Origin of the sequence: Microcoleus sp. T3_B1 (genome assembly GCF_036700445.1) — a bacterium.
GTDB lineage: Bacteria > Cyanobacteriota > Cyanobacteriia > Cyanobacteriales > Microcoleaceae > Microcoleus.
The window spans coordinates 1-57,671 of the sequence record NZ_JAUBOX010000022.1 but is presented as its reverse complement, the minus strand read 5'-3'; the positions used below and the strand labels follow the sequence as shown (position 1 = coordinate 57,671).

General features: G+C 45.5%; 52 protein-coding genes and 1 pseudogene (1 of these 53 running past the window's edge). 30 read left to right on the top strand and 23 right to left on the bottom strand.

All coding sequences use genetic code 11. The annotated features are described in order from the left end of the window. Both QT990_RS14485 and QT990_RS14480 read left to right on the top strand, forming a co-directional pair. Nucleotides 1-1,535, top strand: partial view of a pentapeptide repeat-containing protein gene (locus QT990_RS14485; protein ID WP_333144295.1) — the 3' portion only. Its footprint begins 433 nt before the window's first position; only the last 1,535 of its 1,968 coding nucleotides appear in the window; its start codon lies beyond the left edge, outside the window; it ends in the stop codon at nucleotides 1,533-1,535. A gap of 283 nt (nucleotides 1,536-1,818) precedes the next feature. Next, nucleotides 1,819-2,340, top strand: a complete 522-nt coding sequence (locus QT990_RS14480) for a hypothetical protein (RefSeq protein WP_333144296.1) — start codon at nucleotides 1,819-1,821, stop codon at nucleotides 2,338-2,340. Between the two features lie 60 nt (nucleotides 2,341-2,400). Here the strand turns inward: QT990_RS14480 and QT990_RS14475 are convergent, their stop codons facing one another. Both QT990_RS14475 and QT990_RS14470 read right to left on the bottom strand, forming a co-directional pair. Further along, nucleotides 2,401-3,021, bottom strand: coding sequence for a DUF4276 family protein (locus tag QT990_RS14475; RefSeq protein ID WP_333144297.1), 621 nt, complete (start codon nucleotides 3,019-3,021; stop codon nucleotides 2,401-2,403). Beyond that, on the bottom strand, nucleotides 3,015-4,214 hold the full coding sequence (locus QT990_RS14470; protein WP_333144298.1) for an AAA family ATPase: 1,200 nt from the start codon (nucleotides 4,212-4,214) through the stop codon (nucleotides 3,015-3,017). The genes QT990_RS14475 and QT990_RS14470 overlap by 7 nt, the downstream gene beginning before the upstream one ends. A gap of 223 nt (nucleotides 4,215-4,437) precedes the next feature. Between QT990_RS14470 and QT990_RS14465 the strand changes: the two genes are divergently transcribed. Next, a complete protein-coding gene (locus QT990_RS14465) occupies nucleotides 4,438-4,782 on the top strand; it encodes an NAD(P)H-quinone oxidoreductase subunit M (RefSeq protein WP_332954908.1) in 345 nt (114 codons plus the stop codon). 379 nt (nucleotides 4,783-5,161) lie between these two features. Here the strand turns inward: QT990_RS14465 and QT990_RS14460 are convergent, their stop codons facing one another. Then, entirely contained in the window at nucleotides 5,162-5,518 is a 357-nt protein-coding gene (locus QT990_RS14460; protein WP_333144299.1) for a hypothetical protein, read from the bottom strand. A 1,296-nt stretch (nucleotides 5,519-6,814) separates the two neighbouring features. On the opposite strand from QT990_RS14460, the gene QT990_RS14455 reads away from it, so the two are divergent. Together QT990_RS14455 and QT990_RS14450 are read left to right on the top strand one after the other, a co-directional pair. After that, entirely contained in the window at nucleotides 6,815-9,118 is a 2,304-nt protein-coding gene (locus QT990_RS14455; RefSeq protein WP_333465370.1) for a protein phosphatase 2C domain-containing protein, read from the top strand. A gap of 162 nt (nucleotides 9,119-9,280) precedes the next feature. Further along, nucleotides 9,281-10,003 carry a glycosyltransferase family 25 protein gene (locus QT990_RS14450; RefSeq protein WP_333144301.1) on the top strand — a complete coding sequence of 241 codons (723 nt, stop codon included), beginning with the start codon at nucleotides 9,281-9,283 and terminating at the stop codon, nucleotides 10,001-10,003. Nucleotides 10,004-10,396: 393 nt separating this feature from the next. Here the strand turns inward: QT990_RS14450 and QT990_RS14445 are convergent, their stop codons facing one another. The 10 genes from QT990_RS14445 to QT990_RS14400 all read right to left on the bottom strand — a co-directional run bounded on the left by QT990_RS14445 (nucleotide 10,397) and on the right by QT990_RS14400 (nucleotide 26,062). Beyond that, nucleotides 10,397-10,762, bottom strand: coding sequence for a DUF1823 family protein (locus QT990_RS14445; protein WP_333144302.1), 366 nt, complete (start codon nucleotides 10,760-10,762; stop codon nucleotides 10,397-10,399). Nucleotides 10,763-10,920: 158 nt separating this feature from the next. After that, nucleotides 10,921-11,952, bottom strand: coding sequence for a type I glyceraldehyde-3-phosphate dehydrogenase (gene gap, locus QT990_RS14440; RefSeq protein WP_333465378.1), 1,032 nt, complete (start codon nucleotides 11,950-11,952; stop codon nucleotides 10,921-10,923). 645 nt (nucleotides 11,953-12,597) lie between these two features. Beyond that, a complete protein-coding gene (locus tag QT990_RS14435; RefSeq protein WP_223300725.1) occupies nucleotides 12,598-12,909 on the bottom strand; it encodes a P-II family nitrogen regulator in 312 nt (103 codons plus the stop codon). 1 nt (nucleotide 12,910) lies between these two features. Next, nucleotides 12,911-13,882 carry a sodium-dependent bicarbonate transport family permease gene (locus QT990_RS14430; protein ID WP_333144304.1) on the bottom strand — a complete coding sequence of 324 codons (972 nt, stop codon included), beginning with the start codon at nucleotides 13,880-13,882 and terminating at the stop codon, nucleotides 12,911-12,913. A 200-nt stretch (nucleotides 13,883-14,082) separates the two neighbouring features. Further along, nucleotides 14,083-14,817: a glutathione peroxidase gene (locus tag QT990_RS14425; RefSeq protein WP_333144305.1), complete on the bottom strand. Its 735-nt coding sequence runs from the start codon at nucleotides 14,815-14,817 to the stop codon at nucleotides 14,083-14,085. 341 nt (nucleotides 14,818-15,158) lie between these two features. Then, on the bottom strand, nucleotides 15,159-15,800 hold the full coding sequence (locus QT990_RS14420; protein WP_333306257.1) for a Uma2 family endonuclease: 642 nt from the start codon (nucleotides 15,798-15,800) through the stop codon (nucleotides 15,159-15,161). Nucleotides 15,801-15,842: 42 nt separating this feature from the next. Then, nucleotides 15,843-17,744, bottom strand: a complete 1,902-nt coding sequence (locus QT990_RS14415) for a tetratricopeptide repeat protein (protein WP_333411784.1) — start codon at nucleotides 17,742-17,744, stop codon at nucleotides 15,843-15,845. Then, a complete protein-coding gene (locus tag QT990_RS14410) occupies nucleotides 17,737-21,828 on the bottom strand; it encodes a tetratricopeptide repeat protein (RefSeq protein ID WP_333411783.1) in 4,092 nt (1,363 codons plus the stop codon). The genes QT990_RS14415 and QT990_RS14410 overlap by 8 nt, the downstream gene beginning before the upstream one ends. Nucleotides 21,829-21,852: 24 nt before the next feature. After that, complete coding sequence (locus QT990_RS14405; protein WP_333465369.1) at nucleotides 21,853-24,684, bottom strand: tetratricopeptide repeat protein; 2,832 nt, start codon at nucleotides 24,682-24,684, stop codon at nucleotides 21,853-21,855. Nucleotides 24,685-25,195: 511 nt separating this feature from the next. Beyond that, nucleotides 25,196-26,062 (bottom strand): calcium-binding protein, encoded by an 867-nt coding sequence (locus tag QT990_RS14400; RefSeq protein WP_333465368.1) that lies wholly within the window; start codon nucleotides 26,060-26,062, stop codon nucleotides 25,196-25,198. A gap of 571 nt (nucleotides 26,063-26,633) precedes the next feature. Here QT990_RS14400 and QT990_RS14395 point away from each other — a divergent pair. Beyond that, complete coding sequence (locus tag QT990_RS14395; RefSeq protein ID WP_333465367.1) at nucleotides 26,634-26,852, top strand: hypothetical protein; 219 nt, start codon at nucleotides 26,634-26,636, stop codon at nucleotides 26,850-26,852. 97 nt (nucleotides 26,853-26,949) lie between these two features. Next, entirely contained in the window at nucleotides 26,950-27,255 is a 306-nt protein-coding gene (locus tag QT990_RS14390) for a transposase (RefSeq protein WP_333465366.1), read from the top strand. Between the two features lie 311 nt (nucleotides 27,256-27,566). On the opposite strand, the gene QT990_RS14385 is transcribed toward QT990_RS14390, so the two are convergent. After that, on the bottom strand, nucleotides 27,567-27,746 hold the full coding sequence (locus QT990_RS14385; RefSeq protein WP_333144313.1) for a hypothetical protein: 180 nt from the start codon (nucleotides 27,744-27,746) through the stop codon (nucleotides 27,567-27,569). Between the two features lie 309 nt (nucleotides 27,747-28,055). Here QT990_RS14385 and QT990_RS14380 point away from each other — a divergent pair, with 309 nt between their 5' ends. From QT990_RS14380 to QT990_RS14370, 3 genes are all read left to right on the top strand, one after another. Next, nucleotides 28,056-28,181, top strand: a complete 126-nt coding sequence (locus tag QT990_RS14380) for a hypothetical protein (protein WP_333146033.1) — start codon at nucleotides 28,056-28,058, stop codon at nucleotides 28,179-28,181. 1,586 nt (nucleotides 28,182-29,767) lie between these two features. Continuing rightward, the gene (locus QT990_RS14375; RefSeq protein WP_333437881.1) at nucleotides 29,768-29,965 is read left to right on the top strand and encodes a hypothetical protein; all 198 of its coding nucleotides are present in this window, start codon (nucleotides 29,768-29,770) and stop codon (nucleotides 29,963-29,965) included. Nucleotides 29,966-30,677: 712 nt separating this feature from the next. After that, entirely contained in the window at nucleotides 30,678-30,878 is a 201-nt protein-coding gene (locus QT990_RS14370; protein WP_333044643.1) for a hypothetical protein, read from the top strand. Nucleotides 30,879-31,026: 148 nt separating this feature from the next. Here QT990_RS14370 and QT990_RS14365 read toward each other — a convergent pair whose 3' ends face one another. Further along, complete coding sequence (locus QT990_RS14365; protein WP_333284353.1) at nucleotides 31,027-31,776, bottom strand: pentapeptide repeat-containing protein; 750 nt, start codon at nucleotides 31,774-31,776, stop codon at nucleotides 31,027-31,029. Nucleotides 31,777-31,830: 54 nt separating this feature from the next. Between QT990_RS14365 and QT990_RS14360 the strand changes: the two genes are divergently transcribed. Next, nucleotides 31,831-32,343, top strand: coding sequence for a phosphoribosyltransferase family protein (locus QT990_RS14360; protein WP_333146024.1), 513 nt, complete (start codon nucleotides 31,831-31,833; stop codon nucleotides 32,341-32,343). A gap of 501 nt (nucleotides 32,344-32,844) precedes the next feature. On the opposite strand, the gene dxr is transcribed toward QT990_RS14360, so the two are convergent. Then, nucleotides 32,845-34,035 (bottom strand): 1-deoxy-D-xylulose-5-phosphate reductoisomerase, encoded by a 1,191-nt coding sequence (dxr, locus tag QT990_RS14355; protein WP_333284355.1) that lies wholly within the window; start codon nucleotides 34,033-34,035, stop codon nucleotides 32,845-32,847. 218 nt (nucleotides 34,036-34,253) lie between these two features. On the opposite strand from dxr, the gene QT990_RS14350 reads away from it, so the two are divergent. Continuing rightward, complete coding sequence (locus QT990_RS14350) at nucleotides 34,254-35,837, top strand: DUF2079 domain-containing protein (protein WP_333465365.1); 1,584 nt, start codon at nucleotides 34,254-34,256, stop codon at nucleotides 35,835-35,837. Between the two features lie 9 nt (nucleotides 35,838-35,846). Beyond that, complete coding sequence (locus QT990_RS14345) at nucleotides 35,847-37,283, top strand: DUF2079 domain-containing protein (protein ID WP_333465364.1); 1,437 nt, start codon at nucleotides 35,847-35,849, stop codon at nucleotides 37,281-37,283. 161 nt (nucleotides 37,284-37,444) lie between these two features. Here QT990_RS14345 and cas6 read toward each other — a convergent pair whose 3' ends face one another. Continuing rightward, the gene (gene cas6 / locus QT990_RS14340; RefSeq protein WP_333465363.1) at nucleotides 37,445-38,569 is read right to left on the bottom strand and encodes a CRISPR-associated endoribonuclease Cas6; all 1,125 of its coding nucleotides are present in this window, start codon (nucleotides 38,567-38,569) and stop codon (nucleotides 37,445-37,447) included. A gap of 300 nt (nucleotides 38,570-38,869) precedes the next feature. Here cas6 and QT990_RS14335 point away from each other — a divergent pair, with 300 nt between their 5' ends. From QT990_RS14335 to QT990_RS14305, 7 genes are all read left to right on the top strand, one after another. Further along, nucleotides 38,870-39,232, top strand: a complete 363-nt coding sequence (locus QT990_RS14335) for a ferredoxin thioredoxin reductase catalytic beta subunit (protein ID WP_333146013.1) — start codon at nucleotides 38,870-38,872, stop codon at nucleotides 39,230-39,232. A 147-nt stretch (nucleotides 39,233-39,379) separates the two neighbouring features. Beyond that, entirely contained in the window at nucleotides 39,380-39,820 is a 441-nt protein-coding gene (locus QT990_RS14330) for a DUF309 domain-containing protein (protein WP_333146011.1), read from the top strand. 144 nt (nucleotides 39,821-39,964) lie between these two features. Continuing rightward, on the top strand, nucleotides 39,965-40,453 hold the full coding sequence (locus tag QT990_RS14325) for an SMI1/KNR4 family protein (protein WP_333146009.1): 489 nt from the start codon (nucleotides 39,965-39,967) through the stop codon (nucleotides 40,451-40,453). 69 nt (nucleotides 40,454-40,522) lie between these two features. Then, nucleotides 40,523-40,657: a hypothetical protein gene (locus QT990_RS14320; RefSeq protein WP_333146007.1), complete on the top strand. Its 135-nt coding sequence runs from the start codon at nucleotides 40,523-40,525 to the stop codon at nucleotides 40,655-40,657. 475 nt (nucleotides 40,658-41,132) lie between these two features. Next, entirely contained in the window at nucleotides 41,133-41,603 is a 471-nt protein-coding gene (locus QT990_RS14315) for an LptA/OstA family protein (protein ID WP_333146005.1), read from the top strand. Between the two features lie 173 nt (nucleotides 41,604-41,776). Further along, nucleotides 41,777-42,505 carry an LPS export ABC transporter ATP-binding protein gene (gene lptB, locus QT990_RS14310; protein WP_333146003.1) on the top strand — a complete coding sequence of 243 codons (729 nt, stop codon included), beginning with the start codon at nucleotides 41,777-41,779 and terminating at the stop codon, nucleotides 42,503-42,505. A 74-nt stretch (nucleotides 42,506-42,579) separates the two neighbouring features. Beyond that, nucleotides 42,580-43,746, top strand: a complete 1,167-nt coding sequence (locus QT990_RS14305) for an LptF/LptG family permease (protein WP_333146001.1) — start codon at nucleotides 42,580-42,582, stop codon at nucleotides 43,744-43,746. 72 nt (nucleotides 43,747-43,818) lie between these two features. Here QT990_RS14305 and QT990_RS14300 read toward each other — a convergent pair whose 3' ends face one another. After that, a complete protein-coding gene (locus QT990_RS14300) occupies nucleotides 43,819-45,186 on the bottom strand; it encodes a hypothetical protein (RefSeq protein WP_333145998.1) in 1,368 nt (455 codons plus the stop codon). 89 nt (nucleotides 45,187-45,275) lie between these two features. On the opposite strand from QT990_RS14300, the gene QT990_RS14295 reads away from it, so the two are divergent. The 7 genes from QT990_RS14295 to QT990_RS14265 all read left to right on the top strand — a co-directional run bounded on the left by QT990_RS14295 (nucleotide 45,276) and on the right by QT990_RS14265 (nucleotide 50,057). Then, the gene (locus QT990_RS14295; RefSeq protein WP_333145996.1) at nucleotides 45,276-45,524 is read left to right on the top strand and encodes a hypothetical protein; all 249 of its coding nucleotides are present in this window, start codon (nucleotides 45,276-45,278) and stop codon (nucleotides 45,522-45,524) included. A 139-nt stretch (nucleotides 45,525-45,663) separates the two neighbouring features. Continuing rightward, nucleotides 45,664-46,383, top strand: a complete 720-nt coding sequence (gene pgl, locus QT990_RS14290; protein WP_333146035.1) for a 6-phosphogluconolactonase — start codon at nucleotides 45,664-45,666, stop codon at nucleotides 46,381-46,383. A gap of 210 nt (nucleotides 46,384-46,593) precedes the next feature. Then, nucleotides 46,594-47,385, top strand: a complete 792-nt coding sequence (locus QT990_RS14285) for an FHA domain-containing protein (protein WP_333145994.1) — start codon at nucleotides 46,594-46,596, stop codon at nucleotides 47,383-47,385. A 97-nt stretch (nucleotides 47,386-47,482) separates the two neighbouring features. Then, nucleotides 47,483-47,959, top strand: coding sequence for an FHA domain-containing protein (locus tag QT990_RS14280; RefSeq protein WP_445252084.1), 477 nt, complete (start codon nucleotides 47,483-47,485; stop codon nucleotides 47,957-47,959). 55 nt (nucleotides 47,960-48,014) lie between these two features. Further along, nucleotides 48,015-48,752, top strand: coding sequence for a PRC-barrel domain-containing protein (locus QT990_RS14275; protein ID WP_333145989.1), 738 nt, complete (start codon nucleotides 48,015-48,017; stop codon nucleotides 48,750-48,752). A gap of 169 nt (nucleotides 48,753-48,921) precedes the next feature. Beyond that, on the top strand, nucleotides 48,922-49,608 hold the full coding sequence (locus tag QT990_RS14270; RefSeq protein ID WP_333306270.1) for a hypothetical protein: 687 nt from the start codon (nucleotides 48,922-48,924) through the stop codon (nucleotides 49,606-49,608). After that, nucleotides 49,605-50,057 (top strand): FHA domain-containing protein, encoded by a 453-nt coding sequence (locus tag QT990_RS14265; RefSeq protein ID WP_333145983.1) that lies wholly within the window; start codon nucleotides 49,605-49,607, stop codon nucleotides 50,055-50,057. Before QT990_RS14270 ends, QT990_RS14265 begins: the two co-directional genes overlap by 4 nt. Before the next feature lie 145 nt (nucleotides 50,058-50,202). Here the strand turns inward: QT990_RS14265 and QT990_RS14260 are convergent, their stop codons facing one another. Then, nucleotides 50,203-50,781, bottom strand: a complete 579-nt coding sequence (locus tag QT990_RS14260) for a DUF1997 domain-containing protein (RefSeq protein WP_333145980.1) — start codon at nucleotides 50,779-50,781, stop codon at nucleotides 50,203-50,205. Nucleotides 50,782-50,989: 208 nt separating this feature from the next. Here QT990_RS14260 and pheA point away from each other — a divergent pair, with 208 nt between their 5' ends. Together pheA and QT990_RS14250 are read left to right on the top strand one after the other, a co-directional pair. Beyond that, nucleotides 50,990-51,937 carry a prephenate dehydratase gene (pheA, locus tag QT990_RS14255; protein WP_333145977.1) on the top strand — a complete coding sequence of 316 codons (948 nt, stop codon included), beginning with the start codon at nucleotides 50,990-50,992 and terminating at the stop codon, nucleotides 51,935-51,937. A 34-nt stretch (nucleotides 51,938-51,971) separates the two neighbouring features. Next, the gene (locus tag QT990_RS14250; protein WP_333145974.1) at nucleotides 51,972-52,613 is read left to right on the top strand and encodes a pentapeptide repeat-containing protein; all 642 of its coding nucleotides are present in this window, start codon (nucleotides 51,972-51,974) and stop codon (nucleotides 52,611-52,613) included. A 33-nt stretch (nucleotides 52,614-52,646) separates the two neighbouring features. On the opposite strand, the gene QT990_RS14245 is transcribed toward QT990_RS14250, so the two are convergent. From QT990_RS14245 to QT990_RS14230, 4 genes are all read right to left on the bottom strand, one after another. Further along, nucleotides 52,647-53,585 carry a PspA/IM30 family protein gene (locus tag QT990_RS14245; protein ID WP_333145972.1) on the bottom strand — a complete coding sequence of 313 codons (939 nt, stop codon included), beginning with the start codon at nucleotides 53,583-53,585 and terminating at the stop codon, nucleotides 52,647-52,649. 215 nt (nucleotides 53,586-53,800) lie between these two features. Then, a complete protein-coding gene (locus QT990_RS14240) occupies nucleotides 53,801-54,442 on the bottom strand; it encodes an LON peptidase substrate-binding domain-containing protein (RefSeq protein WP_333104131.1) in 642 nt (213 codons plus the stop codon). A gap of 233 nt (nucleotides 54,443-54,675) precedes the next feature. Continuing rightward, nucleotides 54,676-55,932 (bottom strand): COR domain-containing protein, encoded by a 1,257-nt coding sequence (locus tag QT990_RS14235; RefSeq protein WP_333145969.1) that lies wholly within the window; start codon nucleotides 55,930-55,932, stop codon nucleotides 54,676-54,678. 61 nt (nucleotides 55,933-55,993) lie between these two features. Beyond that, nucleotides 55,994-57,220 carry an ISL3 family transposase gene (locus QT990_RS14230; protein ID WP_333145966.1) on the bottom strand — a complete coding sequence of 409 codons (1,227 nt, stop codon included), beginning with the start codon at nucleotides 57,218-57,220 and terminating at the stop codon, nucleotides 55,994-55,996. Between the two features lie 252 nt (nucleotides 57,221-57,472). Here QT990_RS14230 and QT990_RS14225 point away from each other — a divergent pair. Then, nucleotides 57,473-57,671: pseudogene (locus tag QT990_RS14225) on the top strand (IS607 family transposase); the annotation flags it as partial.

Genomic DNA, 57,671 nt, shown 5'->3' with positions numbered 1-57,671 from the left:
ATCAGATTTTTTCCCAAGAAACAGCTTTAGAATTTGGACGTTTGTATAAGAAGAATGGCGAATGGAGGTTTCAGGCGGTAGGACAGGGATATAATGCTGGGTTGCAAAGTTTTGTAGACAAGTATTATGTTGAGAATGCGGTTGAGAAAAGCTCGAATGCTGCTGAGAAGGTTGATGATGCTGAGGTTGTGAGGCGGTTTAGCGATCGCGTGGATCGGTTATTGCGCGAAGAGGCGATCGAGGAGACACCGATTCCAGTATCTAGCGAAGCGGTAGAACAGCCGATGGCTACTCCTGTAAATGCGGATACTGTGCAATCTCAGGAAGAGGAAAAAATAGATAATTCTGCACTAGAAAATCTGGAACCAGCGATCGGTGCTGAGGAATTTTTACAACGGTATAATCAGGGAGAACGAGATTTTACGGGAGTTAATCTAGCCGGAGTAAATCTGAGCGGCAAATCCCTGACCAAAGTTAACTGGAGTGGCGCTAATCTCAGCGGTGCAGAACTCGCTGGAGTAGACTTATCAGTCGCTAACCTGAGTGAGGCAAATTTATGTCATGCAAACCTTCACACAGCCAATCTCACCTCAGCCAACTTAGAGAAAGCAAAATTCATAAATGCAAATTTAAGTGAAGTAAATCTGCAATGCTCAAATCTAAGTGAAGCTAATTTGAGTGGGGTAAATCTCAGTAGTGTTCATTCCGTATCGGGGGCCAACTTCACCAGGGCAAACCTCAGTAAAGCAAACTTAACAGGGTTGAATTTGAGGGAATCAAAATTGATGAAGGCTGATTTGAGTAATGCAAACTTAAGTGATACTAACCTATTAATGGCAAACCTTGAAGGGGCAAACCTCGAAGGATCAAAACTTCAACAAGCTCTTTACAACGCACAGACTGTCTTCCCCAGAGGCTTTGACCCTGTTAAAGCAGGTGCTTGCTTAATTGCTCCTAATGTTTCACTGAAAGAAGCAAACCTAGCTCGTCGTAACTTGAGTTATGTCAACCTGAGTGAAGCTAACTTGAGTGGTGCAAATCTAACTAAGGCAAATTTGCAGGGTGCAAAACTCCTGCAAGCTAATTTGAATAAAACCAACTTAAGCGAAGCAAATTTGAGTAGTGCCAACTTAACGGCAGCAAACCTGATAGGAGCCAACCTGATGCAGGCAAATTTAGAGGGTGCTAACCTAACTGCGGCAGATTTGAGTGGAGCGAATCTGAAAAATGCAGAAACACGTTATGCAAATTTTAGTGGTGCTAATCTGAGCAAAGTTAATCTGGTTGGTGGAACTCTTCAACAATGTAATCTAAGCGGAGCAATATTAAGTGAAGGAAATCTGTGTGGGGCTAACCTTAGTTTTGGAAATTTTAGTGGAGCCGACTTAACTTCGGCAGACTTGCGCGGGGCAAAGTTGGATAATACAAACCTAGAAAAAGCCAACCTAAAGGGAGCGAATCTAAGTGGGGCGGTAAATCTGGAAAAGGCAAAACTCGCAGGTGCAATTATGCCAGATGGCACAATTCACGAATAAATTAATGTTTGTAGTAACCAATTGAGTCCTTAGAAATGGCAGGAGCAGGGCGTGTTTTCTTGACCCGGAGATCCCCCCTAGCCCCCCTTAACAAGGGGGGGACAAGAGCATTCTCAAAGTCAACCCCTACTCCCCTTCTTAAGGGGGATTTAGGGGGATCGAGACTTTGATAGAAGTGACATTTATTATGGCTTTCAGTCTTAAATTGATACCAAGAGTGGGGTGTGCATCGCTTTAGAAATAGATTATGATTAGTATTAAAGATCAAATACATAGATTTTCCATGAATGAATCTGACACGGAAATTATAGAATCTACCCTCAGATGGATGACCGAGTTTGTCGAGTTGCCGCATCCAGTTTTCAGCGATTTACCGATTTGTCCCTTCGCTAAAAAGGCACGCTTGGCAAATCAAATTTTATTCAAAATCGAGCGGTTTTCTGCACTGACTGAGTTCGATCGCGATTCTGCCATAATGAAATCCATTTATGAATTTTACAATTCGGAATTTGAAATAATGGTAGTAATTAATCCTGAAAAAACTGCAATTAGTGCGCCAGAAACTAAAGAATTGATAGACAAATTGAATAATCAGATTTCAGAGTTGGGCTTGCTGGCTTTTCACATCCATCCCGAAGAAGATTTTAATATTGACGGGCTTCATACTAGGAGGATGCCCTATCCGGGCTTCACTGTTCAAGTAAATTCTAAGCTGAAGCCAGCTTCCGATGCTTTAGAGAAAACTGAATATTACAAAAATTGGACTGCCGAACAACTGAAAAATTTCGGAATTCCGAGAAATTGACGATCGCCCACCCTCCCTTTCTCCCTGTCTTGCTTCGCGCCCTTGGCTACTTTCATCGCTTCAATCCTCCATGAGTTTGATGATAGTTGTAAAAATACGATCGCACTCTGAAGAAGCCTTGCGAACCTTGTCAACATCCAACATTTCTAACAGCTTGGAAGCGTGCTGTATCTTTTGATATTCGCCTTTCGATTTTGTGTCGCGGCTAGCTGCTTTCAGACTTGGTTCTAACAAATCCTTTTCAATCGTCTCTACATTAATATTTTTAGGAATCGCATTTTCTTTAAATCCCTGCCCGTAAAATCTTTTTAAAGTATCAATATCAGCTATCAACCAAGCTTCCATTGCTTGAACCATGAGATAGCAATGAGTCTCATCAACCCCAGGCGGCGAATCCCACTTATCCCTCGACTTCAAATGCTCCCAAGGCGGCTGCTTTACAGGGGCTTCTGAGTCAACTAAAAGGATGATAAAAGCATTTGGGTGATCTGCCAAAGCATTCTTGAAATCCCTGAAAGCATTATTCCGGGAACCGCAAACAGTGATATTCCACTTAATTTTATTGCTGCGGGCAACCTCCACAAGTTCTTTGAAAAAAAAGCTAAATCCTCCTCGAAGTAATTGCTTTGTATTCTTGCCATCGCCGCCGCCTTCGATGTAAATGCGAACCTCTTTTACCATCGGTTGCCCCCGATTTCTCCCATCCGCCAAAGGTCTCCCAAACTGTAATTCTCCAGCCATTTTTTCAGTCGTTCGGGATCGAGACGGCTCAGGTGACTTCCTCTATCATCCCGATCGCATATTAACACTGACTCAGGGCTCAGAGCCGACACTAAAGCATCGGAATGGGTTGTCACAATCAATTGTGTGCGCTGTGAGGCTTCGATCAACATTTCAGCAACAGCAGGCAGAATGTCGGGATGCAAGCCAATCTCCGGTTCTTCAATACAAATAAGTGGCGGGGGAGTTGGATCTAGAAGTAAAGCTATTAAGAATAAATAACGCAGCGTACCGTCTGATAAACGAGTTGCGGGAATTGGCTGAGTTAATCCTGTTTCGCGGATGAATATCTGGACAGTACCGCCATAAATCTTGATACTCAGTTCTTCGGCTGCATCGTAGAACAGCTTTAATTTTTCAATAATTTGCCTGCTTCCTAATTGATACTGTAAGTTGTTTAAAACAAGTCCTAAGTTGCCACCATCTTCTAAAAGCGGATGTTCTGGCAAGTCAGTTTGCTGAGCTTTTCTAGATATTGAATCTCTCCCTGTCTGCCAGTTACGATATAAACCAATGTCGGCAAATTTATTTCCCAGATATGAGAGTTCTGGATATTGTTCGGGATCTTTTCTTTGAGATAAGATAGATTGATCGGGAATGATATCTTCTCGTCGCAGATTCCGCAGCTTTCTTGTTTGTTGCTCGTTGTCCTCTATAACATTGATAACAGGGCGACCCCGATCGCTATAACGGTAATAGAAAAATGGCCCGCTTTCAGAACTATGGCGCGGTGCCATATCTTCTATAGCTTCGTCCACTACTTCAAGTCTCTGACCGACTGCGGTAAAACTAATTTGATAGCGCAGTGGCATCGTTCGTTCTGGGTAATCTAAAATAGCCTCAATTTTTGCTGTGGGAGTACCTTTTTCACCTTTCCACAGAAAATCGCTGATACCACCTCCTTGACGAATCGGAGCAAGTAAGTCGGTAGGTGTTGCCTTCAACACTCCCATCGCTTCAATTAAGTTAGATTTGCCGGATGCGTTAGTACCGATCAATACATTCAGGGGTTGCAGTTCAATTTTTTCCCCCTCACTTCCATAGGAAAGGAAGTTTTGCAGTTGCAGGGAGTGAATAAATCTCTTGCCTTCCACCTTGTCCTCCTATGCCAATTCTGGATTATTATACTTTACGAAAGCTTTCGTTTTTAGTCTTGAATTAACTAGGTCTCAAAACTACCGATTCCAAGTCTTTGCCTTGAAGTCGGAGGGGGAGTGAGATATGCCGATCGATCGCACAACAGGCGACCTACTCTCCTGCAAAGGTCTGTGACCCATTACAATTAATTCAGCAAAAAATCTTTACACATAAGAACTCATGCAGCTCAAGTCAACAACCCGCCATATTCGCATATACACCGCCATCCTCGAAGATAACGAACTCGTCCCCAGCAACGACCTTTTGACCCTCGACATTGACCCAGATAACGAACTTAACTGGAACGACGAGTCTGTCAAACAGGTATATGCCAAATTCGACCAACTCGTAGACGCCTACGAGGGCGAAGATTTGACCGAGTACAACCTCCGCCGTATCGGTTCGGAGTTGGAACACTTGGTACGATCGCTCCTCCAAAAAGGCCAAATCAGCTACAACCTCAACGGCCGCGCTGTTAACTACAGCATGGGCTTGCCTCAAGTTGATTCCAAAGTTCACCTGTAAGGGCGATCGGGCGATCGGCATTTATGTCAACTTAAGATTGAAACCCATAATAAATGTCGCTTGTAGCTGAGTTTCGATCCCTCCTACTTCTCTTAATCAGGGGAGTACCGCAGGGCGGTTTCATTTTCTTGTAGGGGCCGTGCTACCCCTACTCCCCGTGCCGGCCCTTTTGGTCTGACTGCCGATCGAATTGTCTAGGTCGGGGGTAGGCACGGGGGCACTACCCCTACAAAATTCATGTTTTTGGTGAGAATGAAACCGCCCTGGGAGTACGGGGGAAAAGATGGTTCTGTTTCCTCTCTCGCTTTGGGGATTGAGGGGAATTTAGACTTCGATACCAAGGAAAGGCCCAGATGGGGAGAATTGAGAAAATCTGCTTTTATTCTTCTTCCTGCTTATTTCTGACTCCTGACTCCTGACTCCCGGCTTCTTCCTTCTTCCGAGTGCCCTCGGACTTCTCCCCCGCCTCCCCAGCATCAACCCGAGAATTTGGAACGTGATCTCGTTCCAAAAACTGTTTAACTGCGACTTGGCGGTTGGCCATAAACTGACCCCAAGCGCCGGGAAACATCCCATCCAAGGTTTCCACCAGTGCCCAAACCTCAAGATTCATCACTTGGTAATAGAAACTGTGAGAATGTTGAATGCTAGTGAGTATTTCGTCTATTTCAACAGCAGGTGGCAGCTTCGGATCGGGCAAATTCTTGGGAAAGGCGCTGGGTTCATGTGGGTGCATGGTTCAATACTCAACAGCTTGCAGAGGCCGGTCAGTCGATTTGAGATTTGAGATTTTAGATTTTAGATTGATTCCACAGATGAATCTGCGGGCTTGAACTAATATCTAATTTTTTTTGCTCTCCACGACTCCTGTCGGGGGCTTGCGTCCATCAGTCGATTTTAGATTTTAGATTTTAGATTTGAGATTGACTCCAGAGATGAATCTGGGCGCTTGAACTAATATCTAATTTTTTTTGCTGTCCACGATTCCTGTCGGGGGCTGGCATCCGTCAGTTGATTTTAGATTTTAGATTTTAGATTTTAGATTGACTCCACAGATGAATCTGCGGGCCTGTATCCGTCTTTGGGTAGGGTTAAATTTAACTTCTGTTGCGAAACTAGGGTGCGAGGCACAGATGACCCTTCGCGAGAAAACCGAGAAGTGATATTTATTTATACCTGTCGGCTCAGGTGATTTCTACCTAGCTGCATCATACCATTAGAGTTAGTCTAAAATCTCCATTCCCTTGAGTGCTGCGATTTCTTCGGAAATTGCCGCTATCAGGAATATGCTGAAAACAGCGTCAGAAACCTCAGCTATCAGGCGTGAGGCTTGAAAGAGAAATCTAACAGGCCATTCTGACCAGACTAAGCTTTAAATAGCTACGTTATTTAGGTCACGACACCCGCTTGATGCGAAGCTAGTCCCTTGCTCTGTCGCTAGTGGTTAAACAGTCTTAAGGTCACGCTCGACAGTGCTGCTAGCCGGCGCAAGCCTTTATAACTTTGTCGAAGCTAACTTTACCCCAGAAATGGGAGTTTGGGGCAACCATTCCCCAAAAATCGGAGAGGTTGCATAAAATTCCCTCTCCGACCCCGAAAGGGGATTTAATTCAATGTAAAGCCGTCCTATAAGGACGGGGCTTCAGCCCTCCGCTTCGCTCCACCCAGTTTTTTGGTGATTTCAAGCCAATGACTGGGGTGTGGCGCGATCGTCTAACCGTGAAAGCTCATAGCAAGATTCATCCGACCGTCAACAAAATGGTAAACTGTTCGTGTCAGTACAAGACATTAAAACCTACCCCTAGACTGGGGAAAGTCAGATATCACTACGCACACAACAGTGGAAACGTGGTGAGCCCGGAAACCTGAAAAATCAGGAGATTAGGACTGCGAAGTCTTAAGAATCTCCGTCTGTTGAGAAAGCGGGGGTGTCAAATAATCGCCACGTATCAACCCGTCGAGGTTCAATCGCTAAAATAGTTCAGATCAGCACGCTTGCCCCAAGGCGTCAGGAACCCTTATGCAAAACTCTGTGGCAAAACACTACTTATGGGCTTTAGGTGAAGGGATCAAAGGGTGTAAGCCAGGCGATCTGATCGCTGGTCGCTACTTGGTCAAGCGCGATCGACTTCTTGTCGATACTCAACCCGAACACTTGCCGGAACTGCCCGATGAGATTCCGAGTGTTGTCACTCCTTATCTGAGACTGTTTGCCTATCAGTTGCACGTACCTCAAGTATACGGTCTGGTATCGTCCAAGATGAGCAAGCTATCGGGAGATATCTGGCTGCTGGAAAACGTGCCTATTTTGAAGGTGACGGAATCTTTAATGCCGGAATTGGCGGATTCCTGGAAAGGAGCCGCAGCGATGCGCCAACTCAATTGGCTGTGGCAAATAGCCCAGTTGTGGCAGCCGTGTATCGCTCAGGGCGTCGCTTCGACGCTGCTGACTCCCGAACTGCTACGGGTGGAAGGGCAATTGGTGCGGTTTCTGGAATTGCAGCCCGATCGCAAACAGCCTCATTTGTCGCAGTTGGGCAAATTGTGGCAGCAGTGGCTCGAAGATGCTCACCCGGCTATTGCCAATTTTTTGAGGCAACTTTGCCAGCAAATGGTTGCCGGTCAAGTGCGCCACGGCGAACAACTAATGGGCCAGTTGGATAAAGCTTTGGCAAAGTGCGGCCGATTTTACGATCGTCACGTTGAAATTGCCACGGGCACGGATGTAGGCAGATCCCGCGCTCACAACGAAGATGCTTGCTATCCCCCCAGCGGTACGCTGTTGGCAGGAAATCCGGGGGCGGAAGCTTGCGCGATCGTGTGCGACGGTATCGGCGGACAAGACGGCGGCGAAGTCGCTTCGGAAGAAGCAATTGGTGTGCTGCGCGACAAGTTGCAGCAAATGCCCCTGCATCAGGCTAATTGGGACCCGTTGAGCCTGACTTCCAAGCTGGAACGGGCGGCTTGTGCTGCTAACGACAAGATAGCCAGTCGCAACGACAGCGAACACCGCCAAGGCCGCCAGCGGATGGGAACTACGCTAGTTATGGGTTTAGCCCACATTCACGAACTCTACGTCGCCCACGTCGGAGACAGTCGGGCTTACTGGATTACCCGCACCGGCTGCTATCAAGTTACTCTCGATGATAATGTGGCCTGCCGCGAGGTGCGTTTGGGCTACTCTCTCTACCGGGATGCTTTGGAACAAGTGGCCGCCGGAGCTCTGATTCAAGCTTTGGGGATTACTTCGTCCAACACTTTGCACCCGACTGTGCAGCGTTTTCCAGTGGATGAAGACTGCGTTTTGCTGCTGTGTTCCGACGGTTTGAGTGATAAAGACCGGGTTGAGGAATGTTGGGAAGCGGAGATTTTGCCAATTCTCGACGGTAGCATTAGTTTGGCTAAGGCGCGCGATCGACTGATTGAGATTGCTAATACTAGAAACGGTCACGATAACGTCACTGTTGCTTTAATTCACTGTCAAGCACATTTGAGGGAAGACGGCAATACTTTTACAGAACTGTCTGTCGCACCTTTAGATACGCCGATCGAACTAATTTCCGATAGCGAGGATATGCCAACGGATTTGACCGAAAGCACAAGCCTGGGCGAGGGGAATTCTCAAGGAAAAACGCTGTTGTTACCGCCGGAAAAAAGCAAAAGTTTATTTTGGCTGCTGCTGAAAATTTTATTTTTATTAGGGTTGGGGGGTGTATTTGCTTATTTTTTCATCCCTCCGGTGGGTCGCGCGATCGATACTGCCGGGGAGTCGATTTTCGGGAAAGGCGGTTTAATTAAGGCTGGAAGGACGCCGGAGAAAACAGTTGAATCTGTAGCTTCTCCTGTCCAATCTTTAGAAACAGGCTCGTTTATAGAGATTAAAAGTTCTGGGGCTGGGGAATTGGGAAAAGAGGGCGATCGCTTGGATTTGCGAGGCGCAATCGGTGAGTTGACTGTCAAAGGAACAGTCCCAGCCGGCAGCGTTTTGCAGGTGACAAACAAACAGCTTACGCCTCAAGGCAATTGGCTGGAATTGAAAGTTTGTTCGATTCCTGAAATAGTGCGATCGAACTCTCCCAAACCCGAGTCAAATAAAGATTTTTCTACAGTTTCAAAACCGACACTGAATCCATCTCCCGCTGTGGCAAGTCCCACTCCCTCGCCTTCCCCGGTAGTTAAGCCAACAGTTGAAGTAGAAAGCGCCAAGCTGCAACCGGGGGAAATCGGATGGATTCAAGAACAAGCTGCTGTTTCTAAAGTAGTGTCTAACCTAGCCTTAAACCCAACTCAACAGGGGAAATGCGTTGCTTCTGACTCAAATCCCAATGCTAATTAAACTGTTAATAGTACATCCTGCCGAGGTAATTTGAGTAAGTTTAGGAAAATGGAAGATGCAGCTTGCTAAAAATAGAATAGTTTAAGGCAGACACAGACCTAAAATAAAATTTGAGACCGCTCAAGCCGAAGATTCCTCAACTTCTTGATTCGAGATAAAACTATGACGAAAATTACAGACTATTTCCAGGGAGTTTATGCGGTAAATCTCCCTGAAAGGAAAGACCGACGGCAACTCATAGTCAAGGAATTAGAGAAAGCAGGAATGCCCCTCACGCCCAATAAGGTTGAGATATTTCCCGCAATCCGCCCCGACGAAGCAGGAGGTTTCCCCAGCATTGGGGCGAGGGGATGCTTTTCCAGTCATGTAGGTATCCTCAAGCAGGCAAAAGACAAGGGGTTGAGCAATATTTTGATTGTAGAAGACGACCTAGAAATTTCAGCAAAGTTCAGAACAGACCAAGCTGTTATCCTCCAACAACTGTGTCAGCAAGATTGGGATTTCGTCTACTTCGGACACGTCGAAGAGGTTGAACAAAAGTCTCCTGTCGCCCTCGTACCCTTTTCTGGGGGGGTAATGACCACTCATTTTTACGCTGTCAATGGCAGGATTTTCGATCGCCTCCTGCGGTTTCTGGAAGAAGTGCAACACCGACCTCCGGGACATCCCGACGGCGGCCCGATGCACCTCGACGGAGCTTATTCTACTTTCCGATCTCAAAATCCCGATGTTGTCACCTTGATTGCTTCTCCAAACCTGGGGTGGCAAAGGAGTTCCCCTAGTGACATCACTCCTAATTGGTGGGACCGTGTACCTGGGTTGAGGCAATTGGCAGGTGCAGCAAGAACCAGCAAAATAAGGCTGAAGCGTTGGCGGTCTAGTTAATTGAATTCGAGTTTAAAATCCTTCGCTTATATCAAATCTGTTAGCACAATCGCCCGGAAAATAATTAATACCAAATCCGGGTTTATTATTCCCTTTATGAAGGAGGCGGTTGATACCTTTTGACCTCAAACTATACACATAAAGTCTGCCGCAGTCCGGTGTCAGGGGGAGGGGTGAGGATGTTGGAATTGGCTGGTTTTAGTGTGTTTTGACTTTCAACAGGCTTAATTTTTGTTAATTAACCGCAGAGGACGCAGAGGACACAGAGAAAGAGAGGAAGAGTTTAATCAAAGTTTCAATCCTTTATAGGGATTTAGGGGTTTTCCTGCCAAAAAATCTCCTATCTCTGTACTTTAACGGTGGCCACAACCGCGCAGCCATCCAAAATTCCTTTTACGCCCCAGATTCGATAAAACCCATCAACCAATTAGCCATCGTCGCCCTGCGAGTCTGTCTCGGCCCGAATTCCCCAATTTTATAGCCTTTAAAGCCCAATTTTTCCTTCAGCAACTGCTTGTTTTCTGGGGGGGTCGATCGAGTCAATTTCACCGTCGCCGGCCTAGAATCGATAAAATCCGGCGGTTCCGGGTACTCTTGCCGCCACTCGGCTGCAACACCTGCACTGTTCCACTTGCCAGTCTCGGCATCCCAGCGGTAGCCCAGATACAGCCAAACTAATCGGTTGACGGCAGCATCGTCGATTTCTTCGTTGAGAATAGCCCAAATAGTTTCGTTATTCAGCGGTGGTAATTCAGACATAAGCGCGATCGAATCGGAAACAAAAAAAGTTTAACTTACATTAGGTAACATTATCAGAAACGGGCAAGATGCCCGTTCCACAAAATATCCTAGGAATTTGTTTGTGGGGAGTAGGGGTTGGGCACGCGAGCCCGCCCAAAATGCCACCCCCAAAAAAATTAATTATTCAAAATTCCGTCTTTCTCGGCCATCGACAGCATTAAGTCAATCACGCGGCTAGAATAACCCCACTCGTTGTCGTACCAGGAAACAACTTTGAAAAACTTAGAATTCAGTTCAATTCCCGCACCTGCATCGAAAATGCTCGATCGCGCGTCGCCCTGAAAATCTGTCGAAACCACCGCATCCTCAGTATATCCAAGAATGCCCTTGAGTTCGCCCTCCGAAGCTTTTTTCATTGCCTCGCAAATTTCTTTATAGCTAGTTTCCTTCGCCGTTTTGAAAGTAAGGTCAACTACAGACACGTCGGGAGTTGGCACCCGCAAAGCCATTCCCGTCAATTTTCCTTTCAATTCTGGCAACACCAAAGTAACAGCTTTTGCTGCACCGGTCGAAGATGGAATAATATTTTGAGCCGCACCGCGTCCTCCCCGCCAATCTTTTTGGCTGGGCCCGTCTACAGTTGGTTGAGTAGCTGTCATTGCGTGAACTGTCGTCATTAAACCTTCTTCCAAGCCGAAGTTATCGTTGATTACTTTGGCAATTGGTGCTAAACAATTCGTCGTACAGCTAGCATTAGAAACAACCGTATCTTTTGTCGGGTCAAATTTGTGGTGGTTGACGCCTACTAGAAAAGTTGCCACTTTTTCCGGGTCTTTTGTCGGTGCTGAAAGTATTACTCGTTTTGCTCCTGCCGTCAAGTGTTTTGAGGCGCCTTCAAAATCTGTAAACAATCCGGTAGATTCTACAACATAATCGGCGCTCGTTTTACCCCAGGGCAATTCTGCCGGATTTCTAATCGATGTGCAGGGGATAAATAGTCCGTCAACGACAATCCCGTCTGGTTTGCTTTCAACTTCGCCGTCGTAAATGCCGTGGGTGGAGTCGTATTTGAAAAGATAAGCCAGGTTTTCTGGCGAAACTAAGTCGTTAATGCCGACAAATTGGATGTTGGGGTTTTTGATGCCGGCGCGCATGACTAGCCGTCCGATGCGACCAAATCCGTTGATGCCAACTTTTAATGCAGCCATGTTTAAACTCCTATTGAAAATATCGTTAGTCGATCGGGCGTTAGCGACGCCCGCCCCTACGGGGGCTACGCCAACGAAGAGGATCGCCTGTTGTGGCTTAGAATTTACCACGCTTACGGATTTTTGCAACTGATTCTTTTCTATCTCTTAAGAATTCTGAATTCTGCCGCGGCTGGGAAGGGCAATTAATCCTGAAAAGACCGCTGACTAATGGCTAATGGCTGATTTTTGTCAACTTGTAAAAGTGCTATAATAGACAGAAAATATTTTCCAAATTGCCTTTTTTAAATCAGGCTAAAGTAATAATAAAAAACTTATCCAAAAGGCGAAACGGATTGGCATTCTCACCAGTGGCGATTGTGGGAACCAAAGCCTAGGATGAAAGTCGCAGATACGCGCAAGGACACAGCACTGCCGTGTCCATACACATATGGCGTACAATCTATAGCAATCCTTGCAGGAGTCGTAAATTTTTTACCCCACCCCAACCCTCCCCGAACTCGCGGGGAGGGAGTAAGAAATTCACAAATGATGCGAGGATTGCTATATGTGTAGCTCAAATTTTCCGAATTGGTATAATCACCAATCACTAATGACTAATGACTAATGACTAATTACTAATTACTAATTACTAATGACTAATGACTACCCGACGCACCTAGTAATTAGCAATTCCACCGCATCTGAAATAAAACACGACCCACCAAATTTATTGAGCACGGGTCTAATGTTTTCTGCAACTGCTGAAACTTGAGCTGGTGAACAAAAAGCAAGCACATAAATGTTATCCAGCGCCGTCATTGATGAATCACGGGAAACGTGATCCCTAGTGCTTTTTCCAGCCACATCACGAATCACCGAATAACCGGGTACGCCCGCTTTGTCTAAACCGTCTAAAATCTTGCCGAGCTCCACTGAGTGGGCTATGATTTCTACTCTTTTGACTGACTCCATCATCTCACCTCCAAAACATATTGATTCCGTATAGATACAGGGGAATGCCTACAATGATATTAAATGGAAATGTCACTGCTAAGGCAGTTGAAATGTAAAGACTTGGATTCGCTTCGGGAACAGTTAGGCGCATGGCTGCTGGTACTGCTATATAAGAAGCACTCGCGCACAATACGGCAAACAGCAAAGTGTCTCCCTGCGGCATTCCGATTAATTTGGCTATTACCAAAGCAATTACTGCGTTGACTATGGGAATTAGGATTGCAAAGCCGATCAGAAAAATTCCTGCTTCTTGCAAATCTTTAATTCTGCTAGCAGCAACCAGCCCCATGTCTAGCAAGAAAAAAGTCAGAACTCCGTAAAACAAGTCTTGAGTAAACGGACTCATAACTTCCCAACCATGTTCTCCTGTCATTATGCCCATAATTAGGCTGCCAATCAGCAGAAAAACTGAACTGTTTAGGAATGCTTCTTGCAACACTTCTGACCAAACTATTTCGCGTTTTCCTTCTTCCCCCCCAAATACACTGACTAGAATCAGACCAACTATAATTGCTGGGGATTCCATTAATGCTAGCGCGGCTACCATGTAACCGTCAAAGTCGATCCCCTGTGCTGTGAGGAAGGAGGTTGCGGTGATAAATGTGACGGCGCTGATGGAACCGTAGGTGGCTGCGATCGCGGCGGCATTGTAGGAGTCGAGTTTGATCCTCAATATGAAAAAAGTATAAACGGGTACGAGCATTGACATCAGCATCGCTGCCAAAATTGTCAGGGCAACTTGCTGGTCAATTCCGCTTTTGGATAGTTCGACGCCGCCTTTAAATCCGATCGCAAACAGCAGGTAGAGCGAAAACAGTTTGGGGATGGGCGCTGGAATTTCTAAATCAGATTTGAGAAAAATTGCCAGCATTCCCATGAAAAAAGCTAATATGGGCGGATTTAAGATATTTGACGCGACTAAACTCAAATCCACGATCGTTCACTCCCCTTTCTTGCGTTTTTAATATTACTTCCCCAGTAATTGTGGCACGAGAATGGATAAATAGACCGATCGAACTTGTGACGCGAAAGCTCGATCAGGCTAAATACCGCCAAATACGGCAAAGGCGCACAGTACGCACCCTACAACGAAGGTGTACACTGGGCACCTGCAAGCTAAGTATTTGTGTTTAACTAAGCAACACCCAAATAAGACTCTAGGGCTTCGGAACCACCGATCAACTTGCCGTCGATAAATACTTGCGGCACAGTTGTAGCCCCAGTCATAGCCCGGAGCGATTTGGTTGTGATCTCCCGGCCCAAGACGATTTCTTCATAATCAAAGCCATGTTTACTCAGCAGTGCCTTAGCCTTAGCGCAGAAGGGACAGCCCATTTTTGTAAACAGCGAAACTACCTTCGGCTTGGCTGCTGCGGAGTTAATGTAGTTGAGCATCGTCTCGGCATCGGACACTTTGAAAGGATCGCCCGGTTCATCAGGCTCAATAAACATTTTGTCAACCAAGCCATCTTTTACCAGCATCGAATAACGCCAAGACCGCTTGCCAAAGCCTAAATCTGTTTTGTCTACCAGCATTCCCATGCCTTCGGTAAATTCGCCGTTACCGTCGGGAATTAACGTCACATTGTCTGATTCTTGGTCTTTGGCCCACTCATTCATCACAAAGGTGTCGTTGACGGAAATACAAACGATTTCATCTACGCCGTTTTCTTTGAAAACTTTGGCCAATTCGTTGTAACCGGGGAGGTGCGTTGACGAACAAGTGGGAGTAAAAGCTCCTGGCAGCGAGAAGACCACTACGGTTTTGCCTGCAAATATATCATCGGTGGTGACATCGACCCACTCGTTGTCTTTGCGAGTGCGAAAGGTGACTTTGGGTACTCTTTGACCTTCTTGGTTCGTCAGCATGATTTTAAATTCTTGGGTACTTGGGTTCAATTCCTTTGCTTATTATAGCGTACTCATAACGAGTATGAGTTGTCAAGGGGAGGCGAGTTTTTTTCTCGGACTTGGGCGCGCGCGCGAGCTCAGTTCATTGTCTTTGCGACAGATAGCAGATTTAAAACTTGCTGTTTAACCCTCTTTTGTCACTCTGGAAAATTAAAAATGAGAACCAAATTTTCAACTGTAGATAGATCAAGGATTTGAGCATTTATTTTCTAACAGAATGGCCCAAATCAAGGTTTTTGGTAAAAGCCTTATGATGTAACCATCCCAGATTATTTTCTGCCGAAACTGACAAAAGAGGGTTAAGTAGGTCGGCAATTCTGTCTCCATTCCTTTGCTGCTGCTAACGGGTGAGGATTTTTTACACATTCTGTCAACATATCGATATCAATTCCTGGCAGCAATTCGCTTTGTGTGATTAATTCATAACCGCAGTTGGACACGAATTCAACCGGAATTTCTTCTCGCAAATGGTAGATAGAAAATCGGTCATTTCGCCAGAACCAAACCTCTCGCACATTCAACCTTCTATACAGTTCTAGTTTATTGATGCTGCCACTGGTAACAATCACTTCAATTACCAAATCGGGAAATTCTTTATCTGTGCCAATACAGTAAGCTTCATCCGGTTCCGTACCGCCACGTTTTTCCTCTTGTCGCAGAGTTGTAGACCCAAAAGGGAAATATTCGATGTCAGCTTCTACAAAATAAATAAGCAGCAGATCTCCAATGCGAGTTTTTCTACTTTCATGGCGGCGAGAAGGCGACATAATTTCCAAAACTCCATCTAAATAAGTAACTCGATATCCCGCTGTATCTCCAATCCGATTCAGCAGTGTCTCGTATTGTTCCCAGTTGGCGCTATCGGTAATGTAGCGATCTTCAGGATCTTGGCGTTGGAGTGCTTGTTCCTTAAGTAGCGTATCTAGCTCGATCGTCAGCATCGGTATTACCTCCTTACAAGTTGTTCTAATCTTAGCTCAACTTTATTCCCAATCAAACTCCCTCCCCAAATATTCCTCTAATTCCTGATTGTAAGGTCGGAAATAATCGCTCAACCAATCGCGAACCGATTCATTGACCGGCTGGTAAGAACCGGGATTAGCATTTTGGTATTCAGACAATTGATATTCCGGCAAATCTAAGAATTCTAAAACTTGCTTGACAGTTGTGGCCGCACCTGCATAAAAATCTTCGCTTTTCAAAATTAACAACTGTTCTTGGGGAAAGAAAGTCCGCCAGTTTTTGATAAATTCTATGTACCTACCGCGAGCTAAATAATTCCCCGGTTCCTCGCCGATGATGTATTCTGGATTTTGATTCAACCGTTCAACTTCATCGCTAATTACTCGATCGAGCGATCGCGCTTCCCAATTTAAGTCAGTCAAGCGGTAAAATTGAGAAATCGCCCGATCGACCGGATTTCGCAAAAGTACAATCAGTTTAGCCTCTGGAAACAGGCTGTAGAGTCGTTCCGGTGCTTCCCGACAGTCAAAATAGCTTGGACTTGCTTCGCCAGTTACAAATTCCTCTCCCGAAGGCATTGGGGGAAAATGAGCCAAATACCAATCAATCCCTCTGTCAAAGTGCCACGAGAAAAAATCCATCTCCTTTTTAATCGGAGTCAAAATTCGCGGGTGTTGAGCTAAATAAGTATACAGAGAAGTCGTGCCGCACCGCTGAGAACCAATAATTATAAAGTTAGGAACTTTAACGGCTTTTAAGTTCCAATTTTGTGGAACAGGCAAGATGCCTGTATCTGCTTGTGGAACAGGCAAGATGCCTGTATCTGCTTGTGGAACAGGCATCTTGCCTGTATCTGCTTGTGGAACAGGCATCTTGCCTGTTCTCTTACTGATAAGAGATGCCAAACTTTGTTTGTAACTGACAGTTCGATAAAAATCAATCGCCTCAGCAATTTTACCTTGCCTCGTCAAAGCTTCCCCCAAATTCAGATAAGGCCAAAAAGCCTCCGGTTTAGCTGCAACAACTTCGCGGCACAAGTTCTCAACTTCATCTAGCTTGTTTTGCCTAACAAAAACTTCCCACAAATTGTAATAAAACCACCAAGGAAGATCGGGATTTATTTCTATTGCTTGAAAAAATGCCGCCGCCGCTTCCTCCCAATATTTTTGGTGGCTCAGAACAGCACCTAAATTGTAATAAGACCAGCAATCATCGGGTTTTTGGGCGACTGTTGCGCGAGATGAGGCTAATGCGCTATTGCACTTTTCTTGCTGCTGCAACAACTCCTCTAATTTCGCTGAAACATTACCATAATTAGGCATAGCTGTCAAGAGAGCTTGGTAAAAAATAATTGCGCTTTTTGGGCGATCGTACTTGGCTAAATTCTCTCCTAAGTGCAAATAAAACTCCCAATTTTCCGGTGTAATTTGCAATTGAGATTGTTCTAACACTAAGTTTAAATCCGACTCTGTTTGTCCGAGAGCGTATCCCAACTTCTCGTAAATTCCCGGCAAATCTCCGTCAATTTCAATAGCTTTTAAATACGCGGCGATAGCTTCATCCCACTGTTTGAGTTGAGTTAAAGCGTCGCCTAAATTGCAAAAAGACCAAGCAAAATCCGAGTTGAGTGCAATCTCGCAGCGGTAAGCAGCAGCAGCTTCTTCCCATCGCCGAAGTTTCAGCAAAGCATCGCCCAGATTGTGATAAGACCAAGAAAAATCGGGATTTAACTCAACAGCGTTTTTGTAAGCAGCGACAGCTTCCTCCCATTTTTCAAGTTTCAGCAAAACATCGCCCAAACTGTGATAAGACCACGAAAAATTAGGATTTAATTCAATAGCTTGCTTGTAAACAGCAACAGCCTCATTAAACCGACCGCTTTCTTGCAGAGAATTACCCAGATTGTGGTAGTCATTATCCATGCAAAACTCCTGCAAGATTCATTAATTTTTCCAGCGAGTTCAAATCCACCCGTATATCTTTATGTCCCGGATATTTCTGAGTTTGGTCATCCACCAAATCGCAAAGTAAATAGTAATGTTCCAAAGCGCACAAATTGCTAATCATCCAATAACAATGCGGCACGTAAAGGGGAGAAAAAATCTCAATTACCTTGGTTCCCGGACTGCAAAAAACTAGATTAGTCAACCCCCCTCCGTGAGGTGCGACAACTACTTTAGCAGCAGCTAAACACGATGCTTGTTCCGCTACCGACATAGTTTCCAACTTAACACTGCGAAACCCCAATTTTTCTAAGTATTTAATTACCTCTTCATCATTGACGATTCGCCGATAGGATGCTTGTTGGCGGGTGATATAAATTCGCTCTGAATAGTCTGTGTTTAGTGGCGGTTTTTCATTTAAAAATGTCTGTTTAAGATATTCACACTTCCATTTAGAAACCGCTCCCGCTCCGTCATAAAATATTGACGGAACTATTAATTTATCGGCTGTAATGTGTAAATTGCAGCGACTTTCTAAAAGTTTATCTTGAGGAATTCCTAAAGTCTCTAAAGTTTCGGCTTGGTAGGAAGAATCCGAGGCATTGACAACAAACTTATCTATAGTTTCTATCAATCCGCTCCGCTGCAAAAGGTCAAATCGCGTCATCACATCAAACATCCAATGAAAATAAGCGGCTCCACCCCAGCGAGCCGATAAAAAAGCCACATTTCCATCGACGTGTTCAGCGGGAGGCAATTTGTCGGAAGTGATTACCAATTCAGAACAGCCCATTGAAATATCAGTAACAAGTTTATTGTCTGAAGTAATGACGGCGGTAGTCACAACATCTGCCCAAGCTCGTCCGTTTGGCAATACGGCAACAAAAGCTTTTCTGGAATGACTTTGATGTTCCCAAAATCTGCGGCTGCTGTCGATTGTTTTGGAATCAGATAAATTGATTTGACTCGCAGGATGGATGTCAATGCAGGTGAGGTGCGGATTGGATTCTGCTGCAACGGTCAAATCTTCTGTAAACCCACAGTATTTTTTGAGAATACTTAAGGGTAAGATTAGATTGCTGTATTCTCCCCGATCGCTCTCATTGACTTCTCCTTGTTGTTCCAGAGCATAACCTATGTTATCGTAAACTTCAAACAAATCGGGTTTAATTTGCAGGGCTTGAACTAAATTAGTGATTGCAGGTTCCCACTGCTGTTTAGCCATTAAACTCAAACCCAATCCTTCGTAACACCAGCAGGATTTTGGATCGAGATTGATACCTTTTTCATAAATGGCGATCGCCCTTTCCAATTCCCCTTGCTTCCGCAGTGCATCGCCTAACTTTTTGTACAGCCAACTATGATCGGATTCTAGCTCAATAGCACCACCAAAAGCCGCTGCTGCTTCGGGCCAATTTTCTTGTAATTCCAGAACTTCTCCCAAACTATTGTACAACCAACAATCATCGGGATTTAATTCAATAGCTTTGCGGTAAGCCGCCGCCGCTTCTTCCCAGTTTTCCAATGCAATCAAAGCCTTACCTAATCTGTCGTAAGACCAACAAAAATCGGGATTCAGTTCAACTAACTTGCGGTAAGCAACAGCAGCTTCCTCCCACTCAGAAAGCTCCATCAGCACATCGCCTAAATTGTTGTAAGTCCAACAAAAATCGGGATTTAACTCAATAGCTTTGCGGTAAGCAACAGTGGCTTCCTCGTGTTCCTCCATCGCCTGCAAAGTTTCCCCCAAAAAGTGGTAAGACCAACTAAAATTAGGGTTGAGTGCGATCGCCCGTTGGTAAGCTGCCCGAGCTTCGTCAAACAGTTCTTTCTCTTGCAGAGCTTTACCCAAATTGTGGTAAGTTAAGTAGTTGCCCGACTTAATTTTAATAGCTGTTTGATAGCGGGCGATCGCCTCATCCAAATAACCGGAATTCGCCGCAATATCCCCCAACTTTTCCCAACCCAGAGACAACAGAGTTTGCTCGGCGCCCAAACTTTGATTGCCGAGTTTTTTAACAATCAGTTGATAGCCTTTGTGTACTACTTCTAACTGACTTCCAAACATCTCCAAAAAAACATCTATCCCAATTTTAGTATCTTGCTCCGGGCTGTCGGGAAAGGTAAACTCGTAATCGTCAAAAATCATCAATCCCCCAACTTTCACCAACCTCCAAGATAAAATCGCATCTTGCAGAGCACTTGTGGGTTTGTGACAGCCGTCAATGTAAGCAACATCGTAATATTCCGAATTCAAATTCACTAACAAATCTTGAGAGTAACCTTCTAATTCAATTACCCGATCTGCTGCTCCCGTTTTAACAATATTGCCCTTAAACTGTTGTTGAAAATACAAATCAATACAAGTAATCTTTGTCGTGGGATGAGTTAAAATATTATCCAGCAGCCAGCAAGCCGACATTCCCTGAAAACTGCCGATTTCCACCACTTGAAAATCCGCAATTCCGGTAAATTCCTGCAAATGCAATTTCCAAATAGGAATATTGTGGGTAAACCAATCTTGGGTAAATTGATAATTTTTCGCCGCACACTCAGGCCAACTCCTCAATTCTGCCGCTTTTTGGTGGCAAATAATTGCTTCTTCTAATTCCCCTAATTGCGGTAAAATATTTCCTAAATCGTTGTAAGGCTGAGCATTGCTCGGAGCGATTTCTATTTGGCGACGGTAAGTGGCAATTTGTGCGTATAACTCCTGTTGTTTCGCCCGAACATCATTGAGTTGGGCGACAACTTCCGCAGCATTGGGTTCAATTTGCAGTGCCATGCTATAAAATACGATCGCACCTTCAAGCTGCTTCTGTTTCGCTAAACTATTGCCTAAATTTATATAAAACTCTGCTCCATCTAACTCAATTCCCAGCAATTTGTGGTAAATTTTCCCGCTTGCAAGTACCTCGATACCTTGACAATAAGTTTGGATTGTGCTGTCTAAGTCCGATTCGCTTCGCTTCCGCAAAACATATCCCAACCTCTGATTGATCCCCGTCAAATTCGGCTCAATCTGAACCGCGTGCAGGTAAGCGCTAACAGCTTCATCCCAGGATTGTTCGCAGGTGAAGGCAATTCCCAAATTGACATAAAACCAAGGGATATTTGGATTTATTTCAATAGCTTTGCGGTAGCAACTAATAGCTTCGGGCCACAGTTGTTTTTGAGCCAAAGCGTCTCCTAAGCAATTGTATGTCCAGTAGGAATTATCATTAATTTCCAGAGCCTGACGGTAACATTTAATGGCTGCATCAAAGTCGCGTTTTTGCGCGAAAACATTACCTAAACCCACGTAAGCACGAGCGTAGTTGGGATTGAGTTCGAGGCTTTTGCGGTAACAGGCGATCGCCCGATCTAATTCTCCTCGCTCCGCCCAAGTTTTACCCAAACTGTGGTAAGATTCAAACGAATTTGGATTGATGGCAATGGCTTGTCGGTAATTGGCGATCGCCTCATCCCACCGCTTCTGGCCAACCAGCATTTCCCCCAAATTGTGATAAGCTGTTGCCAGTTGCGGGTTTAACTTAATTGCGCGCGAATAACACTCCATAGCGCGATCGCACTTTCCCAATTCCACCAAACTATTTCCCAGAGTCACGTACTCCTCAGCCGTTGCCCAATTCGGCTCAATATTAAAAGCTTGATACCAACAGTCTGCCGCCTCTTCTCGCTTCTCTAACTGCGTCCAAATTCTCGCCAACTGGCGGTAAACAGCAGCAAAATTCGGTACTAAAGAAATCGCTTTTTCACAAGTGGCGATCGCCTTTTCCCACTGTTTTTCTTGAGAATACAAAATGCCGAGATTAGCATAAACTTCCGGCAAATTTGGATTGCGATCGATCGCCCTTTCATACCACTGCTTAGCTTGCTCGATTTCACCTCGAACCTGCATCACCTTTCCCAGCGTCTGACACGCTGCTGCCAAATTCGGTTCAATTTTCAACGCTGACTCGCAAGCAGCAACTGCCTCATTCAACTTTCCTTCGGCTAAATAAACTTCTGCTTGCCGACTCAAATCAACCGCTGCCTTTTCCATCTTCTCAATCGAGGGCATAATTAAACTTGCTCCAGACACCAACTAACCCAAACCCACCACCTCAACCATCTTTTTCAGCGAACTCAAGTTCACTAAAATATCCTCAGTCAGCGAATTCTGATACATCAACTGTCTAATAGGATAGCATTCAAAAGCCTCGCCCGCTAAAAAGTAATGTTCCAACTGCAAATATTGACTGATTCCCCAGTAATAATGGCTGATATAGTGAGGCGACACCAACTCAATTACTTTAGTTCCCTGGCTACAAAAAATCGTATTTGTCAAGCCGCTGCCGTGGGCGGCAACTATTACCTCAGCGTGGAAAAAATGAGCAATTTGCTCTGCCAAAGACATCGACTCAGGTAAAAGAGAAACAAACCCAAATTTCTCCAACACCTCAACCACATCTTCCTCGTTCAAAACTCGTCGGTATCTTGCTTTGCTGCGGCTGATATAAATGCGTTTGGGATAGCTCGAACTAGGTATAATTCCCTTGAGAAACTCCCGCCTCAAAAAATCCATCGCCCACCCAGAAGCCCAGCCCAAATATCCCGCAAAAGACGGCACAATTAACTCGGTTGCTTGAAGATGAGGCACGCGATCGCTCTCCAAGACTTTCTCTTCGGGAATGCCCAGAATTCTTAGACTTTCCCGCTGAAATTGGTGCTGACAACTATTGACCAAAAACCAATCAATCTCCGCCAAATCCCTACCGCTGTGCCGCAGCAATTCTATCCTCGGCAAAACATCAACCATCCAGTGAAAATAGACATTTCCCGACAAACCAGAAAGCACCGCCACCCTGCCGTCAATTTGCTTTAAAGCTGGAAATGATTCTAACTGAAAAACGCTGTGTTTTCTAACATCATGCTTTTCGCATCCCGGCAAAAACCCCGGATAATCTCTCGACACATCAGCCAACAAATAATTGTCTGGAGTAATTACAGCTATCGCCTTGCAAATCAGCCAATAATTTTCCTGTGGCACAATCCAAACTCGCCCGTTAGGAATTGCAGCCACAAAAGTCTTGGGCGACTCCACAGGTATCGGTTGCGAGTTGGACAAACGACAAACTCCCCAACCCAAATGCACCGGATCGAACCACTTAGAAAGTCGCTGCAAACACAGCCCGCAAGTTAACCCGGTACAATCGGAATTTGCCAATTTGGAATTGGATCTCGCAAATTGGGAATTCGGAATATTTTCTGCACTTGCTTCTGGTGCAGGCTTCCAAAATATTTCCACATAATTCTCTGAATCCAACTTAGCATTAACCAGCCAATCCCAGCTCGATAAATAAATAGCGTGAGGAGGTTTTATAGAAGTGCTATCAGGCCAGATAAAGCTCTGTTTTTTCCACTTTTTCTGCTCCCCATACCCGTGCAATTGCAACTCTAAAACTTTTTGATAATAATCGAGCGCCCGTTCCCAGCGCCCCTCTTTTTCCAGCAGTTTAGCCAACTCAAAATAAACCTGCGGTAAAGCAGGTTGAATCGTCAAAGCCATGCGGTAAACTGCAATTGCTGCAACGAACCGCTTTTGCTGGGCTAAGGAATTTCCCACCCGCCAGTAAATCTCTGCATTTTGTGGCTGAATTTGCAAAGCTTTTTGATAATAAGCCGCGGCAGATTCGTGTCCGCCGTACTCTGTTAAAGCATTTCCCAAATGCAGGTATATTTCTGCTAAATAATCGCAAATTTCAGCAACAGGTAATTCGCAAGCTGCACTTGACAAATATCTAGCCACACCATCTTTTTTATTTACTTTTAAATCTGTTAAATCCGTGACATCCGTGACATCCGTGACATCCGTTACATCCGCTACAAAATCCGTTGCCGAACTTCCCATCAATGCTGTGAGAAATCGATCGCACGCAGCGATCGCCCTTGACAATTCATCATCATCTACCGCCGCAACTCTGCGCCTGTCTCCTAAGCGGCAGTAAGCCTCAACAAAATCAGGCTTCAGAGCTATCGCCCGCTGAAAATAAGGCATGGCTTCAGCAATTTTGCCCAAAACCATCAAAGAAAACCCGGCGTCTGTATAGCCTGAAATATAGTCGGAATTAATCTCGATCGCGCGATCGAAACAAGCAAGCGCCGCCGAATGTTCCCCCTGTAATTGCCACGCTTTCCCCAGATTGTAGTGAGCCAAAACCATGTCCGGCTCCAACTCAATAGCTGTGAGGTAAGATGCGATCGCCCGATCGGGACTTTTGTCCAGGAAGGCTTGACCCAAATTATTGTGCAGCGTCGCCCAATCCGGCTTAATCTCGATCGCCCGCTGGTAAACTTCGATCGCCTCAGCCGCGCGATCGTCCTTTAGCAAAATCACACCCAGATTGCTGTAAGCTTTCACGTAATCCGGCGCCACGGCAATCACCTGTCGGTAGGTATCCATTGCCGCTTCGAGCTGACTATTTTCATCTAAAACCACAGCCAGATTGTATAAAGCATCAAGATAATCCGGTTTTTGGGCGATCGCATTTCGGTAACAGTCGATCGCCCCCAACAAATTACCCTGCTTGTGAAAAACATTTCCCAAGTTATAATGAACTTCTGCCCAATCTGGTTTCAAATCCAGAGCTTGTCGGTAGTGAAAAACCGCCTCATCCAGCCACGCATAGTCGCTGTAAAGTTGACCCAAATAAGCATGAGCCAGAAAAAACTGCGGCGAAATCTCCAAAGCTTGCACAAAAGCGTCTCTTGCCGCCGTCGGATCGCCTTGAGCTTCGAGAATTTCGCCTAAAGTCGTGTAAGCCGTGGGCGAAAACGGTTGAAGTTCGATCGCCTGTTTGCAAAACTCGATCGCCTCAGTTAACTTCCCCCGGTTCAAATAAATTTGGGCTTGCCGGATATATTCTTCAGTGCTCATTGCTCGCGGTGCAGTTGCGGTTTCTTTACCGCTTCAGTAAAACCTAGAAATTCTGATTTAAAAACTTTGTATTTATATTTCAATACGCTTGCGTTAAAAATATTTATTCCGGGCGATATCCCTTGCAGCATCCCTGGTTGTTGGGCGACGCAAGAGTAAGTTCTTGTCCCACCCTTGTAGGGGCGGTGCCCCCGTGCCCGCCCTAGGCGCCGGGGCGATGCCCCCGTGCCTCCCCCTTGTAGGGGCGGTGCCCCCGTGCCCGCCCTAGGCGCCGGGGGGATCGACCTTAACCCAAGCGTATTGATTTATATTTTTCCCCATCGGGCGATCGATTAATTTTATCAATAACTGTCGATCTATTTTTTTTAACTGCCCCTGCTTCACTTCCTGCATTGAATATTTCAACCTCACCCCGCTTGTAGCAGAGTGAGGTTGAAATCCTTTAAAACTACCGGCTTTGTGAGAACAGCCCCGAATCTTATCCGATGCCGCCCCACAACAGCCAATTGTTTTAGAACAACTCGAAGCTGTTCGAGGTAATTGTCAGGTTAGGCTGCAACTGAGCAACAGTTAGCACTCCGTTGCTGCCGTTGAAGAACAACTTACCGCTTGTTGGGTCGTAGACCAACTTGTTCGTCGTGGCTGCTCCTGGAGTAGCTTCGTTGAAACCAGAAACGACGACAAACTCGCTCGCCTCGAACGTGCTGCCCAAACCCGCGAACACACCGCCCTGCTTCAAGCGGATCTTATCTTCGCCGGGGGTAAAGTCAGTGATCGTGTCTACGCCGAACTCGCCACCTGCAGCACTCGCGAAGTAGAACGTATCGCTGCCAGCACCGCCCGTCAGCACATCACTTCCTCTGTCCCCAGAGATAAAGTCATTGCCACCGCCACCATTGACAGTATCGTTGCCTTTACCGCCGTATAAAGACTCGTTGCCGTCGCCGCCGACGACAGTATCGCTGCCTTCGTTGCCGTAGAGAACGTTGCTGCCCGATCCGCCGATTACGATGTCGTTGCCCTTATCGCCGAGTAAGGTGTCATTCCCATCACCGCCATTTACGAGGTCATCCCCTTTACCAGCAAAGATCAATTCATCGCCGCTGCCGCCAGCCACAGTATCCGCGCCCGAACCAGAAACGATGATCTCGTTCCCGTCGCCACCGCCGATATTGTCATTCCCGCCACCGGAAAAAACGATGTCGTTGCCACCGCCAGCGGCGATGACATCAGCGCCCGCAAAAGTCTGGATGAGATCGCTGCCGGGGCCGCCGATCAATCTGTTATCGCCTTGGATGCCGATAATGGTTGAGCCACCGCCACCGACACCACCTGGTAGTGAACTTGCTGGTGTTGTTGGATTTGTTACCTGTGTCATTTACACTCCTCCTAAAAGATCAATCATTTTTCTACAATACACTTTTCCCTCCAAAGGGATTCAATAAATGAAACCGGACATCGGTTGAGACCCTAATTGACCCGGCTGCTATAAGCTGTCATGTAATTTAAATTGTCAGCAGCGAGCCTCGGAGCGCGAGTTGAATCCTGTATTCGTTGAGCAGCAAATCTCGGTTGTTTCCTGCTTTTGACTCTCGACTCCACCACTGCCTCCTCTAACACGAAAATATTCCACTTAAACGTTTGCGAGTTTACCATAATGACCGTCGGTGTGGCTAGTCATTATTAAAACAATAGCCGGAAGATACACAGAGACCATTTTTAATGGGAGTATGCTCTCAAGATTGAGAACTTGCACCGGGCCCGCGGGCACTGTCATCGCCGGAGAGTTCGATCGCCCGCAATGGGGCTGGAACTGAGCTGCGATTTCTTTTAAGTACACTGTTGTTGACTTGACTTTTGATTTTCGCCAATAGTTCCCCAGAAATCAAAATTTTTTAGCTGGCTTTGAAAGCAAGCCCTCGCACGCTGGAGGCCGCATTCAATCAAAAGTGCTTCCCAACACAGTCCCTGACGGACTTTTGAGCCTCATCACCTTGATGTTTCCCGCCAAATCCCTCACGATCAATGTAGGATTTTGGCTAAAAAACCCAGTTTTTCAACCCCTCTCCGTCATTTCAACCATGAGCCGCATCCATCCGCCAAATCCGACAATGCAGCGATCTTCTTTTGGTGAAGTTGGGATGAACGGTTGGCCGGTAGATTTGTGACGGTACTGTCACTATATTTTAGATTTTAGATTTTAGATTTTAGATTTTAGATTTAGTCCACAGATGAATCTGGGAACTGGAACTAGCATCTAAAATTTTGGGCTGCTGGCGACTCCTGCTCCAGTTATGGGTTGGCGCAATTGTAGGTATGGATAATTTACCTGTTTATAATGCTGAAGCCGTCAATTTTTTGATGGTATCTATCGGAGCAAAGGTAAAATTTTTACCTCGATACTCGCCGGATTTATCTCCGATAGAGTTGTCTTGGGCAAAAATCAAAGCGATTTTCCCTTCTCAAGCATATCCACCTTCAAATGTTCTTGATGAAGCGATTACTAAAGCTATTAATGCTTTTACTGATGAAAATGCTTGGCCATCCTTTCATCACTCTGGTCTCTTTTGAGAACCCATTAAACAGTTAATTTTTGTAGTAGATGCGATGGGCTCATCTCAATATTTGTAAAAACACTTCTTCTGGCTCCTTCTTTCTTCCTATTTCCTCCTGCCTCCTGCCTCCCAACTCCAATTTCTAGGTTGGCTGCTTTCATTGATGTGCTCCCCATTCGAGCGCTAATACCTCTGAGTGAAACTATTTACTTTTTAGCCCATAGTTTTTTACTAATTGTTGTTAACTTCGAGCTGATCGTTAACGATTAGCAAATTTTGCGAAATTTAATTCGGCATTAATTGAGAGAAAATCTCTACTATTTATTCCTAGCGGTGTGCTGCTAGTTGGGCTGGTGACGCGTTGGAATTGCTCTGGCTATCGTACCTGTAGATTTGAGCGTCACTCTCGAAAATATAATTGATGGAAGTAGCTGCATAGTATGCCAGCGCTAGCAGCGACAATAGATTAAGAACTCTATAAATTGGTTTCTCAGATACTTCGTTCATTTGGACTCCTACTTTTTATGAAATAACGAATTTGGATACCGTGACGGCGCTTTTTTTTAGAAGTTCCCAAACATCTCGCACCTCTAAAAAATTAGCTGGATGCCGTTATACACTCCTGAGACCCGATCGCCCAAAATAAGTCGTACTTGAGATTTGAAACAGTTTTTGTTGCCTATTTCATATTGCAGTCTCTGCCTTTAATTGTCTATCTAACTGCGGTAAGAGTTAGGCATTTGGGGCGCAATCGAACTCTACAATTTCCTGTTTAGAGCTGCTACGATTTGAATAAAGGGAGCTGGAAAAGGTTAAATGGCAAAGATCCTAGCTGTTTTTCCACGCCTCGCCAGGATTTTCCCACCTTCGATTAATGGTACGCAGTGGCCGGAGGTAATGAAAATTCTTAAGTTTGTCACCGGCAGGCGAAAATATGTCTGAAGTTATATTTTTACAAGCAACAAGCCATGTTACATTACATATGAATTTTGAGCTTGGTTGAGGTGGTAAATAATTTTTGGGTAAAAAAATGTTGTGGTCGCTGTCCGATAATTTGAGTCCGACAATTTTGCCTGAACAATTTTAACTGAGCCACACCATTAAATCACGGTTTGACAGAAGAAAATTGACAGAAGAAAATTAGGCATCAGTCGATTGGAGACTTCGGCGTGAGACGTTCAGCGAGGGCTGAGTCAATCTCGCTTAGTTGAACGATTGGAGATTTGAGATTTATTCCACAGATGAATCTGAGATCTTCAACAAGAGCCTAAAATTTTGGGCTGCTGCCGACTCCTGTGGGAAACTTGTATCCGTTTTTGGGCGCAGGGCGGTTTCATTCTCACCAAAAACATGAATTTTGTAGGGGTAGTGCCCCCGTGCCTACCCTCCCCATCAGTGCCCCCGTGCCTACCCTCCCCATCAGTGCCCCCGTGCCTACCCTCCCCATCGACGATTTGCTCGTGTTTCAGAGATTGGGGCAGCCACGGGGGGCTGCCCCTACAAGAGAATGAAACAGCCCTGGTTTTTGGGCGGGGTCAATCGATTTTAGATTTTAGATTTTAGATTTTAGATTTTAGATTGGAAGCATTGACTTGCGCGAGATAAATTCGGGGGCTCCTTTATCGGATACAGGTTTTTTCTTTCTCCACCGATGAATCCGGAGGCTTGTATCCTGGATGCTTGATTGTCAAAAAGCAGAAGGCAGAATTTGATAGCGGTCAAAAAATACTGTTTTAGGATTCAGCATTTTTATTGGATTCTACCTTCTAGCTGCATTTTTTTACAATTAAACAATATAAATTACTCGCTGCTATGAGCGATGCACGCCGAATAATTTATGAGGAGATCACCAACTATGTTGAAGCCAGTTACTTCCACAATTTATTATAATTATCGATCGCATTGAGCTGTTTGTACCACAGACTTTGTGCTGGTAATTTGCAAAAGGGATAGGGGCAGAACAACAGGCCAAAACAGAGGACCGATTATTAAGGCTATCCAAGATATCACGTCTGTTTTAGATGTGGCAGTATCATTCCAAAAACTTTTGAACCAAACAAGAAAAACGATTAAGGCAATCGAAAAGTAGCTCATCATTATCATTTTTTTACCTGCCTGCCTATAGATGGGATAGGAGTATTTATAAATATTGTATCTCAGGGTGTGGCTCGCCGATCGCAACTTTATGGCCTGAGCTGCAAGCTGCAAGTGTCTAAAACCCAAAGTTTCACAGCTATCCGAGTCCATAGCCTGCGATGTTGAGCGGACTTACTCCCGCTGCGCGGCGGTCTTGGGAACTCAACGCCTTGCCTTCAGGGCTTTTCGAGGTTTTGTCAAACCTTGAGGCTACCACCCCAATTATAGCTTATGCGATCGAGGTCTTGGGTTTTCTGTGATTTAACTCACGTATACTGGCCGACTTCGGTCACAAATCGAGCCAAGAACGATCACACAGCTTACCCGACTGCAATCACCCTACTCTTTTCTCAAATGCTCGATATTATAATAGTCGAGTTCAACGAGATTTCATGCAAGCTCTGACTTTAAAATCTGATCGCGCGATCGCTGAACTGTTCTATCAAGTCACCCATTCAGGCAATCTGACTCGCAGTCAAAGCCACGGATTGCGCGAACTCTGCCAAAGCGCTCTCAGCGAAGACGCCAGAGATGCAGTCAACCGCCTGCTGCACGCCATCCGCCGCGGATGGGTCAGGATTTCCGATTAGTCCCCTCACACAAGAAGTTGAGATGAGTATTTCTACTTTCTCTCCTGTCAAGCTTTGCCAACAATAAGATTGAAGTGAGTAGGTCGCTCGATTAACCCTCTCCAAAAAAAATTGTACTGCGATCGAAAAACTCGAACCCGGTTTCTTGAAGAAGCCGGGATTTTTGATTTGCAGCAGCCAGTCGATTTTAGATTTTAGATTTTAGATTTTAGATTTTAGATTGACTTCACAGATGAATCTGGGAGCATGAACAAGAGCCTAAAATTTTGGGCCGATGGCCGCTCCTCTCGGAAACTTGTATCGGCTTTTGGGCGGGTTATTAAGTATATCCACGGAACAAAGACCACACCAAGAAACTAGGTAAATGTAGGTAAAAGCGGGTTTATAAAGACCGTAAAAGTTTTACGTAGAATTAAGCCAAGCGATTTAGCTAGCAGTCATTAGTAAATCTATTAATAGAGAAATATTAAGAAATTTGTCACAGTCTCTTGACAAAAAGTAGAGATTTCGGGGTTGCCAAAAGCGAGAAATCGGGACGGGGTTGGTGTTTCCAGTTGCGGGGCTATCCTGGAAACATCCGCTCCCCAAGTCCGGCTGACACAAATCACTCATCAAGAGCCAAGCGATCACATTTACTCCCGTAGTTGAATCACATAAATATTGGGGAAATCAGTCAATACTGTCAAGAGTGAGTTCACAAAAAAAACACATGATGAAAACCCAAACGCTTTTACCTCAATTTACTATTGCAGAGCTAGTCTTTCAGGTATATCACTCCGGTCTGCTGACTCCCACTCACCGACAACAGCTCAAGACAGCCCTGTTAAATGACTCTCTTACCGAAGAAGATCAAACAGCCATCAACCGCTTGCTCCACGCCGTTCGCCGGGGCTGGCTGAAAGTTGTAGATTAAACTCGGTTCTAAATTTTTTGCCACTACTCTTTAAATGCACTGTCACTTGAAGGCAGAATTAAATCCCCTTAAAAAAATCAGGCATTAGCCTAAATGTAGGGTGCGCCACAAGCACCCTGCGGTTTTAACTTCTATTTTGTCAGCTTATTTAGTCAGAGATTGTGCCGTCAGGCATCATGGCCTCTCTCAGATTCGCTTCATTCAAATTTGTCCCGCGCAAAGAAGCTTGATGCAAGTTTGCTCCCCGGAGATTTGCTCCCTTAAGGGAAACTCCGCTCAAATCTGCTTGATGGAGATTTGCACAGCTCAAGTTAGCTCCGCTCAAATCGGCTCCCTTCAAATCAGCTTTTTCCAGATTTGCTTCCGTCAAATTTGCCCAACTCAGATTTGCTTGAGTTAGGTTAGCACGGCTGAGGTCAGCTTGTGTTAAGTTCGCATCGGTTAAATTTGCTTTGCTCAGGTTGATTCCGCAAAGCTTGACTTCTGTCAAGTTTGCACCTTGCAAGTTAGCGTTAACTGCATAAACTTGAATCAAAATTGCCCCCTGAAGGTTAGCATCTCTCATGTCTGCACCCCTGAGACTCGCCCCCGTTAAATCGGCCCCGCTGAAGACGACACTCCGCAAGATGGCTCCGCTCAAGTTCGCTCCCACCGCCTCGCATTCGCCAAAATTAGCGGACATGAGGTTGGCTTGGGAGAGGTTGGCTTGACTGATATCTGCTTGATACAGATTAGCTCTGTACAGGGTGAGACCGATCGAATTTGCACCTTTTAAATTAGCGTGACTCAGGTCAATATCGCGCAAATTTGTCCTTGAGATATTGGCATCGCTCAGGTCTACTTTGTGAAAAACCCGTTCTCCGGCTGCATACCGTCTGAGAAGTTCCTCTGCATCCATGTCATTTTCCCCAAAATAATTAATAATAGCTTTGATATTTCCATAATATTAGGCATGAGCGACCTTTACGTTTCTTGGTCTCAATACCATCGAAAAATTGAGGATTTGGCTGTAAAGATTGATGAATCTCAGTGGAAATTCGATCGCATTGTCTGTCTGGCGAGGGGAGGGCTGCGGGTTGGAGATACTCTGTCGCGGATTTTCGACAAACCTCTGGCGATTTTAGCGGCCTCGTCCTATGGTGGGGCCGAGGGCAATGTCCGGGGTGCGATCGAGTTTGCCCGCGATTTGACAATGGTGGGCGATAATTTGGGCAGCCGCATTCTCCTGGTTGACGATTTGGCGGATTCGGGAATTAGTTTGAACCAAGGTATCGCTTGGCTGAAGAGTCGCTACGGCGAGGATATTCAGGAAATTCGGACTGCTGTACTCTGGTACAAGGCTTGCTCTGTTGCAAAGCCGGATTATTATGTAGATTATTTGGCTGACAATCCTTGGATTCACCAACCTTTTGAAATGTACGAAAAGATGAGTGCGGCTGATTTGGCTGCGAAAGTTGGGAGTTAGTCTATAAAAGGCTAACATCTGGTCAATTTTTAATATGGTTTTGCCGATATTTTGCACTTTTTGGCATAGTCCGTCAGGGGTTGAAACCCCTGTCTCATAGCTAAAGTCCTCTGAAAGAGGACTGGATATTTATTAAGGTTTGGCAGTCGGTTTCAACTCTGATCTTGCACCATTTTCAGCAACAGGCTTTTCGGCCTGTTCCACAAAGAGTGAATGTTCTTGTGGAACAGGCCGAAAAGCCTGTTAAGCGAGAATGGTACAATATCTCAATTTCAACTGAGATGTTGCATCATTCTCAATGAGCCTTTTTTGGGCGGGCTAGAAGCCCAACCCCTACTCCCCACAAGAAAATTAATTCTTTGTGGAACAGGCCGAAAAGCCTGTTCATAAAAAGCTTATTGAGAATGGTGCAACATCTCAATTTCAACCGACTGTCTTCTATGAGACGGGGAATTAATTCACTCCTAGGACTTGTGGGTAAGTGCAAGTCTGCTGATACAATTAGCGAACCGAAAGAATTCGATCGCCCAATTCCATACTATCTGCCAAAACTTCCTGCCGCGCCCACCTATCCGCCGCCAAAATATCGTCTAAACCAGGACTTTCACAGTTATCGGCTTGATGTTTGTCGCACGCCTTTTCAATCAGCTTGGGAATATCCAAAAACTGAATCTTCTCCTGCAAAAATAGCGCTACCGCCTGTTCGTTTGCCGCATTCAGCACCGCAGGCATCGAACCGCCCGCACGTCCCGCCGCATAAGCCAACTGCATACAAGGATACTTTTCGTGGTCGGGTTCTCGGAAAGTCAAATCCCCAGCTTTTACCAAATCCAGCCGTTCCCAATCTGTATGAATTCGCTCCGGCCAAGACAAAGCATAAAGCAGCGGCAAGCGCATATCCGGCCAGCCCAATTGCGCTAAAACCGAGGTATCTTGCAACTCAATTAACGAGTGAATTATGCTCTGAGGATGGATGACAATATCAATGTCGTCATAATCCATTCCGAATAAGTAATGAGCCTCGATGACTTCTAATCCTTTATTCATCAAAGTAGCAGAATCGATCGTGATTTTCTGCCCCATCGACCAATTCGGATGTTTCAAAGCATCGGCTACTGTTACTCCTGCTAATTTGTCGATCGGCAAATCTCGAAAAGAACCCCCCGAAGCGGTGAGAATAATTCGCCGCAACCCGCCAACCATAACACCTTGCAGGCACTGAAAAATTGCCGAATGTTCCGAGTCTGCCGGCAATATTTTAACGCCGTATTTTTCGATTAAGGGGTTGACAACGGGGCCCCCTGCGATTAATGTTTCTTTATTGGCTAAGGCAATATCTTTGCCTGCTTTGATAGCCGCAATTGTTGGCAGCAAACCGGCACAGCCAACTATGCCCGTGACGACGGCTTGAGCGTCGCCGTATTGGGCAACTTCGACAACGCCTGACTCGCCAGCAAGTAAAATAGGTTGAGGGTCGATGTCTGCGATCGCCTCCTTCAATTCCAGTAATTTATCTTCGTCGCAAACCGCGACAATTTCCGGTCGAAACTGGCGAATTTGCTGGGCCAGCAACGTTACATTTCGTCCGGCGGTTAACCCGACAATCCGAAATTGATCGGGGTATTGAGCTACAATATCCAGAGTTTGAGTGCCGATCGAGCCTGTGGAGCCGAGAAGAGTTATTGCTTTCACAATTTTTTAATGTTTTGTGGATTATTCTAATATTACGATTGCGGGGATAAAAATTAGTGGTTAACTATTGCGTGGAAAGCACATTCGATGGAATCATATTTTGAGTGACCGAAAGCATCCAGGATACAAGCCCCCGGATTCATCCGTGGGTCAATGCTTCAATTCTAAAATCTAAAATCTAAAATCTAAAATCGATTGACCACCTAGTGCCAGATTTCATGCAGAATAGGGAAAATTTTGCTGATGACCGTGAGGACATCAGTGTCTCGATCGCCGAAAATAGAGAGGAAGGTCGATCGCAGCTACCGTCGAGTTTGGTTTGGGCGATCGCTACTGCTGCAGCAATTTTCTTTTTGTGTAGCAGTTTACGGCACGCTTTATTCCAATCAACTGCTTTCGATTTGGGAATTTTTGACCAAGCAATTTACTTAATCAGCCAAAACCAAACGCCTTTTTCTTCTTTAATGGGGATTCATATTTTGGGCGATCACGCAGCGGTAATCTATTATCCGCTAGCTTGGCTGTACAAAATTTCCCCGGATGTGCATTGGCTGCTGTTGGTACAAGCAGTTGCTTTATCCCTGGGGGCTTGGCCTACGTGGAGTTTAGCGCGTTTGGCAGGTTTAAATCAAGAACAATCGGCTGCGATCGCATTGATTTATTTGCTCTATCCGGTGGTATTTAACATCAATTTATTTGATTTTCACCCGGAAGTAATCGCTTTACCCGCACTTTTGGCAGCAATTTTGGCGGCGCGTTTAAATAAAATTGTGTGGTTTTGTACCGCTATTGTGTTAGTTCTCAGTTGCAAGGCGGTTTTGTCCCTAACCGTTGTTGCTATGGGTTTCTGGCTGTTTTTTTCCGAAAAAAAGCAACGGTACGGGGCGATCGCACTTTTGCTCGGTGCAGCTTGGTTTTTGATAGCTTCCCAGAAAATAATTCCCTTCTTTAGCGGCAGCGAAGTCGCTGGAGTCGGGCGCTACGGCTATTTAGGGAAATCGGTACTAGAAATTATCATCAATCTCATATTAAAACCACAGTTAGTATTAGGAAAAATCCTTTCCTTTGATACATTCAAATATTTATTTCTCCTCACCTTACCTGTGATTTGGCTGCTCTTGCCATTTTCGGGCAAACTACGCCTACAATATTTAACAGCGCTAATTCCTGCCCTCCCTACCCTACTCATTAATATCCTCTCTGACTTGTCATTTCAACGCAGCTTAGCCTATCAGTATTCAGTGCCTGTAATTCCCTTTTTATTTTTAGCAGTTATCGCGAAGGAAGAAACAAGAAAGAGGGAAGAAAGAAAAGGCAACAAGGAAGAGGATAAAGCAAATAAGCAACATTTTTTAACATGGGTCAATCTGCCACAATTGAAAAACTTCCGAATTTCTCAACTTTGGCGGGGAATTCAATTGCCGAGAATCATGATAATGTGGTCGTTAATAATTTTCCTACTTCTGGGCGAATATAAAGATTTTTATCTGTACCTAAATAGACTAGATACCTGGCAAGCTACACGCGAAGCCGTCGCACAAGTTCAACCCCAAAGCAGTATTTTAACAGATAATAGACTTGCCCCTCACTTTGCCCACCGCCCCATAGTAAAATTGCTGTCACAAATTTCGCCCCAAACAAATTTAGCTGAATTTCAATACATATTATTAAACCTGCGCCATCCCTGGCCTGATACTGAAAAACTTGGTGATACCTTAGCAAATCAACTTAAAAAATCTCCCGATTTTAAATTAACTTATCAAAAAAACGAAGTTCTGCTATTTAAACGAATCCCTGATTAAACCAATAAAATGCTAACTTTAAAATCCCTAAAATTTCCTCCAGTATTTTTAATGATTGTCGTGACAACGATAGTCTTATTTACGGCCAGCAGCGCGCGGCACGCTTTGTTTCAGTCAACTGCATTCGACTTAGCAATTTTTGACCAAGCCATTTATTTGATATCCCAAAATCAAACGCCATTTTCCTCTTTAATGGCAATAAATATTTTGGGCGATCACGCTGCTTTTATTTTCTATCCACTAGCTTTACTGTACAAAATATATCCCGATGTTCACTGGCTTTTTTTAGTGCAAGCTGTTTCCCTAGCTTTAGGCGCTTGGCCGAGTTGGAGTTTGGCACGTCAAGCGGGATTAAACGAAGAGAAAGCAATTGCAATTTCAGGCGTATATCTGCTTTATCCCGCAGTATTTAATGTCAATCTCTTCGACTTCCACCCAGAAGTAATTGCTTTACCAGCAATGCTAGCAGCAATCTTAGCCGCGAGGCTGAATAAAACCTTGTGGTTTTGTGCTGCTATTGTATTAGTTTTGAGCTGCAAAGCCGTGCTATCTTTAACTGTGGCTGCGATGGGTTTGTGGCTGTTGTGTTTTGACAAAAAACGTAATTGTGGGCTCATAGCTCTATTTTTAGGCGCGGGTTGGTTCCTGGTAGCTACTCAGGCAGTTATACCGTATTTTAATCAGGGAAGAGAACACGCGGGAATCGGGCGATATCAATATTTGGGAAAGTCGGTTTTTGAAATTGCTATTAATTTAATATTCAAACCAAATCTAGTTTTAGGGCGTTTGTTTTCTTTAGATACTTTTGAATATTTAGCGTTATTGGTATTACCTATAATTTGGTGGCTGTCTCCGCGTCATCTGTCATCTTTAATTAGTGCTGTGCCGATGTTGGCGATGAATATTCTTTCCGATATTCCCGCTCAGCGGGATTTAATTCATCAATATTCTGTGCCGATATTGCCGTTTTTGCTGGTGGCCGTAATTTCCAGTTTAGCAGCTAGCAATCAGCAAAAGGGAAAAACAATATTTGAGAGATTGCCAATTCCTAATTATCCATTGCCTAGAGTCATGGTAATTTGGTCGTTGATTGCTTTCTTAGCTTTAGCGAAATACGGCTATTTTTGGACTATTTATTTAAAGGGGCTCGACACTTTGCCGGCTACCAAAGAGGCAATCTCTCTTGTGGAAACCAAAGGCAGTGTTTTAACAACTGCTCAGATTGCTCCGCACTTAGCGCACCGCCCTGTAGTAAAATTAACTCAGGCTAACACGCCGCCTGCAAATCTCGCAGAATTTGATTATGTATTGCTGAACCTCAGATATCCTGGCTGGATGAGCGATCGAGATTTTGTTAATAACTTAGTAACTAAACTAAAAAACACCCCTCAATTTCAACTAAAATATCAGCGAGACGACATATATCTATTTACTAAGAGTCATTAGTCAGCAGTCATCAGTCAACAGTTTAACTGGTTCCCAGGCTCTGCCTGGGAATCGATGTAAGCGAGGCTCTGCCTCGCTGGCGGAGGAAAATTGGAGGCAGAGCCTCCAGATATTTGTTACCAGGCAGAGCCTGGGAACCAGTAACAGTCAACAAATTCGCGCTAATCCTCCACTTTCAAAGCCCTTCTTGCCAACTTTACATAAGTTTTCACAGTTTCATAAGGCATTTCCAAATCAGCAGCAATATCAAACAAAGATTCCCCCAATTCCCGGCGTGCCAAAATCGTCGCCCAAGTTTCAGCAATCTCAGCAGCGCGACTTCCACCTTTACGCTTTCTGTGCGCCATAAACTTATTTGTCAATTCATCTATTCGCGCCGCCAATACGCTTTGTATCGATACTTCAGGTAGCGCTTCTGTCAACCATTGGGCTCGCGTTTGTCCCAATCCAAAAGTTGTTTTGTGGCCCGTGCCGCAGTAAGGCGCTAACCGCCCTAAAGCATAAAATAATTGTACAAAATCAGGATGATTGTGAGCCGATCGCCCTAGCCCAAATTCCACAGCCCCAGTGAATCCCGTTACCATGCCTTTTTTGCCCGCCGCTACCTTTTGCGACTCCAATTTGTGGCGGCTAATAATCGCATTTTCATCAATCCAATTCAAAAATTCTGCTTGGTCAAAATTTCCCCCCGAAAAGTTATTCCAGCGGCGCAAATAACTGTGAAAAACCTTTTCGGGAACTGGCAGAGGGAAGTGATGCCCTTTGCTACGAAAGCTTGTAGGAGTCACAAAACTAAGTTTGATGGTTGGCGAAAAAGGGGGTTCCGCTGTTAATAATTGCTGGTAAGTTGTGGGTGCAAAAGCAATATCCCAAGAGCGAATTAGCAGCGGAGCATTTCGCAAATCTATCTCTTGGGGCAAATTTTGCAGCCACTGACTCAGCCACTGCACTACAGGCTTTGAAAGTCCTGTTACGTACCAGCGATAAATTCGATCGCCCAAAAGCTGAAATTCTTTGCCACCGGGGAGCAAATCACCTTCCAATCCCGAAATAGTAAAGGCTTTTTCTGACTGTTCATCGTGCAAAAGTTGCGATAAATCCGGGTCAGTTTGGTGTACTTGACCTAAAAACCAAGCGTGCAAACCTATAGCATACTGCGCGTACAGATAGCTAGGAGCGCGGGGAGTCAATTCAAACACTAATCCGACTAACTCGGTGTCAGCCGGCCAAATCAGCCCAGAAGGAGGAGATTTTTTGCTGTGGGTGCGGTTCGGGGAAGTTGCCATCAGATGCCACTAACAGGGACAGGGCTGTGCTATCTTATCCGATTTTTATCCCCTTTGGGGGATGATTGTTGAGGGCCCTCGATCGCCCAAATCTTTTGGCTGCTTCAAAAACCGGGCCTGCCGCCAGTTTCCCGCACCCTCCGGGATAGACAAAAACCACTAAAAAACCAACAACCTAAAACTCAATCTTTGTCAAGGTTTTCCTCCTTGTAAGTAAACAGAAATATACAAGTGTTTAAAATCACATTCTGCGCTACAATTGTCAAAAGCTCGTAGCATCCTCAACTTCGATCCTAAACTATGAACACAACAGAAAAATCTAAACTCTCCAACGAAAAAACTTTGGAGGCGATGAAGAATTTCTCCGAAACCTACGCCAAGCGCACGGGAACTTTCTTTTGTTCTGAACCTTCCGTCACTGCTGTGGTGATAGAAGGACTAGCAAAACACAAGGATGAACTAGGTGCTCCCCTATGCCCTTGTCGCCATTACGAAGATAAAGAAGCCGAAGTAAAAGCCGCCTACTGGAACTGTCCCTGCATTCCCATGCGCGAGCGCAAAGAGTGTCACTGTATGTTATTTCTGACGCCAGATAACGATTTCGCGGGAACTACTCAGGAAATAGGAATGGATCAGATTCAAGCTGTCAGAGACACTATGTAATCGGTTAAGTAGGCGGTCGTGAAAGGGCAGTAGTTTTGAAAAGAGGTCGTTAGTTTTCCTATTTTTAAGACTTAGCTATTTAACAAAAATCGATCGCCGCCTACTCAAACACACATCCGCCATCGAAAATCCCCAATCCCCAATCGAATGACAGAGGAAATGCCGATCGAGTTTTGGCAAGGTATCGAACAGTTTAACAGCCAAGAATTTTACGCTTGTCACGATACTTTAGAGGCTTTGTGGATGGAAGCCGGCGAGCCGGAAAAAAGGTTTTATCAGGGAATATTGCAAATTGCCGTCGCGCTTTATCACTTAGGAAATCAAAACTGGCGCGGTGCAGTAATCTTACTGGGAGAAGGAATAAATCGGCTCAGTTATTATCAGCCGAGTTATGCCGGAATTGCCGTTGAAGACTTGCTCGGACAAAGTGCTAAACTTTTGATCGCTTTGCAACAAGCAGGGCCGGAAAAAGTAGCAGAATTTGTGCCTTTATTAACAGGTGCAGAAGTTGCAGGCTTGCAATTGCCACGAATTATCAAAGTAGAAGGTGAAACCCGATTGAGAAAAGGAGATTCCAACGGTAGGTAAGAAGGGTGGGAAAATCGCGGTATTTTCAGGTTATACCATATGTTGTACGGCAGATGCGATACAATTATAAGTTGTGCTGCTTAGGTTGTTGATTTCAGTAGTTTTGAGGTTGCCTTTAAGCGGTTTCCATCAAGTTTAAAAAGTATGGATATAGTTGAATTTCGAGGCATTTCGTTTGTTGTAGCGACTCCACCGCTACAGCCCATCTCTATTCAAGATTTATCTGCGATTGAGGATTGTCTAGGCTTTCTATTTCCGGAAGATTACCGTGCGTTCGTGAATACATTAGGACTGGGCGAAACCGACCTGAGCATAAGAACACTTCCTCCACAGGAAATTTTGGATAGCTATCTTAGTGAGGTTCGTGGTAGATTGTCTGGGGACTGGTTCTGGGCTAAAAATCCCGATGTACTTACACAAGCTCAAGCTATTGAGTGTGTCCCATTCTTTGATAGCCCTAACGGTGACGATATTCTGTTCCATCCATCTGACCTAAATCGTTGGTTCATTTTGCCTCATGAAGGAGAGGAAGCCATTGTTGTTCACTCTTTTCAGGAACTATGTGATTTCTATTTGCGAAGATCTAATGATTTGCAATCTCCCTATAAGTTCTACGGTTATGATGAGATCTGAAAAAAGGTGGGAACGATCGCCACACAATAACGCTCATGCACACCAACCCCCGAAAGTTGATCGGTTGTGATGCAAAGTCTATCTGCGGTGTGCGATGGACAACGTTGCATTTTTCACCGACAGGTGAAATGCGATCGCGCTAGGGATGCGGAGCATTATCGCCCGCAACTTCGGACGATCGATCGCCAGCTTTCCCTATCCTAGAAAAATACAGCCCCCGCCAATGCTCAAATGAGATGGAAACTATTTTAAAGAAAGAACCTAATAAATCAAAATTTGATTTATTTTGCCGAACTCACTGCGGACAGCTAATGCCTTAGTACCTAGAGAGGTTATCCGTAACTTCCCGATGCGAGCAACCGTCAAAAAACTTGCAAATCCAGCAAATCAGCCAAACACGTCGTGAAAATGCCTATTGTCTTGCTACGATAATTGGTTGACGCTCTCGGGCAGGTCGATCGACAAGTCCGAAAGTCTTTCCGACCGTTAAAATAACATATTTAACTGATAAGCTGTTGTGCATCTAATCTCCATCAAGAAAAGTGTCCCGGTTGCCGTGTCCGCCGTCCTTCACTCAGTCTCAACAGACAAGTTAAATGCTCCCGGTAGCTGATCTGTCAGTGTCAAAACTGGAGGTAATGCCCTTCAGCAATTTTATAAATTTTGAGGCTTGTAAGCTATGATGCCCTCCGCTAAACTACTCAATTCCCGAATATTCAAAGGATTATCGCTGCTGTTGCCCCTCACTCTGGCAGGCGCGATCGCCTCTCCCACCTATTCGCAAGCCAACGCGCCCCGCACCCTCAGCGTGCGATCGGACATTCAAGAAGCCGACTCCAAAACCGGCATCGTGACAGCCCGCGGCAACGTCCAAATCAACTATCCAGCCCGCCAAATACAAGCAACTGCGGCTCAAGCTCAATACTTCAGCCGTGAGCGCCGGATTATTCTCAGCGGAGATGTTTACGTCTTGCAGCAGGGCAACAGCCTGCGCGGCGAAACCATAACATACCTCATCGACGAAGGGCGGTTTATTGCCCTGCCAGACAACCCAGGACAGGTAGAATCTGTTTATCTGGTTGCCCCGGAACAAGATGCGGCAGCCCAAAATACATTGGGCTCCCCACGTCCAACTACAGCCCCCCGGTAACAGTGGCTTGCAGCAGCGAAATTTCGCCTCAGCCAAAACATACTACTTGGGATAGATGCGAAATTTCGTCTTTATAAAACTCACCAACTTGAAAAGGTAAAATTTAAATTAGAGACTCGATCGCACAATGCTGCAGTCTGAAATTGAGCTTGTAGAGGTTGCCGGGAGCGAAAATGAAAATTGTACTCGAAAATATTCACAAATCCTACGGAAAACGCAATGTAGTTAGTCGCGTCAACCTGTCGGTAGCCCAAGGAGAAATCGTAGGATTGCTCGGCCCCAACGGTGCCGGCAAAACCACCACATTTTACATAGCAACCGGATTAGAAAAACCAAATCAAGGCACCGTTTGGCTCAACGATTTAGACATCACTAAATTGGCGATGCACCAGCGAGCACATTTGGGAATTGGCTATCTCGCTCAAGAAGCAAGCATTTTCCGAAACATGAGCGTGCGCGACAACATTTTGTTAGTCCTAGAACAAACTCAAGTGCCGCGCTGGGAATGGCGCGAGCGAGTCGATTTCCTATTGCAAGAATTTCGCTTAGAAAAAATAGCATCCAGTTTGGGAATTCAAATATCGGGGGGAGAAAGGCGACGGACTGAACTAGCCAGAGCATTAGCCGCAGGGCGAGACGGGCCGATGTTCCTATTTTTAGACGAACCGTTTGCAGGCGTCGATCCGATCGCCGTAGACGAAATTCAAACCATTATTGCTAAACTGCGCGATCGCCAAATCGGCATCCTCATCACCGATCACAACGTCCGAGAAACCCTCGAAATTACCGATCGAGCCTACATCATGCGAGACGGCCAAATTTTAGCCTCCGGGGCTGAAGAAGAACTCTACAGCAACCCTTTAGTGCGACAGTATTACTTAGGTGACAACTTCGTGCGATAGTCTTTTGAAGGCATTCAGCAAACGGCAGAATTTTAGATTTTAGATTGAGGAGCAATCTGCGAGAAAGCGCCACTATGAAAATAGCAATATCCAATTCTTTGAATCCCATCAACTGGCTGCCGAGAATTTCAGTAATGGACTGGTACATTACCAAAGAACTAATCGGCCCATTTTTATTTGGCGTCGGACTCTTTACATCCGTCGCCGTCACAGTTGGAGCTTTATTTGAATTAGTCCGCAGAGTAGCAGAATCCGGCCTCCCCTACGGCGCAGCCATAGAAATTTTTCTCCTGCAAATTCCCTACTTCGTAGTATTGGCTTTCCCCATGTCAATGCTGCTAGCAACCTTAATGGCCTACAGCCGAATGTCCAGCGACAGCGAACTCATCGCCCTCCGCAGTTGCGGAGTTAGCGTTTACCGATTGATACTGCCTGCTGTGATAATGAGTTTAATTGTTGCAGGCTTCACCTTTGCTTTGCAAGAGTTAGTTGTACCCGCCGCCAGCTACAGAGCTACTGTGACTTTAGACAGAGCCCTGAAGCGAGAAAAACCGATATTTCAAGATAGAAATATTATCTACACAGAATTTCGCAAACCAGAAAAAGGCGGCGACGAAACCCTGGCCCGCTTTTTTTATGCAGAACAGTTTGACGGCCAGCGAATGAAAGGTTTAACAATTATCGATCGCTCCACCCCAGGCCTCAATCAAATCGTTTCTTCAGAATCAGCTACTTGGAATCCCTCAGAAAATACTTGGGATTTTTTCAACGGAACCGCTTATATCGTTGCTCCTGACGGGTCTTACCGCAATATAGTTAGGTTTCAACACCAGCAGTTGCAACTCCCCCGCACGCCCTTAGATTTAGCTGCTAGAGCGCGGGATTTCAAGGAAATGAACATTGCCCAAGCTTTAGAGCGTTTGGATATCATTAAAAACAGTGGCGACGAACCGCAAATTCGCAAATTAAAGGTGCGAATTCAAGAAAAATATGCTTTTCCTTTCGTGTGCATGGTATTTGGTATAGTGGGAGCCGCTTTGGGAACTCAACCGCGCCGCTCCGGTCGAGGAACGAGTTTTGGTATTAGCGTAGTTGTGATTTTTACTTACTATGTATTTTCTTTCATCACCAGTTCTATGGGCGTGAAAGCTGTTTTGACTCCGATTCTTTCGGCTTGGCTGCCGATCGTGTTTGGCTTGGGAATCGGGGGATTATTGTTGGTGCGGGCCGCTTCTCGGTAAGTTTTACCGATAACATTGGGAATTGGTAATTGGGAATTGGTAATATCGTTTTAGTGGCCGCACTTCCTTCATTTAAGGATTAGCAAAAGTATTGATTTCGCCACCCCCAATGTAGCGTCCCGGAGCCAGAGAGCGGGGTGTAGCAAAAGTTTGAGGTTGAATGGGCTGCACGCCCTGATTGGTGTTTTGGGGAACAACTCCAAAGTTAGGCTGCTGCGGCAAGTTAAGCTGACTCGGTGGAGGTGTTTGAAATTGAGAATTCGCTGAATTGGGAGAGAATTGAGGGCTAATTATCTTGCTGCCCCCAATCACATTCGGAAAGGGAGATTGACCGACATTTGGAAGTAAAGGTGTTGGCGAAGGTATGGCTACGGGAAGTGCCGCAGGTTGAACTTCAGGTGCGAAGCCGGAACCAGATAAATTAGTTTGGTAGGGATTTTTCGGCAAAGCCACCGGTGCAGCCGCTGCATTAATTTCGGGGAGGCTGGGTACTCTGGAATTTAACCCAGCAAATGATTCAGAGACTGTAGCTGTCGGTTTTAAGAATTCTTGAGATTCGTTGCTCACAGTATTTGTCGGAGCCACAAGTGGGGGAAGTGCTGTGGGAACATTCACAGGATTTGCTCCACCTTGAGCTGTAGCGGTCGTTGGGAGCAAATTTGTCGCATTTACAGCAGCCGGATCGGAAGCAGGTCGATCGAGCAATGTAGCCGAGTCTGCAGTTTTCTCACCTGAAGCCGCTGTTGCCGAAGTGTTAGCAACAACGTATTTTTTCATAGCTGCTTGCAGCGGACTCAAAGGCAGAGAATTTTCCTTTTGTTTATCTGAATTAGCATCACTCGACGCCTGCGATAAAGTTGCTTTCGCTGTACCTCCAGACTCAGGCTCGATCGTTTTTATCCCAGAAGTCAGTCTCCCACTGCCCGATAAACTCAACGCTGATGTTGCGTTTGAACTGGGCAAGCTGGAATTTTGGGGGTTATTGTTTCCGGCCTCGACAGCAGGATTTGCTAAATTTGGCAAGGGGGAAAATCCGCTGCTTCCTACCCGCTTGGGGGCTGAAGATGGCTCAGGAGTTTCTAACTCCCGATCTCGAAGTTCCTCGAATAAACCTTTGCTTTTTACTACTGATGAATTTAACAAGTTCAGTTCAGAAGCAGTAGAGCCATTAAACTGATTGACTAGCACTGGTGAGCTGTCGATTTCAGCAGCAATGGCGGTATCTTCAGCAGATAGTCCCGATAGCGAAACTGGATTGTTTGTGGCTGGTTCTTCTTCGCCATCTATGCTCAACCTTTCTGGATTTACCGAGACCTCCCAGATAAATAACCCCCCCGCACACAGCACGGCTAACGGAGCCCAAACCGCCGGTTGGGTCCAGTGGCGCAACCGCGCTATTAGATAGCGGACTGATGTAGGAAATCGCTTAAAAATTGACATAGTTTTGCTTCCTTCCGAGCGTGCGGATTTAAAACTATTTTTCCTAGTCTACCACATCAATCTTGATTATTTTTGCAAGGCCGGGGTAAGTGCGATCGGGAGCATCTCGGTTTGGCTTTTACTGTCGGTGTGCGATCGTCCGGCTCGCTATATTTATAGACTTTGCTGTGCGGGACGGCTCGGAGTCCCAAAAAACGCTTTTTACTTTCTGCCCAGATGCTCCGAGTACGATCGAACTTTTGATTGAAAGTTGCGAAAGCTCAATGCAACAGGTGAAAATCCATAAAGCACTGGTAGAAATATGTCTGCCTTTCCTCCAATCAATGGGCATAAGATGATAAAATTGTATGGGATGCTGTGCCATGCCTGCCGAGTCTGTCAGCAGAGCGACCTCAAACCAAAATGTCTAACCAAAATGTCAAGGTAAAATTGGCAATTGCCCAGAACAACACGAATAGGAAAGTTGAGAGTAAATTGATGAAAAAAATAGTAGAAGTATTAGCAAATCGGGAAGAATTAATAGATCGATCGCTCAGGATTGTCCTGTCAAAAATCTCAGAAGCCATAGCAGAACGCGGAGTTTGTACGATCGCCGCAGCGGGCGGAAGCACACCCGAACCGCTCTACAGAGCGATCGCAGCCCAAGACCTGCCGTGGGATAAAATTCACGTGTTCTGGGGCGACGAACGCTACGTTCCCTCAGAACACCCAGACAGCAATCAAAAAATGGCGAGCCTCGCGTGGCTCGATCGAGTGAATATCCCCGCCAGCAACATCCACCCCATGCCCACAGCCGCCGGCGACCCCGCAGCCGACGCTGCCGCGCACCAAACCGAATTGCAGCAGTTCTTCAAAGTATCCGACGGCGAGTTTCCTGCCTTCGACATCATTTTATTGGGCATAGGAGACGACGCCCACACAGCCTCTCTATTTCCCGGCACAGCAGCCTTGCAAGTCCGCGACGCCCTAGTAACTGTCGGCAACAAAGACGGTCAACCCCGCATTACCTTTACAGTCCCCTTAATCAACCGGGCCCGGTGCGTCATCTTCATGGTCGCAGGAGCCAGCAAACAACCCGCCCTTGCTCAAATTTTTGCCCCCGCAGCCGACGAAATGACTTATCCAGCCAGACTCGTTCAACCAGAGGGCGAACTTTGGTGGCTGCTCGATGCGGCTGCTGGCTCCTCCGTAAAATAGCCGACAGAGCCGCCAGCGTGCCAAAACAGTCAGCATTCATTATCACTAACTCAATCTTGCCCATCACAGCTAACGTCACAGCGTCAGCTCAGTTGCTAGTATGAGCGAAGCAATATAAGAATTGTGGCGGTTAAAGTTAAAATTTGACCATATACACGAGTATTTTTATGAGGCTGATTTAAAAATCTGGCCGATAGCAAGGAGAAATCGATGATTGTCTGTCCCAATTGCAATCACCAGAACCCCGACGGGGCCAGCCAGTGTGAGGCTTGCTACACGCCTTTACCTGTTACCGCAAGTTGCTCGAACTGCGGTGCAGCAGTTCAGACAGATGCAGCATTTTGCGGTCAGTGTGGCTTTAACTTGCGTCCGGGTTCCATAGTTCCAGAAGTTGAGGTGACAGTAACGTCCCCCTCGCCTGTAGGCCCCACAGTGGTATCGTCACCGGCGCCGGATTTAGTGCCACCCGAACCCCTGATGGCAATGGAACCTCTAGTTACCCTGAATAAGGGGCTCAACTTGGAAAAAACTACCGCCAGCATTCCGACTACTCCAGATCCCCCGCCTTCGCCCTCGGTTCCTGTTACAACTGAATCGGTGGCAACACCAGTAAATATCTCTCCTCCGGTTCCGGGCCCACAGCCAGCAGGTGTAGCTAAAACTCAACTGCAACAGCAGTCTGCCCGCCTGTTACACGTTCAGACAAATACGCCGATGGAATTGCCTCACAGTCTGTCTGTGGTTCACATAGGCAAGCCAAATGACTTAGTACCGCCGGATATTGATGTTTCGGGATTTGCTAATTCTGAGATAGTTTCTCGGGTACACGCAAATCTCCGGGTGGAGGGAGATGCTTGCTACCTAGAAGATGTAGGCAGTTCCAACGGCACTTACGTCAACAATACTCCGCTACCCAAGGGAAACCGCCACCGGTTGCGACCGGGAGACCGCATCTCTCTGGGCAAAGGAGACCTGGTTACGTTTTTATTTCAAATCTCTTAGAGCGAGTTTGGATTGGGCGATCGAAAGTCTAAAATCTAAAATCGCATCTTGAGGCGCTCTACCAAAACTCAATGCTGCCAATGTGATTAAGCTGACCTTGCTACATCCACTCCAGTCTATACCCGTCCGCAGTTGGATCTTTGAAGACGAGCAGGTCGTCCGGATCGGGCGCTCGACCGAAAACCACGTCGTTCTTTTTAGCGCTGTGGTTTCTCGTCGCCACATCGAATTGCGGCGCAGCGGCATAACTTGGGAACTGATCAATTTAGGTACCAACGGCACTTACCTCGATGGTAAGCCGATCGCTAAGGTTCCCATTGTGGACGGTCTGATCGTTCACTTGGCTCGCTCAGGGCCGAAAATTCAAATCAACGTAGGCCCGAATCAGTCCTCTGTCCAGTTAGGACAAATTACCGTCAAGCCCAGGGAGGCTAAGGAAATTCACGCTCCCTCGGGCGGCGTGCACATTAGCACGATTCCTGTTCCCGACCACAAAGAAGTTGGCACTTCCAGGGAAGAGGATGAGTTAACCGAGGCAGATCATACTCGCCATTATTCGGAAGAAGAATATTAAATCGGCTTCTTTGGACGATCGACATTTTTCAAAGGCGGCACTCAGGAGTTTATTTATGAGTACATCACCACAAATTGTTAGGCGCAGCGAACTGCTAAACCGCCGCACCATCGACCGCAGAACGGCGGAAGAGGTCGGCAGGGTAGATCGGGTTTGGCTAGACGCTCACTCCCAGCGGGCGATCGGCTTTACTTGCAAGTCGGGACTTTTGGGCAGTAAAAAAACTTGGTTCGCTTGGGCGCAAGTAGATACGGTGGGGGAAAATGTTTTTGTCACCATTAACCCGGAACTGCCGGAACTTCATCAGCCGGAACAAGCTGTTTGTCCGATCGGGCTTGAGGTACTCACGGACGCTGGGAATCGGGCAGGTGCAGTGGTTGACTACCTATTTGATGTCCGCACGGGTTCAGTCACCCATTACCTATTTAAATCGAGCGGGTGGCGCGGTGTTTTAGACGACATTTACTTGTTACCTGTGGCAGCTATTTCGACCATCGGCAGCAAGCGGGCGATCGTCTCTGAAGCTGCTGTATCGGAACCCGTGCAGTACGCGGAGGGACTGCACAAAAAAGTCGGTCTGGTAGCAGAGTTTTTACACGAAGATTTCGACAGAACTCTCAAAAATGTGGCAGGTGTGAAGCGAGGCGCTCAAAGTCTGGCGGAAAAATTCCAAGATAAAGCTCTAGAAGTCAGGGATGTAGCTCAAGAAAAAGTTGCAGAGTTGAAGCGGCAAAGGCAAGAATCTGTCCGACCAGAGCCGAAACCGGAGCCGCCTGAGTCAGATTTGAGCTGAAGTTTGGCCTTCCCCCTGGCCGGGGGACTAATTGCCGAGCGCATTTTGGGGCCGCGCGCGCGAGGAAGGTCGATCGGTATTTTCGCTATGAGAGAGTGATGCGTTGTCGCTCAAAATTCCAGTGCTGCTCAAAGCATTGTATTTTAAAGGTATCGCATCAATAAGGAAAATGTTAGCAACTCAAAATGACCTATGCTGTTTGATACAACTCACATCTTGCACCATTCTCCAGAACCGGCAAGATGCCTGTTCCACAAAGAGTGAATTTTCTTGTAGAACAGGCATCTTGCCTGTTCCTAAACAAGTAATTGAGAATGGTGCAACATCTCAGATACAATCAACAAGTATTTTATCTAGAGACCCCAGGATTAATAATTGGTTAACTTCTTTCTTTATAAACAGCAAGTCGTTGAGCAGTGACTGTGGCCCGATCGAGAACTCGAATCAGCGGTGCAACCATCGCGGGTATGAGTTAAATTCTCTGCTTCATCAGCGGGAAAAGGGTGATGAAGCCGATCGAATTGAGCGGCTCGCCCATCGGCAGAATCGCTCCCTCACAGACCAAATTAATCAAGCGGTTAAAACTGCTGTCCATCATTGGGAAGTTCACCCGATTAATAACATCGTGTTTGGTTGTTACCGAGTACCGCAAAAATTTGCGCCTGCGCCAAAAGCTAACCGTCAAAAGTTGCTTCACCCTCAAGCAGCCAAAAGTTCGACTTTTCCGGCAAATAGAGGGAATCATGGCGCACTGATGACGGCTTTAAAAATCCAAATTTTTGCAGTTTTCTCCCAAAAAATCTCTCTGGAAGTATCCCCGTTTCTGTCTGGCGGTGGAGTGTCAAAACATCAGTGATTACCTTAACTCTTTTACATCCTATCCAGTCTGTCCCAGTTCAAAGTTGGTGTTTTGAATCAGAACCGGTGGTTCGGATCGGTCGATCGAACGACAATGATGTAATTATTTACAGCGCTGTAGTTTCCCGCCACCACGTAGAACTGTGGAATCACGCTCATGGCTGGGAAATTATTAATTTTGGTGCTAATGGCACTTATGTAGATGATAGACCGATCGCTCAGGTGTCAGTTGTGGACGGGATGACAATTCGCTTGGGCAATTCCGGGCCAAAAATCAGGATTCGGGTGGCCGCAACGAATCAACCGGGCAAAATAATCAAGCCACCGCAGCGCGAACTCCGCCCAAAGGACGAAGTTTCAAAAGACAGGTCAACTCCTTTGCCGGGGGGCGTGGGAATAATCGAAGACGATGAACTTGGAGGGATCACTCAAATCGATCTTGACTGACCCGCAGCTATCTATCCCTGCTGGCTAGTTCCCACAAAGCGACCGATGCCCAATTCCAGGGTCTAACTAATAAATATTGTGGTAAGTGGTCTGATTTGTGGCTAAATATCCCTATACATTAATTAACAGCTTCTCTAGTAGGATTTCACCCTTCTAAAGATAAGATTGGGGGGATATCGATCGATCTTAGCTCACTTTCGCTGCTTGCCCAGCGGCGGTAATCTAAGAGCAACTGGTGCATCAACCGCTGTTTGACGCTCAGCAGTACGCTCTTGAGCAAAGCATTCCCCGTTGCTTCTAAAATGGGTTTGGGCGTCAGCCAAAACGGTGGCGGTAATTCTACTTGCACTTCCAAATCCGCTTTTCCCTTCAAGTATGCTACCCCGCTGCTTTGGTGTACACAAAGCTTTCCTTTGAGATTGAGAGCAAAGCGATCGTTGATATAACCCACGCCACGAATTTCGCAGGCGACGGACTCCAAATTGATGGTGCCATCCGACTGGGCCCACACCCTCATGTCTACTGTGGGTTGAATGCTCAGCATCATAAATTGTAACGGTCGCATTTTCAGGCGGAAACAGTCATCGTTTAGCTGTTCTGTGCGACTTTGATCGACAAGGGCATTCACCAGTCGCCTCGGCTGGCGCAGATAATGTTGAATGGGAACCCGTTCCTCTGGTACGGCGAGCTCAACGGATTGGGAAGCATTAAAGCGGGTATACATGAGAAAATATCAAAATATAGGATTCCTAAGCATATCTTAATAAACTATCACCTTTTTTAAGGTGACATAAGTTGCCCCCTAAGTCGCGTACCCAGCAATGTCATCCGAGAAATCACTGATAAAAGCTTTCGGGACATCGCTAATTTTTCATCATACTTCCTAGCTGATGAGAGTCAAGCAAACATTTGTAACCTAAAATTGCCTCTAAATGAAAATTTCGTTAGCGAAGCCCTCGAAGAGGATCGCACATCTCGGCCCTGTTGGTACAAATGCAGAAACAGCGGCTCTAGCTTATGTCAATTGGTTGAGCCTGAATACTAACTTGGAATGCACCCTGTGTCCTTATTCCACCATTTCTCAAGCGCTAGAGGCATCGGCCCTAGGGCAGGTTGACTATTCAGTGGTGCCCGTCGAAAATTCGATCGAAGGCAGCGTGACTGTCACCTTAGACACACTGTGGCGACTCGATCAACTCCGCATTCAACACGCCTTAGTTTTGCCAATTTCCCACGCGCTAGTGTCCAATGCTAAAAATTTTAACGAGATTCAAAAAGTTTACTCTCACCCGCAAGCGCTAGCTCAGTGTCAGGTATGGTTGGGGCAGTTTATTCCCTCAGCTCAATTAATTCCGGCCAATTCAACCACGGAAGCATTGCAATATCTGGAAGATACAAATGTAGCAGCGATATCTTCGCCAAGAGCGGCTGAACTTTACAATTTGCCAGTGTTAGCTCACCCCATTAATGATTATCCCGATAATTACACTCGATTTTGGGTACTCAGCAGGAGTTTTGGAGAAATCGCCAACGTAGAACCAGGGGATCACTCATCCCTTAAATCCCTTACCCAATCTGCTTCTAAGTTGATCCTCGATGCTTCACCGTCTAATTGCACCCATACCTCACTAGCTTTTAGCGTACCTGCCAATATGCCGGGAACACTGGTAAAACCTTTGCAAGTATTTGCCAGTCGCGGTATTAATTTAAGTCGGATTGAATCTAGACCGACTAAAAGATCCCTCGGAGAATATATTTTCTTTATGGACGTTGAGGCTAACGCCTGCCAAGCATTTGTTCGCTCGGCACTCGATGAATTAAAAAATCACACAGAAACTTTAAAAATATTTGGTTGCTACAATGTACTGTCAGTAGTATAATTTATTTTTAAGTAAAACTTAGGAGGCTGGCGAGATGAATGCGGATGAACTTCTCAAGCGATACGCAGCCGGAGAAAGAAATTTTCATGAAAGCAACTTGAAAGAGGCTTCTTTGCGAGAAGCTTTCCTAATTCATATTAATCTAGCCTGTGCGAATCTCAAGGAAATAAATTTTGCCCTGGCCAACTTAAGGGGGGCAAACTTAATAGGTGCCAAGCTCAAGAATGCCTGTCTGGTGATGACCAACCTAAATGGAGCTAACCTGAGCGGAGCCGATCTAACTTTCGCAAGATTAACAGGAGCTGACCTGATTGACGCAAACCTGAAAAAAGCCAACTTGAGCGACACCAAAATGATTGGTGTTAATTTGATCGGAGCAAACTTGGAAAACGCCAACTTGATGGAAGCAAACCTCCTAGATGCTTGCTTGGACAATACAAACCTTGAAAAAGCCAATCTAAGCGAGGCAAGACTGCGGGGAGCGAGCCTGAACAAAGCCGACTTGAGAAACGCTTTTTTGTGTGAAAGTAACCTTGAGGGCGCTGACTTGAGAGGAGCTGACTTGAGGGGTGCTAATTTGAGCGGGGCATTTTTGTGCGGCGCTAATCTCGAAGGAGCTAAGTTAGATGAGGCAATTTTAAGTGGGGCCATACATTTTTGCGTCAGACAAGTTTGAGTTCACGCAATATATAACCGGAGAATCCGACAACTAAGGGCTAAAAAATATACTATTGACTTGGCTGAAAGTGAAGTCTATTTGCTGCTGTACCTTAGCAAAATGAAGCTGCATCTTGAGGATCTCTTTCTTGGAATTAGCTTGAGCAATCTTACTTTCCAAAGCCAGCAAGTTGCGATTGAGAGTTTCTACTCGCACAGTTTGGTAGTCTAAGTCAATTTTTAGTTCTGCAGCCCGATCGAATTGAACCTGCTGGCGAACCACAGCTAGGCGGATTGAATTCTCATCCTGTGTCTGAAGAGCTAGCAAAGCTCGCTGCTGCCACTGGTTGGCTTGAGATTCAGCTTGATTGTACAGCCACTGAATCCGCAGTTGGGCGGAAATCGCACTGCCAACAGCCTGACGCAGTTCTTTGAGAGGTTCCTGAATTTCTAAGATTAATAGTTCCCAAAGATTCATCAGTTCACTGGTAAATTCTTCGCGTTCTACAGAGGCTACCAGTGCTTCTAATAGCAACAAATTTGGTTGCATTTGCTGCGTAATTGTCTCAAATATTAACTGGGCTTCGGACATTTGCCGATCGTAATTTTTTTCTGAGACTGCACCGGATGAGTGCTTTAATATTTTTTCCGTGCTGTCTAACTCAGCTTCTGCATCTGAACTTGAAGCTACAAAGGCCTGTAATTTTTCGCGGGCGATCGAATTCAGCCTTTGTCGAAGCAAATCGCAGGCCGCCCGCTGCACTGGCCCTGTTTCGCTTTGACAAATCTGGATGACTATTTTTAAGCCAGCATCGCCGTAATTCAAGGTCTCTCTCAGGGAGGCAATTCGATGTTCGTTGACAGAACTAGACAGCCGATGTTTAACTCCTGCTAGTCCGCCGAGCACTACACCGCCCACAGGAGGTGGCAGTTGACCGCCTCTAACTGCATCGTAGGGTTTCGGTTGGTCGTGATTTTCTAACACAAGCATCTAATTTAGAAACGGGCAAGATGCCCGTTCCACAGAATAATTTATTTTTGTGGAACGGGCATCTTGCCCGTTTCTAAATATTTGTGTAAAAGGTCTATTAATTCTCAATTATTTAATCTCCAATGCGAAAATCGAAAATCGAAAATGGTATGACTCTGTGTGATTCTTGCTTCCATGCAGGCAAAACCGATCGTACTTTTTGCCTGCCCCATTGACTACTTGAGGGTATCTTTAAGTACAGTCCTCGCGGCCAAGTGATTGCGAGTAGAAGTCAAAATTTCGGTTTCGCGTTCCAATCTCGCAGCAGTATCTTGCAATTCTAAAAGAGTTTGCTGTTCTGTCGCTGCGCCGTAAAGGTAGCTGGCTACCCAGTAGGACAATTCTGTAGGCAAACTGGGAATGTCTTCGGGCAGGTCGATCGGCTGATCCATTAATTTGCTGGAAAGGCGAACTACATCTCTCAGCAGTTGTTCGACATCTTTTCCCAAAGGTCTGAGGTCTTTTTGCGGCGGTTCATCTTCCATCCATTCTACTAGACCGACTAAATAGGGTTTTTCGCGAACGGCGTCGAGGACTCGGAACCGCTGCTGTCCGAGGGTCATAATTTTCATGCGATCGTCGGGGAGGCGCTGACAGTGAATCACTTCGGCGCAACAGCCAACGGCAGAGACTTTGTTTTGGTTGGGGTCCCACATGAGTACACCGAAACGCCGATCGCCCTCCAGAATCGTATTCATCATGATTCGATAGCGAAACTCGAAGATTTGCAGTGGGAGTGGTCTACCTGGAAATAGAACCACTTCCGGCAACGGAAATAAGGGGAGTTCGCGAACTGCTACAGAGGAAGAGGATGCCATTGTCGCTCAAAAGTGACGGTACTTGCGCTTATTTTTCTTACTTTAACTGATTAAAGGCAATTCCGGGCGGGGTGAGGGGCGATCGGGGGGAAATGCGACGCGGGCGATCGAGGCTTTGGGCTGATGCGTAGAATCAGAAACCGGGTTTTTTCCCAAAATCCTGGGTTGTTACCCACAGATTAGGTAAAAAACCCGGTTTCTTTGGGCTGATGCGTATGCCTTGCATAACTTATTTAGCGCGCTGGCGGTAGCTGGATTTCGATACCCAGTTTGTTGCCAACATCGATGGCCGTATTCGCAAATTCTGTGACACCTGCGATGCCAAATCCGATCGCCGCCGCCGCCGTTACAATAGCTTTTAAACTTTTATTTAATCTGTCTTTATTCCATTGGCTTTCCGGTTTCTGAATTTCGGCTTCGACATCTTCGATATCGATAATTAGATCGCCACGAACATCTTCAGGAAACTGCACGCAGGTTGCACGCAGAGATGCGATTAATTTCAGGATTTCTGCTGTATCAGCGTTATTAATTTGAGTAAATTGATTGTTTTTAACTTCAGCGTTATCGCTGTTGATAACACCAGCAGACATCGGGCCGTTGAAGTTGTTGGTTTTGGAAGAAGTTTCAGTCATTTTTTTACCGTCGATATTGATATTAAATTGAATGCTAGAATTATCTACCAAGTCAGGTCGATCGATTCCATAAATTCGCTCTTTTTCTTCCCATTGTTGCAAATTGTCGGGGAAATCTTCCATCAAGCGGCGCACCTGAACCATTTGATAAGATTTGTCGCATTCGATTTCGTAGCGATGGTTTGCCAAACGGCGGCGCAGCGCTTCAAAATCGTAGAGGTGAGGGTCTTGGCTGCCTTTGCATTGGTGACAATTGCAGGGGATGAGTTCTTGATATTTTAGGCGATTGTCGTAAGTAGCATGAATTTTCCAGATTTCGTGGCGGATACGGTCTAAAAGAAATTCTTTCCGCTTGCCAGAAACTCGAATGCGGATTTCTCGTTGGTGGTAATTCTCGATAACTTCGGCTTTAGCGTAATTGTCGGCGAGGATGACTCCATCGCGCCAGACAATATCCCCCCTACCCTTTGGTAAACCGGATTGAGGGCGGTAGATTAACAAGTGCATTTCTACGATGAAGCGGGTAATGATGCCTTTGGGTATGAAGTCGTATTCGTAGCGCAAAATCAGGTTATCGGCGTCATCCCAGGTGTAGTTGGGCGTTTCGAGGGGGAGAAGTTGCGGGGCGATATATTGTCCGGGTTGGCAGGGGATTTCGTAACACAGTTTGAAGTGTTTCATCAAGTGCAGCAGTTCGTCGTGCAAGTCTTGGTATTCCCTGTCGCGCCAGATTTGCTTGAGGTTTTCTTGGGTGAAGTACCCGTAGTTGGCGATGACTTCTGCGTTGTCGGTGACTTCTCCATTGTCGGTGACTTTTTTGTTGCCGATGAGTTTGTAAACAGCGTTGGTTGCCAATTCGGGACGGAGCTAGTCCCTAGGTAGCAAATAAAGGTTCTACCGAACCTAGTATGTAAAACTAACTAGCAAAATGCCAATGTAAGAAGCTCCTAAGAATAAAGTTGTCAAAATTTCTCAACCCATAGCCTTTTCTTTTGATGAGCTTTAATTTGTTATTAATTCCTTCCACAACTCCTTGAGTAGTCCTCCGATCAAAATACGCAATAATTTCTCCAATCCACCTAATAATTGTCCCACAGCTTTTGGGGAAAACGGAAATTGCATCTTTTAACCAATCACTTAAACTCAATAATCCTTCTACCCAATCTTTTGGGGCTTCAAAAATTTGTCTAAACTCTTCTTTCATTTGATGCATTTTTTGTAATGTAGGAGCAACTTTTTTGAGTGATTCTAACTGCTCTTTTTCGAGGTCAGTGAGATCCTCTTCATTTTTTAGTAAGACATATTTACTTTTTTTTATTCCGGAGAGTAGTCGCTCTTTTTCCGAGTTATTTTTTAAGGCAACGGCTGCTTCCTTAATCTTTTTTCTAGCTCCATCTAATTCTTCATTTACTTGCTTCATAACATGAAATCTATCGACCACAACTTCTGCTTGTGGCATTAAAGCTTCTGAGACATTTTTATAAGGTTTCCACATATCTATACTGCAGGCTTCTATTTGGTCTAAAACCTCTTCTCCCCAGGCTTCTAGGTATTTTTGTATTTCCACTTGAGTTCGATTTTTGACCATTCCTACTATAATTTTTTTATCGATATCTACTAAAACTACACAATAATTTTTCTGTCCTTTTACTACAGCAATTTCATCAATTCCTAGCCTTTTTAATCCTGATGGTTTTTGTCTGAGCAATTCCTTTCCCCATTCTTTTAACATGGTTTCTATTTCTTGTTCGCTGACTCCATTCCTTTGAGCCACATTTTTAATATCGCTTTCTAATAATTCTGACAAAATCTTTGTTTTCAACCTCTCTGTATAGGTTCTAGTTTTTTTAACAAATTCTAAGTCTTCACTAAATTTTTTTGGGCAACCTTCACACCTCATCTGACGGCGATTTACTTGTAAATATACTTTTTGCTCTCCAAACGGCAAATCCCTCACTACATAATAATGATTTTGAGGGAGTTTATCAGTTTTCTGACCACAGTCGGGACAAATGGCTTTTTTGTTGTTATTATCTAAGTAAATCGTGATTCCTATATTTTCAATAATCTGATAACTTTTGACTGTCACTCCCTCAATATTAAGGAGTTTCGTCATTAGATGAAGTTGAGGATTGGAAGCCATAGGTATAATTTTTATCTTAATTTCTCTAAAATTTAACTTTATTATACTACAAAAAGCCCTGTAAGTCAATATATAACTGCTTTGCCCGCGCCTAATGTTTATATTTTATAGTTAATTTTTATAAAAATTATTAACTTTTTTACATAGTAGGTTCGGTAGAGCCCAAATAAATAGACAAAATGATACACTTATAGACAAATATGCGGTGTACCATTGTGTTTAAGCTCGCGCGTTTTCGCAAAAAAGCTGGGATTGTCAGTAAAAACACTCCAACGTTGGGACGTTTCAGGGAAATTGCAAGCCTTGCGCACCCTGTCAGGTCATCGGTTCTACACCGAAGACGATCTCTTGATAGCCAACGGATTGAAGCCCAGAGAAGCCAACCGAAAAACGGTCGTTTACCGCCCTTGTTTCGTCCAGTGGACAGAAGCCGGAACTCAAAAATCAGATG

Bases quoted from the DNA above. Each gene is read 5' to 3' on its own strand.
- QT990_RS14480 (WP_333144296.1), top strand. From the start codon at position 1,819: ATGAATGAATCTGACACGGAAATTATAGAATCTACCCTCAGATGGATG.
- QT990_RS14475 (WP_333144297.1), bottom strand. From the start codon at position 3,021: ATGGTAAAAGAGGTTCGCATTTACATCGAAGGCGGCGGCGATGGCAAG.
- QT990_RS14465 (WP_332954908.1), top strand. From the start codon at position 4,438: ATGCAGCTCAAGTCAACAACCCGCCATATTCGCATATACACCGCCATC.
- QT990_RS14460 (WP_333144299.1), bottom strand. From the start codon at position 5,518: ATGCACCCACATGAACCCAGCGCCTTTCCCAAGAATTTGCCCGATCCG.
- QT990_RS14450 (WP_333144301.1), top strand. From the start codon at position 9,281: ATGACGAAAATTACAGACTATTTCCAGGGAGTTTATGCGGTAAATCTC.
- QT990_RS14445 (WP_333144302.1), bottom strand. From the start codon at position 10,762: ATGTCTGAATTACCACCGCTGAATAACGAAACTATTTGGGCTATTCTC.
- gap (WP_333465378.1), bottom strand. From the start codon at position 11,952: ATGGCTGCATTAAAAGTTGGCATCAACGGATTTGGTCGCATCGGACGG.
- QT990_RS14435 (WP_223300725.1), bottom strand. From the start codon at position 12,909: ATGATGGAGTCAGTCAAAAGAGTAGAAATCATAGCCCACTCAGTGGAG.
- QT990_RS14425 (WP_333144305.1), bottom strand. From the start codon at position 14,817: ATGCTGACGAACCAAGAAGGTCAAAGAGTACCCAAAGTCACCTTTCGC.
- QT990_RS14420 (WP_333306257.1), bottom strand. From the start codon at position 15,800: ATGCTGACGATCGAGCTAGATACGCTACTTAAGGAACAAGCACTCCAA.
- QT990_RS14415 (WP_333411784.1), bottom strand. From the start codon at position 17,744: ATGGATAATGACTACCACAATCTGGGTAATTCTCTGCAAGAAAGCGGT.
- QT990_RS14410 (WP_333411783.1), bottom strand. From the start codon at position 21,828: ATGCCCTCGATTGAGAAGATGGAAAAGGCAGCGGTTGATTTGAGTCGG.
- QT990_RS14405 (WP_333465369.1), bottom strand. From the start codon at position 24,684: ATGAGCACTGAAGAATATATCCGGCAAGCCCAAATTTATTTGAACCGG.
- QT990_RS14400 (WP_333465368.1), bottom strand. From the start codon at position 26,062: ATGACACAGGTAACAAATCCAACAACACCAGCAAGTTCACTACCAGGT.
- QT990_RS14385 (WP_333144313.1), bottom strand. From the start codon at position 27,746: ATGAACGAAGTATCTGAGAAACCAATTTATAGAGTTCTTAATCTATTG.
- QT990_RS14380 (WP_333146033.1), top strand. From the start codon at position 28,056: ATGGCAAAGATCCTAGCTGTTTTTCCACGCCTCGCCAGGATTTTCCCA.
- QT990_RS14375 (WP_333437881.1), top strand. From the start codon at position 29,768: ATGCAAGCTCTGACTTTAAAATCTGATCGCGCGATCGCTGAACTGTTC.
- QT990_RS14370 (WP_333044643.1), top strand. From the start codon at position 30,678: ATGAAAACCCAAACGCTTTTACCTCAATTTACTATTGCAGAGCTAGTC.
- QT990_RS14365 (WP_333284353.1), bottom strand. From the start codon at position 31,776: ATGGATGCAGAGGAACTTCTCAGACGGTATGCAGCCGGAGAACGGGTT.
- QT990_RS14360 (WP_333146024.1), top strand. From the start codon at position 31,831: ATGAGCGACCTTTACGTTTCTTGGTCTCAATACCATCGAAAAATTGAG.
- QT990_RS14350 (WP_333465365.1), top strand. From the start codon at position 34,254: ATGCAGAATAGGGAAAATTTTGCTGATGACCGTGAGGACATCAGTGTC.
- QT990_RS14345 (WP_333465364.1), top strand. From the start codon at position 35,847: ATGCTAACTTTAAAATCCCTAAAATTTCCTCCAGTATTTTTAATGATT.
- cas6 (WP_333465363.1), bottom strand. From the start codon at position 38,569: ATGGCAACTTCCCCGAACCGCACCCACAGCAAAAAATCTCCTCCTTCT.
- QT990_RS14335 (WP_333146013.1), top strand. From the start codon at position 38,870: ATGAACACAACAGAAAAATCTAAACTCTCCAACGAAAAAACTTTGGAG.
- QT990_RS14330 (WP_333146011.1), top strand. From the start codon at position 39,380: ATGACAGAGGAAATGCCGATCGAGTTTTGGCAAGGTATCGAACAGTTT.
- QT990_RS14325 (WP_333146009.1), top strand. From the start codon at position 39,965: ATGGATATAGTTGAATTTCGAGGCATTTCGTTTGTTGTAGCGACTCCA.
- QT990_RS14320 (WP_333146007.1), top strand. From the start codon at position 40,523: ATGCAAAGTCTATCTGCGGTGTGCGATGGACAACGTTGCATTTTTCAC.
- QT990_RS14315 (WP_333146005.1), top strand. From the start codon at position 41,133: ATGATGCCCTCCGCTAAACTACTCAATTCCCGAATATTCAAAGGATTA.
- lptB (WP_333146003.1), top strand. From the start codon at position 41,777: ATGAAAATTGTACTCGAAAATATTCACAAATCCTACGGAAAACGCAAT.
- QT990_RS14305 (WP_333146001.1), top strand. From the start codon at position 42,580: ATGAAAATAGCAATATCCAATTCTTTGAATCCCATCAACTGGCTGCCG.
- QT990_RS14300 (WP_333145998.1), bottom strand. From the start codon at position 45,186: ATGTCAATTTTTAAGCGATTTCCTACATCAGTCCGCTATCTAATAGCG.
- pgl (WP_333146035.1), top strand. From the start codon at position 45,664: ATGAAAAAAATAGTAGAAGTATTAGCAAATCGGGAAGAATTAATAGAT.
- QT990_RS14285 (WP_333145994.1), top strand. From the start codon at position 46,594: ATGATTGTCTGTCCCAATTGCAATCACCAGAACCCCGACGGGGCCAGC.
- QT990_RS14275 (WP_333145989.1), top strand. From the start codon at position 48,015: ATGAGTACATCACCACAAATTGTTAGGCGCAGCGAACTGCTAAACCGC.
- QT990_RS14270 (WP_333306270.1), top strand. From the start codon at position 48,922: ATGTTAGCAACTCAAAATGACCTATGCTGTTTGATACAACTCACATCT.
- QT990_RS14260 (WP_333145980.1), bottom strand. From the start codon at position 50,781: ATGTATACCCGCTTTAATGCTTCCCAATCCGTTGAGCTCGCCGTACCA.
- pheA (WP_333145977.1), top strand. From the start codon at position 50,990: ATGAAAATTTCGTTAGCGAAGCCCTCGAAGAGGATCGCACATCTCGGC.
- QT990_RS14250 (WP_333145974.1), top strand. From the start codon at position 51,972: ATGAATGCGGATGAACTTCTCAAGCGATACGCAGCCGGAGAAAGAAAT.
- QT990_RS14245 (WP_333145972.1), bottom strand. From the start codon at position 53,585: ATGCTTGTGTTAGAAAATCACGACCAACCGAAACCCTACGATGCAGTT.
- QT990_RS14240 (WP_333104131.1), bottom strand. From the start codon at position 54,442: ATGGCATCCTCTTCCTCTGTAGCAGTTCGCGAACTCCCCTTATTTCCG.
- QT990_RS14230 (WP_333145966.1), bottom strand. From the start codon at position 57,220: ATGGCTTCCAATCCTCAACTTCATCTAATGACGAAACTCCTTAATATT.